Below are 57,671 nucleotides of genomic sequence, written 5' to 3'. Positions count from 1 at the left end.
AAAGCCCGGCAATTGCGCCAGCAGGCGTTCGTTTATCTTCCGGGTCCGGTTCCAGATCAGGAATACGACGATGACCACGTAGAGCGCCAGCGCCGTCAGGGCCGAAAGAGCGCTCGACATCGCCCAGACCGCGAGCGCAATCATCAGCGCTGGGCCAATCAACAGCACGTAAAAACGCCGGCTCGGCTCGATGCCCGCGCGGCGCAGTGCATCCTGCCAGGCGCGATTCAACGAGTCGGGCACGCTTGCCGGCACGGGCTCCACATTCGGTTGATAACGCGCGTTGATCTGCTCGGTCTGCGCACGCACAAAGCTGCGCGATGCCTCGCGCTCGCAACGGCGCACGGCCTCCGCCCACAGCATGAGCGATGCGCCCATCAGCAGCAGCGCGAGGCAACCGAACCAGAGCGTCATGCTAGACATGGAACCGGCCTCCGCCGCCAAATCCAGTCATGCCGCCATCCATCCCGCCGCCTTCGCTGTTGCGCATGCGGGCCAGCTTGGGCGAATGCGGCTGCAGGCCAAGCGCCGTCCAGCGGTCGACCTCTTCGCCGTCTGGGCCGATGTAGGGCTCGTAGCGGTACAGCTCCTGCGTCGAGATGATGTTGTCCCCCAGCCCCGTGACTTCCGTGATCGACAGGATGCGGCGCTTGCCGTTGGATAGCCGCCCGATCTGCACGATGAAATCAATGGCGTTGGTGATCTGCCGGCGCAGGCTCACCTCACTGCCCTGGAAGCCGGCAAAACCGGCCAGCATCTCGAGCCGATAGAGGCATTCGCGCGGACTGCTGGCGTGGATGGTGCCCATCGAGCCATCGTGGCCGGTGCTCATGGCTTGCAGCATTTCCAGCACTTCACCGCCACGCACTTCGCCCACGATGATGCGATCCGGCCGCATGCGCAGGCTGTTGCGCAGCAGCTCTCGGATCGTAACGACGCCCGTGCCCTCGAAGCCGCCCGGCCGGCTTTCCAGACGCACCACGTGCGGGTGATTGAGCGACAGCTCTGCCGTGTCTTCAATGGTGATCACGCGCTCGGTCGTCGGTATGTGATACGCCATTGCGTTGAGCAGCGACGTCTTGCCCGAGCTGGTGCCACCGCTTACCAGGATGTTGCAGCGCGCGCGCACAGCAGAATCGATCAGCGCCCCGATCTCTTCGCTCATCGTGCCCAGGCCAAGCAGGTCTTCAGGCTTGAGCGGGTCTTTCCGGAACTTGCGGATCGACACGACCGGCCCTTCCAGCGCCAGCGGCGGAATCACCACGTTGATGCGGCCGCCGTCGGGCAGGCGTGCATCGACCATCGGGTTCGACTCATCCAGCCGGCGCCCGATCGGTGCGAGGATGCGGCGCACGATACGCAGCAGGTGGTTGTTATCGGCAAAGCGCACCGGAATGCGTTCCAGAATGCCGTGCCGCGACACATAAACGTCCAGATGGCCGTTGACGAGAATGTCTTCCACCGCCGGATCGGCCAGCAGGTCTTCGATGGGGCCGAAGCCGGCAAGCTCCTTTGTCAGCGCCTCGGCAATCTGCCGGATCTCCGTCTCATTGACGGGGATGCGGCGCATGCGCGTGAAGCCTTCCACTTCCAGATCGACAAAACGCTGGATGGCCGTGCGCGACCAACGGCCGAACTCGGCGCCAAGTTCTTCGATGCGTGTCAGCAGGTGTTCGTGGGCGGCTTCCTTGATGTCCTGGAAAGCCTGCGAAACGGCAAACACGCCGTTGCCGGCATCCGCCTGGTTGGAGAACTCGATGGGCTGTGTCATGTCGCGTTCCGTTCGGTAGTACCGATATCCAGTTCAGTGGCGTCTGCCGACTTGCGTTTGGAGCGTCCGCCAAAGCGTCCGCCCAATCGAGCACTCACGCCAGACACCCAGCTCGACAACGCAGACGCGTGCGCGCTCTGCTGGGCATAGCCGAGTGTCTGGGCAATCCGGGCAAGCGCGCGCACATAGGCATCGGTGGGGTGCGTTTCCGCGAGCATCGCGCCCTGGTTGGAAGCGATGACCAGGGCTTCACGGCGGTTCGGCACCGTCAGCACCGAGGGGATCTCCAATCGCTCCGCGATCTGTGCCGCGTCCAGCGACAGGCGTGCGTCGAACTTCGAAATGGTCAGGTGCAGGTGGTCCCGGTCAATCTCGCGCTTCTTGAGTTCCTGCATCAGCTCGGCGGCCGAGACAATGGCGCCCACGCTCTGCTCGGTCACCAGCATGACGTCGTCGGCGGCCTTGATGATCTGCGCAATGAAGTCGATGTTGCCGAAGCCGCCCAGGTCGACGACCTGCAGGTCGAAGAACGTGCGCAGCCGATTGAGCAGGCCAAGCGCTTCGGAGAACGAAATGTCGCGCATATCGGCCAGCGAGATCGGCAGCGGCAGGACGGCAAGCCCATTCGGATGACGCGATAGCGCGGTCTGCACGAACACCTGGTCGAAGCGGCGCAGATTGCGCACCGCCTCGACGAAATGGAAATTGGCCTGCACGTTCAGGTAGAGCGCGCCGTCACGCAGCGGCTGCCCCAGGTCGAGCAGCATCACATCACTGGCCGATGTGCGGCGAACGAGCGTGGCCAGATTGGTGGCCAACGTGGTGGCGCCCACGCCTGGGCGTGCGCCCAACACGGCCAGCACGCGGCCACGGCGGGTCGGCTCGGCCGATGCGCGCTCCGCCAACAAACGGCGGACAACGCGCACGGCCTCGGCCGGCGCCCCATCCACGTCAACGAAATCCTTGACCCCGGCGCGCAAGGCCGCCAGCATCGCGCGGCCATCGGCTGCGGAACCGACGGCCACCAGCGGCAAGCCCGGAAACAGACGCGCAAGTTGCGCGACCAGTTGCATCGCCTCGTTGATCGCGTCGGCGCCCTCGCCCAGCTTCTGGTCCTGATCTGGCACGTCGATCAGTGTGGGAGACGAGGCAAAGCGCACGAACACCACCTCGGGGTTCACTGCGCCAATCTGCTCGATGAACGCGTCGTGGCCAGTGGTTTCGGCCACCAGCACGCCCAACTCGCGAATTGCCGCGGCCAGCCAGCGGTGTACGCCTGCCGACTGTGCGTCGCCTTGCTTACCGCCACGTGCGCCGCCGTGCAGAAGGAAATAGTCCATGCCCGCCCCTTACTTCGAGAACCCAGGCATGGCGGCCGGATCTGCCACCCCCAGCGCGAACGGCCGCCACACGGGATCGCCCGCGGTATCGCGATCCCGCCCGCTACTCTGTCCCGGCAGCATCTTGTCGATCGGCGCATTGCGTGCCATCGGCTTGACCAGATGCGGCGTGACGATGATCACCAGTTCCCGCTCTTCCTGGTTGTAGTTCAGGCGCTTGAAGAACGTCCCGATAACCGGCACGTCACCCAGGAACGGCACCTTGTCGACGTTGGACAGCGTGGACCGGCTGACCAGCCCGCCGATGACAAAGCTCTCGCCATCGCCAAGTTCAACTGTTGTATCGGCACGGCGCGTGACGATGGCCGGCACCGTCGCACCGTTGAGCGTCACGCCTCGGCTGAAATCCAGATCGCTCGCTTCAGGCGCCACCTTCAGCGCGATGCGGTTCTCCGAGAGAATGGTGGGCGACACCGTCAGCCCGATGCCGAACGGCTTGTATTCGATAGTCGTGGTACCCAGCGCTTGGGGCACTGGAATCGGAATCTCGCCACCGGCCAGGAAATTGGCGCTCTGGCCTGACAGGGCAACCAGGCTTGGCTCGGCCAGCACACGCGCCATGCCGTTTGATTCCAGCAAACTGAGGTCGGCAAAGAGGCCCTTGCTGACCGAGGAGACCAGCAGGTTGAACGCCGAACCGATCGGCATGGTGGATTCGGTAGACAAACCGTTGGAGCCAAACGTGACCTTGGAGAGCGACGACGGCGCAAATGTCCGGAAATCGAAACCGCCGCGCGTACGACCAAACGTGAACCCGGCCTCCTTGAGCACCGTCTTGCTGAACTCCACTACCCGCACGTCGACTTGCACCGTACCTGGCACGTTCATCGAGGTGGTGTCGATGACGTTGCCATCTTTAGGTTTTTCTGCGCCGCTGGCTGCAGCGGCCGAACGGCGCGCACGGGCCAGTGCGTAAACATCCTTGGGCTGACCTGAAACAACCGCCGTATCGCCCTGTGCAACCACTGCCGGGTCACCCGGCACAGGCGCCGCGGCGTCCACCTGCACGTTGTAAGTCGTCGCAACGCCGCCTTGCGTCCAGACCATCACGTTGGCCGCACCCGGCTTCTTGGCGATGATCAAAACGCTCGTGGCCGTACCTCGCCCCTTGAGCAACAGGGCATCGGCAATCTCGGGGTTGCCGATGGCAATGCGTTCGAGCGGTTTGCCCAGGCGAATCTCGCGCTGGCTTCCCGTCAGCAGATGAAGCGTCTGGCCGGTCGGTGCCGTCTCGGCAAATGCGCTCGACACGAAGGCGGCGCAGCCCAACGCGAGTCCGCCCATCCAACCGCGAACCATGGCGGCATCAGTCATGTTGCTCCTCACGTTTTCCTGCGCGGATGATCTCGACACCAGTGCTGGCGGTACTGCTGCGCACCGTCGTGCGGGCCGCGGCAATGGCCGGCAGCGGCGGCGGCACAACGACCAGCCTGCGCGCCGAACCCGTCAGGCTGGCCATCGACACGCCGGCTTGTGCAACGTCCATCGGGTTGCGATTGGCGGCTGCCAGCAATGCGGCATCCTGCGGTTTGACGGTCGGTTCGGCGTCGTCGCCTGGGTTGCGCAGCGCCAGCAGCAGACGACCGCTCTGGTGTGCCATTACCAGTTGGCTGACAGCCTCCACCGGCACGGCCAGCACGGCCGTCTTGGCTTGATCGACCTTGCGTGTGACGTTGTTGCTCTCCGGCTGCTTCTGCGGCCCTTCGTTGACCGCCAGCGGGCCGAACGCCAGCACGCGCAGGTGCGGCAGCAGCAGGCGCGCCTGGCTGTCTTCGATCTCCTGACCGTCCTTACGCATCACGAGAAACACATCGACGTAATCGCCCGGCATGACGCGATTGCCCACGCCGATCACCTCGTCCACGTTGATGGCAACCGCGCGCTGGCCGGCCTCGACCTGCTGTGCCAATCCGGAGGAAAGTTGCGACGCAATCAGCGGCACACCCACGCCGACCGGCAGAATGGGTTCACGCCCGACGACCTTCGTGACGTCGGAAAACGCTTCGGCCGGATTGATGGGCAGTTGCTCGATGGCCACCTGGTCTGCGGTGATGGGCTTGCCCGCCTCCAGCGGTTTCGTGGTCACGACCACGGGATAGACCGCTTTGCCATCTTTCTGCTCGGCCACGGGCGCCGGTGGGCGATGCGCCGACTTCCACGCCACGGCGCCAAGAATGGCGGCAAGCAGCAATAGCGCGGCGGCGAAGATCTGAAGGTGTTTGCTGGTCATCTGGGCGGCGTGTCCGAGCGGTCGATCGAGAAGGTCAGCGAACTGAAAAACGTCAGGAGCCGGGCACAAGCTGCACGACGGCAGAGCCCGTCAACGTAGCCGGTGCGGGCAACAGCGGTATCGAGGGCAGCAGCGGGTTGTTGCCGGAGGTCACGGGCAATGTCAGGACCACGCTCAGGCATTGCATGCCCGCCACGTTCTGGCAATTCACCAGCGGGGTGCTGCTCTGATTGGTCTGGACCCGCCCGGTCAGGAAGGTGGGGAGTACTGACGTCACGGCCGCATAGGCGGCTGCCACACGCTGTGTGTTGGAAGGCTGATAGCGGAGCGCCGCGCGTGCGCCCTCTTCCGCCGCCAGGGTCAGCGCCTGCTGCATGGCGAGGATCACGCCGTAGTACACGATGCCAAGCATGAGCACCAGCAGCACCGGCACGACGATGGCGAATTCGACTGAAGCTGCGCCGCGGCCGCCGTGCCGCCGGGGGCGGCGGACAGCATGCGTGCGGACTTCCGGGTGCATGCGAGCACCTTCCCGTTCCCGTTGCAATGTCGGCATGGCCGACTCCTTTCTTATAGGCAGGCCGCTTGGCGGCTCTTGTTCATCGCTTCAACTGTCTGAACTACATGCCCGGCAGCCACGGCATGCGCATTACTGGAGGCACCCATGGCAGGCTCAGCAGACCAATTGCCATGTAGGCGGCGTACGGAATGCCTCGACGCCCTGCCTGAGCGGTATCCCAGCGTGCGACAGCCGGGCACACGCGCATCACGATCCATGCCGATGGAGAAGATGCGTCAAGCTGGCGCAGCATCATGATGCCGAGCGCGTGCAGGCCGGAGATCATGCTCGAGACAAGCCATACGGCCACGAGGCCATGCCAGCCTGCCAGGAGGCCGACGACCGTGAAAAACTTCACGTCGCCGGCGCCCATCCAGCCGAGGGCGTACAGCGGCAGAAAGCAGGCAAACGCGATCGCTCCGCCGAGCCAGAAATCCTGCCAGTCATAGGCAAGGTCCTGCACTCCACCGAACTTGATCAGAGCGATGGACAACATGACCCCCGCGACGACGAGCCAATTCGGCACGCGCCGTGAGCGAATGTCCAATGCGATTGCAAGAACTGCGAGAACTGCGACGCTTGCCCAGCCAGCAATATCGATGTGGCTATGCAATCCCAAGCTCTAGCAGGCAGTCCCGCCCTTGACGGCCGTACAGATGTTGGTGAAGACGGTGTTGAGCTGCGTACCCAGCTTGCCCACGATGACCGTGATCGCCGCTGCGATCAGACCAGCGATCATGCCGTACTCAACGGCAGTGGCACCTTGTTCGTCGCGAAGGAACTTCAGAATGGCGTTTTTCATGATCTCTCTCCTGTTTGCACTCGCCCGCGGATGTGTTGATCTCGACCAGCTTTCGGCGCTCCAACCTTAGCCAGTTCATATTTGCTAATCACGGATAAAACGCATGGGGATTTACTGCGATGACACGACCAGCAAAAATTCTCCGCTCGCGTCGTTCCACTAATGGAACAAAATTCGAATGTCACCGAACGCAGTGTCCCGAACGCGCCCGATGATCACCGCCCACCCCCCATGAACATCCATTTTTTCCAGCGTGTCACCTATGTCACGTAACACACCGTAACGACTTTATAGGCGTGCGGCGCCGCAAACAAAATAACTCAATTGGGGTACTTTCCCCAATTTAGAGTGAAGTCTCTATTTAATTTTATTAATAACACGCCAACTCTTTGAAAACTAATGGAAATCCCTTAATGAACCCGAGACCAGTCTGATTATTTGGACGGGTTTCCCATTAATACTCGCGGCTGGTCTAAACGCTCCCCATTTCTGTCTAAGCAAAAAAAAGGATGCGCGAGCGACGGGAACACGCCCGCGCACCTTCAAGAGCACAGACAGGTACTGCTCAGTGCACCGGGCTGCCAATGCCGCCCAGCAAGTTGGTAACGGGAGCCAGCGGGTTGCCGCCCGATGCTCCACTGGCAGCGCTCGTCACGCCGCCCAAAAGTCCGGTGACAGGCGCCAGCGGGTTGCTGCCGCCGGCCGCGCCGCCCAGCGCGCCGGTGACCGGGGCCAGGGGGTTGGAGCCACCAGCGCCGCCCAGCAGGCCTGTCAACGGCGCCAGCGGGTTCGAGCCGCTGGTGCTGCCGCCCACCCCACCGAGCAGACCGCCCAGAGGGTTGCCGCCGGCGGAACCGCCAGTGGTGGCGACGCCGCCGACTGCCGCGACCGTGGCACCAAGCGAAGTGACTACCGGGCCCAGGTTCGAGACCACTGGCACGCCCGTCCCGGTGATGGTGTTTCCGGCGCCGGCGACGCCACCGCCAACGGTCCCTAACAGGTTGTTCAGGGCTCCGCCCAGACCTGTCGAATCACCGACCATCTGGGTGGCGCCGCTAATCTGCGTGGTAACGGGCACGATCGCCGTACTCAGTTGCTGCGTCACCTGCTGGACCGCGCCCGAAGACAACGCGCTACCCAGGAGGGTGCCACCGCCAATCAAAGCCTGGCCGACTTGCTGAACGCCACCGCCCACAGGTTGGGTGATCGGCGCGAGCGGTGCGCCCGAGCCCTGGCCGAGGCCCTGCACCAGCGAGCCGGCGCTCACCGTGGCTTGGCCCAGATCCGTCACGACATTGCCCGTGCTGGCCACCGTCGTGCCGATCGGGTTGGGGTTCTGGCCCATCTTGCCAAGCCCGGTCTGGACGCCCAGACCGAGATCGCTGACAGCCTTGCCGGCGTTGCCGACCGTGCCGCCCAGCCCAGCCTTGGCCTGATCCGACAAGCCCGGAATGTTTGCGTTCTGAAGCGTCGAGCCAAGGCTGCTAACTGCCTGGCCGGTCGCCACAACGGTGTTGCCGCCGCCGTTTGCAACCTTGCCGATGGGCGTTACGCCCGTCGTGTCGTTTGGGCTCGGATTGGGCGAACTGCCCGAGCCGGAGCCTCCCGAAGAACAAGCCGCCAGCATGAGTGCGGCAACTGCGCAGGCCAACGGCGCAACGCGAATGGAGTGTCGAATGTGAGTCATGGTCCGTCCCCTTCTTGGAATGATGTGTCTTGATGTCTGAGCTCGGTACTGCGGACTGCGGGCCGCATTCTGCAAATCGCATGCCAACCGCATTAGAAATAGCGCTCAGTTTTCAAAGGACGGCGTGTGTGTTGGTTTTACGGGCACCGCGTCAGGTGTTTCCCTAACTTGAGCGCCGACCGTTACCCCACCCAAATCCATGTTCCCAGCGTTACGACGTAACGTGACACGGAACACATCCATCGCCGACATAACCCCGAAAGCAGACGTTTAACCCCCACTTTTGTGGGGTATGTAAATTCCGCATTCTGATTAGTTTTCACAATTCCCCCGCTTTATCGAGATAAACGGGGCAAATTCAGATACAGCATTACACAGTGCGTAATAATGGTGACATGGCACACCGTTTGCAGAGTCCGGCCACCTCACGTCGAGAGTGAGACTTTTTCCTGCTGACTAAAGCGGACTTTTAAAACGGGAGATCCATCATGAATAAGAATATCAAGTGCCTGGCCGCCACCATGGCAAGCCTGTTGGTTTTGGGTGGTTGCGCCAGCTCCGGCTCCGGCGACCTGGGCAGCTCACTGGGCGGTTCAAATGGCGGCGGCTCGAACAACAACGGTGGCTCAACACCAACGCCCTCGCCTTCCCCGTCGCCTTCGCCCTCCCCCTCGCCGTCTCCGTCGCCCTCACCCAGCCCGAGCCCGAGCCCGAGCCCGACTCCGGCACCTGCGCCGCTGACGCCGACTGGCGCTGTCCTCAACAATGCGGGCGGCATTGTCACGAGCGCCGGTTCGACGGTCAGCGGTCTTGGCAAGACGATCGCAACGGCGCCGCTGCCCTCGCAACTGAGCGGTGTCCAAAGCGGCTTGGGCGGAGTCGTCGAAAACGCCGGCGCGACAGTTTCTGCGCTGGGCGCTGGCGTGCAGAATGGGCTGGGCAGCATCGGCCGTAATGCCAACCCGGTGGGCACCACGGTCTCCAGCCTCGGTAATGTGGTGACCGGTGCCGGTAACACCGTCACGAGCGCCGGCACGCTGGTCAACAACCTGGGCACCGGCCCGCTGGCACCGCTAGCTCCGGTGACAACGCCGCTGGCCGGTGTGGTCTCGCAAGTCGGCCAAGCGGTGGCCAACGGCGGCGGCACGCTCGGCACGGCCCTGTCGACTGGCCCCGTGGAGCAACTCACGCAACAGCTGAGCACGGCGATCGTGCCGCTGACTTCGCAGGTCACCAGTGGTACGCAAACGCTGGGCGCGGCCACCGGCCTGGGTTCGCCGGCCAACACGCTGCTGGGTACGATCGGCGGCGCCGTAGCCAAGGGCGGCACCACGCTCACTTCGGCCAATGTTCCGGTGGTCAGCGGCCTGGGTGGTGTGGTCATGGCCACAGGCAATACGGTCGCCGCGCTGGGTGGCGTCGTGTATTCGCCGACGGCATCGGGCGGCAACCCGCTGGCGCCGATCACGGGTCTGCTGGGCGGCCTCGGCGGTGCGACGGGTGGCGGCAATCCGCTCGCCCCGATTACTGGCGCACTGGGCGGTCTTGGCGGCACTGGCGGCACCAGCCCGCTTGCTCCGATCACCGGTCTGCTGGGCGGTCTCGGCGGTGCGACTGGCGGCGGTAATCCGCTCGCTCCGATTACCGGCGCACTCGGCGGTCTGGGTGGCACCGGCGGCGCCAGCCCGCTCGCTCCGATCACCGGTCTGCTGGGCGGTCTCGGTGGCGCCACGGGTGGCAGCAGCCCGCTCGCTCCGATTACTGGTGCACTCGGTGGGCTGGGCGGGGCGACGGGTGGTGGCAACCCGCTCGCTCCGATTACCGGCGCGCTGGGCAGCGTGGGCGGTGCAGCAGGTGGTGCCGGCAACCCGCTGGGCCCGGTCAGCACGATCACGGCGCCGGTTGGCAGCGTGGTCACCACGGTGGGTACGGGCCTGACGTCAGCAGGTGCGACAACGCCGCTCTCGCCGGTGACTGGCGCAGTGGGCGGTCTGCTGGGCACGGTGGGCGGCGTGCTGGGCGGCGCGCACCACTGATCTACAGTCAACGCTTCGGCGGGCCGGTTATCACGCCAGCCCGCCGCTGTCGCGTTTCAAACGGACCAATGCCGTGCAATGCGGCATCGTCATTCGGTTCGCGGGGGCGCGGCCACGCACCATCGGTATCTACGTGGGCCGTTGCGCCGCGTGAACGCTCCCTCTATGTGTCTTGTTGTAAAGCACCATGTCTCGCGGTTATCGTTTGATGCAACGCGCGGCTGTACGGCATCGCGACACCACAAACGAATACCACGGAGGAGACAGGCGTGCGGACCACCACCATGCGGTTGGCCCTGGCCACAGGCGTAGCACTGACCGGCCCGGCACTGAGCTGGGCACAGAGCAGCCCAACGCAAGGCAACCCGATCGACACGCTTCCCAAGGTCGATACTTCCCGTCCGCCCCAGCAGAAAATCCAGGTCGAGGTTCAGCGACCGAATCCGGCATTGGAGAATCTGCTCGCCACGCATCTCACGCCGACCAAGTTCCAGATCGAAGGCGTCAAGACACTGCCGTTTCCAGAGGTCGCGGCGTATTTCGCGCCGCTGGCCGGACACGACATCACCGTCGCGCAACTCTTGCAGGCTGCGAACGAGGTCACCAAGCTGTATTCCGACCGCGGTTTCCCGCTGTCGTTTGCCTTTGTGCCCGCACAAACGTTTGAAGGCGGTGTCGTGCGCGTCACCGTAGTCGAGGGCTATGTGGCGCGCATGCGGATCGAAGGGACACCTGGGCCGCTGGAAGGCCGCCTGCGCGAAATCTCTCGGCGCCTGATGGATGAAAAGCCCCTGCGCCGCGAGACATTCGAGCGCGTGACGGGCGTGCTGGCCCTGCAACCCGGCGTGCAGATCACCGCGACCGTGCAGCCGCCCACCACCACCGATGGTGCGAGCGAACTCGTGTTGAACGTGAAGCGCCAGCCGTACACGATCGGGACGGGCATCGAATACCGTTCGCCGGGTGTGCGGGCCATCATCACGGGCACGCTCAACAGCGTGACGCCGCTGGGCGAGCAGATCACTGTGTCGACCCTGCAGCCGCGCGGGCCGGACCATGAAACGTTCTACTCCGCCACGTGGGCGCAGCCGATTGGCACCGATGGGCTATTGGCTAAGCTCACGTGGTCGCACTATCGCGGCATGCCCGAGAATCTGCCGCTGGAGCAACTGGGCTATCAATCGCGCTACCTGACCGACACGCAGCGGCTCGGTTTGTCATTGAGCTATCCGGTACTGCTGTCGAACACCCGCAACCTCACGCTGACGGGCACCTTCTACGGCAACGACGACAAGCAGCGCTATACGCCGCAAAACCCGGGCTTTGCGCAGACCGAACTGGATGCGAAGGTGCGCGTGGCGGGCGCCGAAGCGCTGTACACCGAAGTGAAGCCAGGCGAGACGCGCCGTGCCTCGCTTGGCGTGTACCAAGGCGTGAATAGTCTTGGCGCAGGCAAATCGCCCAACAACAACGTTGACCTGGGCTTCCTGCGCACGCGCGTCACCGCCAGCGAAGCCCACGACTTGCCCCTGGGCTTTGGCGTGGTGGTGTCGGGAGCGGCGCAGTACAGCGGTGCGGTGCTGCCGTCTTCGGAACAGATCAGCTTTGGCGGACGATTCTTCGGCCTCGCCTATCCGGCCGGTGAAGTGGCAGGTGATCGCGGCTGGGGCGCATCGGTGGAAATCAACCGCGCATTCCAGGTATCGATGGACTATCTGAAGACCGTGCAGCCCTACGTGCTGTACGACACCGCAAAGGTCTATTCGAACGCAGGCACGCTGGTGCATGACCAGCTCGGCTCGATTGCTCTGGGCGTGCGCTTCTCCGATCGGAAGTACTACACGCTGGACCTGGCCATCGCGCGCCCCGTGGGAGACAAGCCGATCAACTCAAGCTCCCGCAGCCTGCGGTTCAACGCAGCCTATACGTATCAGTTCAACTGACGCACGCCAGCATTGTGAACATGTGCACGAATTTTTTATATTTTTTATATTTTCAGCGCTGAAAGTCGCCCATACTCCCCTCTCAAGGGGGAGATACATCGCCGCCGGAATTTGGGAGCATCGAAAGCGGAATGTTAAGTTTTTCCAAAGAGTTGCCGATTACCACAGAAGTCGCGCAGAACAACAATAATCATGACAGCGACGGCGGCATCGCGCCGCAACATGCCGACAGCAAGGGATTGCACTCTGAGCTGTCGCAATACGCACCGGGGGCCATCATGCTGCAACGTCTATCGGATGACGCAGAATTCCATCGACTCGTCGATACCATCTACGAAGCGGTACTCGAGCCTGCGCAGATGCCGATCGCCCTGGCCCTGCTTTCTGTGTATGCCGGCGCCGAAAGCGCACACTATTTCGTCTGGGACAAGCACACCGACACGCCGCGCCAAGGCGTTTCGTCGGGCTGGTGCCAGCACTGCCCGCAGCCGGGCCACTGCAACAGCTTCTGTCACGATCCGCAACTGCTGAGCGCCGCGCCGCCCGAAGAGACGCCTGCGGCAGGCATGACACTGATCGATACGCCAGACATGCGCGTCACGATGCGGCTGCGGACCCGCGATGACGATGCATCCGAAGTCAGCACCATCGAACGCGAAACCCGCCTGCAGCGCGTGCTGCCGCACCTGCAGCGGGCTGCGCGCATGCAGCAGCGCAATCTTGAGCTGAACGAACTCGCCGCGCTCGGCATGGCCGGGCTGGATACGCTCGACTTCGGCGTGATGGTCATCGAGCGCACCATGCGCGTGAAATACGCCAACGCCTGGGCGCGCACGATGACGACGGAAGACGACCGATTGTCGCTCGATGGCAACCTGTTGCATTCGGCTGATCACACACACGACGCGGCGCTTCGTAACCTCATCGAACATGCCGCCGGGTCACTCGGCGTACAAGGCGCGGCCGGATCGTGGATGTACCTGGCGCGCGATGGCCGCCCGGTACCGTTCATTGCCACGCCGCTCACGCCTTCCGATGCGATGCGTTCGGCCTGGGCCTCGCCGCTGGCGCTGGTGCTGGTCGGCAACTCCGAGGCACGGTCCGTCATGGACGCCGGCGTGCTCGCCTCGCTCTTCGGGCTGACCAACAAGGAATGCATCGTCGCCGCACGGCTGGCCGCAGGCGAAACCCTGCAGGAAATTGCCGAGCGCGAATTCCTTTCGCTGCACACGGTGCGCGTGCACATCCGTGACATCCTGCGCAAGACCGGCACGCATCGCCAGTCTGAGCTTGTGCGCCTGCTGCATCTGTTGCCCAGCGTCGATCTGGAACGTGCTGGCGCTGCCACTCCGGCTGCGCGCCGGCGGGGCCGCCTCAACGCCTGAGTCCGTGCGCGATTTTCCTCCCCCCTTCGCCTGACTTCCAACGCCCAATCACGAGCGGCGAGCCATCCGCGTATACCCGGCTCACGTTTCGGCGGTTTCTGCCGATCCCCCAAGACAGGCGTGGCGCCGTCATGCTTGCTTGATGCGAAGCGGTAACGGCGAATGATCCCGACGCATTCTGTGAATAACGCGCAACAAACGCGCCTTTTCGCGGCCTGAAACGACAGGCTTTTGCGCTATCCTCGCCGCAAAACACAGACTAGGCGCTGGTCGTAGATCGGGGGGCCGCGCCGGATGCGCTCGCATGCATAACGATTTCCATATTGCGCTGCTGCTGTTTGCGTGGGTCAGCACTGGGCTGACCACGTTTGCCGCACTGGACGCTGCGACACGTCTGCCGGGGGGCTCGACGATCGCAAAACGCCGCAACTGGCGCATCGCCTGTGCGGTCATTCTTGGCATTGGGCTGTGGTCGGGACTTTGGCTCGGCCAGCTCGGCCTGCATCGGCAGGTCGGTGCGGCCGTATCCGCGCCCATTGTGGCGACACTCATGACAGCGCTGGCGGCCTCGCTGGCAGCTTTCTCTATCGTGTTGCCGGAGACTTCGGCTTCCAATGGCGCACCGGCTCCGCAACGACGCAGCATTGCCATGGGCGCCGTGGCGCTTGGCATCGGCCTGTTGACGATGGAGCTGTATCTGACACGCCCCTGGGTGCATGACCAGGCATTGTCGCTGCGCCGCGCCGTGCTTGGCTGGGGCGGCGGCACGCTGGTGCTTGGTGCAGGCGTGTGCTTGGCGATGTGCATGGCATTTCATATGCCGCCCGCGCAGCGCCGCGCCGCCGTGGGTCTGCGCGCACGTGCCGCAGCCGTGCTGGCGACAACTGCGGTGCTATCGCTCGTGCTGTGGCCGTGCGCCGCCGCTTGGCCGGCCGATGAATCAACGATGCATATCGTGCCCGTCATCATGCTCAGCGCCGGCGGCGTGTTGATCGCACTGGGCCTGCACGCGGTGCTGATGATGCTCGAGACCCGTGTCGACTCGGCGCAGGCGCACCTGGAAGCTTCGCTGGCGCGCGTGGCAAACCAGACGCCCCGGCCCCAACTCCACGACGCGCTGACCGGCCTGCCGAACCGCCTGCATCTGCGCGAAGCGCTGGAGGCGGCAATCCTGTCGTCCACGCGACGCGGGCGTCCGTTTGCCCTCTTCTATCTGGATCTCGACAATTTCGGGCAGATCAACGACCAATACGGCCGCAACGCCGGTGACCGTGTGCTGCAGATCATTGCCGAGCGCCTGCGCCAGGCGATTCGCGGCGAAGACACCGTGGCACGCCTTGGCGGCGACGAATTCGGCATCCTCGTTGAAGGTCTGGCGCTGCCCGAGGCTGCCGCCACCATTGGCGACAAGCTGCTGTTCCGCCTGCGTGAATCGGTGGAAGTGGAAGGCCGGCGCCTGCGCGCGACCGCCAGCATTGGCGTAGTCGTTCATCCTCACAACGGCGCGACGGCAGACACGCTGCTTGAACATGCCGACACGGCCATGTTCGATTGCAAGCAATCCACCGGCAACGCCTACCGCTTCTTCGAGCCGCGCCTGAACACCACGGCACACCGCGTGCTGCAGATCCAACGTGCGCTCTCGCATGCGGCCCTCAACGGGCAGCTGTCGGTGTATTACCAGCCGAAGTACGACGCGCGCACGCAGGCCATGGCGGGCGCTGAAGCACTTCTGCGCTGGAACCACCCGGAGCTTGGCCCGGTGTCGCCAGCGGAGTTCATCCCATTGGCAGAACGCACCGGCACCATCGTCGAACTGGGCGACTGGGTGGTCGAAGAAGTCTGTCGCCAGATCATGCACTGGGATGCCATCGGTATGGCGCCGCAGCGCATTGCCGTCAACCTCTCGCCACGGCAATTCCAGCAACCTGATCTCGTGCAGCGTCTGTCGCAGATCCTGCATCGCTATCAGGTTGCCGCACATCGATTGATGTTCGAGATCACCGAGACCGCGGCCATGCGCGATGCCAGCCAAAGCATCGCGGTCATCCGTCAGATCCAGTCGCTCGGCTTCGAGGTGGCCATTGACGATTTCGGGACCGGTTATTCCAGCCTCAGTTATCTGCAGCGATTTCGCGCCCAGCAGATCAAGATCGATCGCGCATTCGTCTCCGCGCTCGATGACAATCCGCCCGAGGCAGCCGCCATCATTCGCGCCATTTGCGCGATGGCGCACTCGCTGGACATGACCGTGGTGGCGGAGGGCGTGGAAACCGAAGCGCAAATGCAGGCCCTGGTGAATCTGCAATGCGACCAGGTTCAGGGTTATCTGCTGGCGCGTCCGATGCCAGCCAAGGATTTTCAAGGGTTGCTCGGAGTCGAGTACGCCTGAACAGGCGGCACAGAAAATGCGCCATTTTGACGCATTCGGTATCACGCTTCAGCAACCTTTCATCTTCGCATTCGCCGATATTAGGCCAAGACCACCGGCAATTGCCGAAGCAATGAAGCAGTCACATAAGAAAAGAATTGAATAGGGATTGCGTAGTTGGTGCGTTGCCTCGATTGCAATATGGCCCAATGGTTTTGCAATGGTTCATATGTTTACGATTTCGACACATCGCGTAAACGCCCATCCCATGCAGGTTAGCGCAAAGTAAAGTGAGGCAGAAAATCCACGTCGTTGACATGAGGTCTTAACGAAATTCAATTCTCAATGGCAAAGTCGTTATAATGCGCTGGGCTACGGGGAGCGTGCCCGCGTTTCAATTGCAAAGTTGAGGAATCCATAATGCCGACTTACAAGGAAATCGTTCAGAAGATCTCTGAACTGCAGCGCCAAGCCGATGAACTTCGGGCAAATGAACAAGCGACGGTGATCGCTGAAATCAAGCACAAGATCGTGGAATACGGCCTGACCGCCGAAGACCTCGGTTTTGGCGCCAAGGGTGCCGTGGCCTCGAAGAAGGCTGGCCGTAAGGTGCCGGTGCGTTACCGCGACAACAACGGCAATACCTGGACGGGCCGTGGCAAGCGCCCGGGCTGGCTGGTAAAGGAGCTTTCGTCGGGCCGGAAGATGGAGGATTTTCTGGTCGCCTGAGCAGCGCTTCCAGCGCGGCATTCCGAGCCCGCACAAAGAGGCGCGCCGGAAACCACAAAGAGAAAGGCCGGCGAATTTGCCGGCCTTTTGCATGTCTGGCTGACCGTGGTCAGGCGCAGTTATACCTGGAAGCGCCCCACAGCCGTACGCAGCAATTGCGCCTGCTCTTCCAGCGACAGCGCAGCGGCCGCAGCCTGCTCCACGAGCGCAGCATTCTGCTGCGTGACTTCGTCCATCTGGTTCACGGCCTGGTTGACCTGCTCGATGCCGGAACTCTGCTCGTCGGACGCCGCCGAGATCTCGCCCATGATGTCCGTTACGCGCTTCACGGCAGTCACCACGTCCTGGATCACCACGCCAGCCTCTTCCACCAGCGCCGATCCGTTCTGCACCCGGCCCACCGAATCGCCGATCAGGTCCTTGATTTCCTTGGCAGCGCTCGCCGAGCGCTGCGCCAGGCTGCGCACTTCGCCCGCCACCACGGCAAAGCCTCGGCCCTGCTCGCCCGCGCGGGCGGCCTCCACGGCAGCGTTCAGCGCCAGGATGTTGGTCTGGAAAGCGATGCCCTCGATCACACCGATGATGTCGGCAATCTTCTTGCTGCTCTCGTTGATGCCGGACATGGTCTCGACCACGCGCCCGACCACCTCTCCGCCCTTGACCGCAATATCCGACGCATTGACGGCCAGCGTGCTCGCCTGACGCGCATTGTCGGCGTTCTGCTTCACGATGCTCGTCAGTTCCTCCATGCTCGACGCCGTTTCTTCCAGCGACGAGGCCTGCTGCTCCGTACGCTGCGACAGGTCGGCATTGCCGGCAGCGATCTGCTTGGTGGCGCTGGCAATGGAATCCGCCGAGCTCTTGATGTTGCCGATCGTGCCCGTCAGCTCACGCTGCATCTGCGCCATGGCGTAGAGCATGCTGTCGCGATCCCCCGAGCGGGTTTCAACCGGCACAGCCAGATCACCCGCGGCGATGCGGCCGGCAATGCGGGCGGCATAAGCGGGCTCGCCACCCAACTGGCGCTGCAGGCTGCGCGTAACGGCCACGACCACCACAGTCATCAGCAAGCCGACACCAAACAGCAGCCCCAGCGCCTTGACTAGCGACGCGTGGAATGCGGTCTCGATGTCGTCCATATACGTGCCCGTGACGAGGCACCAGTCCCAAGGCTGGTAATACAGCACGTAGCTCTTCTTCGGCTGCGGCGCTTCCGCGCCGGGCTTGGGCCATAGGTAATCGACAAAGCCGCCGCCGCTCTTGCCCACGCGAGAGATTTCCTCGAACAGATGATTCCCTGCCGGGTCGGTAAAACCCGACATGTCCTTGCCGTTCATTTCGGCTTTGATCGGATGCATCACCATCACCGAGTTGGTCTGGTTGATGCTGAAGTAGCCATCCTTGCCGTAGCGGATCATCTTGATGCGCGCGAGGGCCTGGGCACGCGCCTCGTCGGCGGTGAGCTTACCGTCTTGCGCCATCTGTCCGTAGTCTTTGATGATGCTGAATACGGATTCACTGATGTTCTGCAAGTCGCGCTGGCGTTCTTCCAGGCGCAGGGTGCGGGTCTCCCAGGTGCTCCACAATGTGATCAACAACAGACAAAGCCAACTCAGGACAAGTGGCAGCCACAGCTTCTGACGAAGCGTGAGTCGATTCATCTTCCTTCCTCCAAGCGTTTTCTTTTTGTCCGCTAGGCACAGTTACCGATCGCGGCGCTCCCCTGGCGCGATTACACACGCTCTGCTTGAGCTATCGAACACCTATACGAAAAACTTGAGTAGGACATCTACCCAAGTGCCAAGTCACCGCGGAGGAAAGGGGACACAGAGAAAGACGCCTCAACGCAAGGCGTCGGGATTGATGCTGGGAAGCGCGCCGCCTGTGGACGTCGTAGTGGGCCCAGGCGGTGATGTCGATTCTGTCTGCGGTGCGACAGCTTCTGCGGCGGGATGGTCGGCAGGCGTCCACGATTCCCACAAGCCATGGCGACGCAGCGTTTCCGGTGCCTCGGCAACGATCGAAGCGGCTGAGCCGGCAACCCCTGCCGAGGCTGCTTTTGCAGCCACCTCGATATGCGACCCTGCCATGCGCACGGCATTGCCACCGGCGTCGCGCACTGCCACGCCGTGCGCAGCAATCTGGCGATAGCTGCCGTCCTTGTGCCGCATGCGGAATTCCGCCACGTACGCCGGCGTAGTGCCGTCAACATGCGCCTGGATGCGATTCAGCACCATGGGCAGATCATCCGGGTACACCAGACGGAGATACTCGCTCGTGCTTGGACCGATCTCCTTGAGCGTGTAGCCCAGCATGGCGGCAAAGCGCGCGGAGAACTGCGCAGCGCGGGTGACCAGATCGAACTCCCACAGGCCGACATCTGCGCCGTCGAGCAGCAGTTGATGGCGGGCAACGAGTTCGGCCTCGCGGCGGCGGTAGCTCTGCTCCAGGTCGTTGAGCGCCTGCACGGTTTCCTTGCGCAGACGGATTTCGCGTGTGGCAACGGCGGCCGCTGTGTCGCCTGTTGCACGATCCCGATAGCCCAGCAGCAAAGCAGCGAGCACTGTTGCAGCCGCACCCACCACGAGCAGCAACCGCAACCCTGCCGGCGCATTGCCGGGCATGTCGGAAAGCGTCGAAAACGAGCCTGCGAGCGACGCCGTGTACACCGCATCCGCCGTCAACGCAACGCCAAACAGCACGCTGACAAACAGACTCACGCCCGGGCGGCGTACCGCAACCCCGGTCGCCCCCGACCGCGCCGAGAGGGCAAGCTGCAGCGCCGCCGCACACGCCACCGCCGACAGCACCATGACGATGCCGAGCAGCCCGGCGTCTTCCCAGGCGGTGGCGCTGAAGCTGGTCACGCCGGCCAGCAGCAACACCGCCACGGGGCCGCTTACGCTCAGCAACACGCCGAGCAACAGGGCGCGCATCAGGCCCGCACGGCCGCCCAGCACGCACCACAGCGCCGCCACAGCCAGGCTCCAGCAGAACGACGCGAGCGTCATCACAAGCACCGCGGGGCCTTCGTGCAGCGGCCAATGCACAAGCAGCGGCAGCAGCGGCACTGCCCACAGCCCGACCGCCGAGAACAACGCTGTCATCACCAGTGGCACGCGCGTGCGCGGGGCCGTCGCACTGCGCAAGTCATCAAGCAGACGCAGCAGCAGACTGCCCGCGCCGCAGGCCACGACAAACGGCAGCAACGCAGGCAACAACGCCTGCGCCAGCATATTGACCAGGTGGGCGATCAACGCCTTATCCACGAAGGGGCGTCTCCTGTGGGTTCGAGTAGTTCAATGCATCAACCACGGGTTTGAAAGCCGTCCGGATTCATGCTTTGCCAACGCCACGAATCCTCACACATGCGCTCGATGCCGTATTGCGCGCGCCACCCCAGCAGCGACGCAGCCAGCGCCGGATCGGCATAGCAGGCGGCAATATCGCCGGGGCGGCGATCCACGATCTGATACGGTACCGGCTTGCCGCTGGCGCGCTTGTAGGCCTCCACCACTTCCAGAACCGAATACCCGCGGCCCGTGCCGAGGTTGACGGTAAAGCCGCGGCCATCGCGGCGCAGCGTGTCGAGCGCCGACAGGTGCCCGCGCGCAAGGTCGACCACGTGGATGTAGTCGCGCACGCCGGTGCCGTCGGGCGTGGGCCAGTCGCCGCCGTAAATGGAAAGCTTCTCGCGCTTGCCCACCGCTACCTGTGCCACATACGGCATCAGATTGTTGGGGATGCCGCGTGGGTCTTCGCCGATCAGGCCGCTGTGATGCGCGCCTACCGGATTGAAATAACGCAGGTAAGCGATCTGCCACGCGGCATTGGAAATCTCCAGGTCGCGCAGCACCTGCTCGCCCATCACCTTGGTCTGGCCGTACGGGTTGGTGGCCGAAAGCGGGAACGACTCGGTGATCGGCACGGTATGCGGATTGCCATACACCGTTGCCGACGAGCTGAACACCAGCTGACGCACATTCGCATGCGCCATGGCCGCACACAGCGTCACCAGCCCGCCCATGTTGTTGTCGTAATAGGCCAGCGGCTTCTGCACCGATTCGCCAACCGACTTGAGCGCCGCAAAATGGATGACCGCAGAGATGCGCGAGCTGGCAAAGAGGTCGTCGAGCAGGCGGCGGTCACGCACGTCGCCTTGCACGAACTTTGGCGTCTTGGCCGTGATCTGCTCGATGCGCGAGAGCACGGTCGAGCTGCTGTTGCAGAGGTTGTCGAGACCGATCACCTGGTAGCCCGCATCCAGAAGTTCAACCCAGGTGTGCGAGGCGATGTAGCCGGTAGCGCCGGTCAGCAGAATCGTTTCTGTCATGGGGTGCGAGGTATCGAGGAAGGAGAGAGCTAGCGTGCCGGTTTGACCTCGGCATCGTCGTTTTGCGCTACGCCGACCCGCTTCGCAGCGCGTAAAACAGCGCGATCATAGCAAAGCCTGCTCTCCGCTTGCGGGCGGTTTACAGCCTGCGTTGTACAAAAATCGGCCTACGCCTGTCGGTCCGGATGAGCAGCGGCCTGCCACTCAGCATAGGCTGCGCGCAACCGCCATGCCGAGGTCGCATCGCGCAGGCCCAGCGCGTACCCCACCTCAGCAGGGTCCGCGCCAGCGTCGAACAGTGCGGCGGTGTAGCCGTTGCGCAGCGTCTGTGGCGACAGCCGTTCGCTGCGGTGCAGCAACGCCGGCAACGCCGCAAGCCAAGCCTCAACGCGCCGATAGACCGACGCTGCGTGCATAACACGTCCGCCGGCATCGGCAACGAATACGCGCTCGCCCGGCACCTCTGCGTGTGCGCGAACCGCTAGCCACGCGGCCAGTGCAGGACGCGCGGCCTCAAGCACGGGCGCTTGGTACGACGGGCCGCGCGAGCGCTCGACGGTGATCGTCTCCAGCGACTCATCCACTTGGCGCAGCAGCAACGATTGCACCTGCGCGACCTTCAGCCCCGCGCCATGGCACACGGCGACAAGTGCGCGGTCGCGCGCCAGCTTGAACGCGCTGGCGTTGGCCGCAGCCTCGCCGGCCTGCGCACCCACCTCCAGTGACGCCTCGATTGCCGCGCGTTCGGCCAACGAAAGGAACGTGGTCGGATCGTTCTCGCCCTCCGCAAGCTTCTGCTGTACTGCGGAACTTGCAGGGTTGTGCGTGCCCGTGCGTTGTTGTTCGATCTGATGGAAGACGCGTTCGATCAAGCGCGCGTAGCGGTAACGATGCAGCTTGGTCAGGCCCGATTCGTCGAGAAAGGCGGCGATGTCGCCCGCGCTCCAGTCGGCCAATGCGCGTTGGTGCGACTCGGCCCAGCGCAGCCATTTGCGCCACATCGCGCGATACACCGTCGCCGACGATTCACGATAGCCGCGTGCGGCCAGCCAGTGCTCAAAGGCTTGGACAGGCTGCTCGGCCCAGTCTTGCAGGCTGGGCTGGAACAGATCTGGAACAGGCGTGGCGGGCGGCGTGAATGCAGTCACTGCGGCAGCGGAAATGCAGAAAGACAAGGCGTGGGCGAACCGGGGGTGGGGCAATTCGCGTATCCTGCCGAGCGTAACACGCAGTTCATGTATCCCATTGCGGACCTCATCGTGAAGAAAACCGACCTCGAAAAACTCAAGGGCCTCAAGATCGCCAACAATCTCAAGCGCGACAGCCAGCGCACCGGCAAGCCCGGCCAGGGCACCGGCAAGGCGATTCCCCAGAACAAACTGCTGAAGGCGCTGCTCGGCAAGCCAGTCGAAGACGACACGAATAAGTCGGGAAAATCCTGACGCGCAGCCCACACATCTAGAACCCCGCCCTGTTGTTCCAACGGGCGCTTGGGTGCTACCGTCCGGCGCGTTTCCACCTCATCGCAGCGCCGCTGCCCTGCGCCGGACATGTCCTCCTCCACGCCCTCCTCGCCTTACCCCCACCTGCTCCAACCGCTCGACCTTGGCTTCACCACGCTCAAGAACCGCGTGTTGATGGGCTCGATGCACACTGGGCTGGAAGATGGCAACCACTTCGACCGGCTGGCCGCCTACTTTGCCGAGCGCGCTCGCGGCGATGTCGGCCTGATGGTCACCGGCGGATTCGCACCGAATATTGCGGGTTGGACCAAGCCCTTTGCCGGGCGCCTCGCCACACATGGCGCTGCGCGCCGCCACCGCACGGTCACCAACGCCGTGCATGAAGAAGGCGGCAAGATCGCCCTGCAGATCCTGCACACCGGCCGCTATGGCTATCACCCGTTCGCCGTTGCGCCCACGGCGCTGCGCTCACCCATCAGCCCGTTCACGCCGCGCGAGTTGTCGGTGCGCGGTATCGAGCGGCAGATTCGCGCCTTCGTGCATTGCGCCCAGTTGGCCCGCGAAGCCGGCTACGACGGCGTCGAGATCATGGGTTCCGAGGGCTACTTCATCAACCAGTTCCTCGTCACCCACACCAATAAGCGCACGGACGACTGGGGCGGCAGCTATGCCAACCGCATGCGCCTGCCCGTGGAAATCGTCCAGCGCACGCGCGAGGCGGTCGGCAAGGATTTCATCATCATCTATCGCCTGTCGATGATCGACCTGATTCCCGACGGCAGCTCGTGGGAAGAAGTCGTGCAGCTTGGCAAGGCCGTGGAGCGCGCGGGTGCCACCATCATCAACACGGGCATCGGCTGGCACGAGGCGCGCATCCCGACCATTGCGACGAGCGTGCCGCGTGCGGCGTTTGCGTGGGTCACGAAGAAGATGAAGGGCGAGGTCGGCATTCCGCTGGTGACGTCCAACCGCATCAACACGCCCGAGGTGGCGGAGGCCGTGCTGGCCGACGGGTGCGCCGACATGGTTTCGATGGCCCGGCCGCTGCTGGCCGATGCCGACTTCGTACGCAAGGCCGCCACGAACCGCGCGCAGGACATCAACACCTGCATCGCCTGCAACCAGGCGTGTCTGGACCACGCTTTCAAGGCCAAGATTGCGAGCTGCCTCGTCAACCCGCGCGCATGTCATGAGACCGAACTCGTCATTCGCCCCACGCCGGCCAAGCGGCGGTTTGCGGTGGTCGGCGCAGGGCCTGCCGGCCTGTCGGCAGCCATCACATTGGCCGAACGTGGGCACGCCGTCGACCTGTTCGACGCAGCACCGGAACTCGGCGGCCAGTTGAACATGGCAAAGACGATCCCGGGCAAGGAAGAGTTTCACGAGATGCTGCGTTACTTCACGCGCCGCGTCGAAGCAACGGGCGTGACGCTGCGCCTCGGTACACGCGTGGATGCGCCGCAGCTTCTTGCGGCCAAGTACGACGAGATCATCATCGCGACGGGCGTATCGCCGCGCAACCCGAAGATTCCGGGGCAGGACCATCCGAGCGTGCTGTCGTACATCGATGTGCTGCGCCATCGCAAGCCGGTGGGCAAGCGCGTCGCGATTGTCGGTGCAGGCGGCATCGGCTTTGACGTAGCGGAATTCCTCGCGCTTGATGGCCACTCGCCCACGCTCGATCTGCAGACGTGGCGCGCCGAATGGGGCGTGGGTGATCCGACCGAAGTGCGTGGCGGTGTGGATGGCATCCGCCCCGAACCGCAAACACCCGCGCGCGACATCGTCCTGCTGCAGCGGCGTGCCGGCAAACTCGGCGGCGGTCTCGGCAAGACCACGGGCTGGATTCATCGGACCAGCCTCAAGAATCTGGGCGTGCGCATGGTGGGTGGCGTGAACTACGAGCGCATCGGCGACGAAGGCCTGCTCGTGAGCTACGGCGAAAAACGCGAGGCCGCCGAATGGCTGCCGGTTGACTCCATCGTGCTGTGCGCCGGGCAAGAGCCATTGCGCGAACTCGTTGCGCCGCTGCAGGCGGGCGGCGCAAAGGTGCACGTCATCGGTGGTGCGGACGAGGCGCTCGAACTGGACGCCAAACGCGCGATCGACCAGGGAACGCGTCTGGCGGCATCGCTGTGACGCCTTGGGCACGTGGGATGTGAAGGTTTTGCATCACGTGCCCATTTTTACAATCTCGCCACCCTCTCCCGCCCGCCGCGAATGCCGAAATGACAACGGCGGGCGCGGTCGGCCCGGTTCTTGCGTGAACAGGCGCATCACGCACATTCACCAGAACCGGTTTGTCCAAGAACGTCTCTCCCCAGTCTTCTGCCAACGCGGCGCCCCTGCCCTCGCTCGACCTGGGCCGAACGGCCTTCCTGCTCGACTTTGACGGCACCCTCGTCGATATCGCGCCGCAACCCGAAGCGGTGCATGTTTCTGCGCCGCTGCGCGAAACACTGGCCGCGCTGCATGCCGCCAGCGGGGGCGCGTTGGCGATCATCAGCGGGCGCACGGTGCATGACGTGGAGTCGCGCCTGTCTCTGCCCGGCCTCGTCATCGCCGGTGTGCACGGCGCCGAACGCCGCTATGCAGACGGCGGCTTCGTCCGCCTGAACGCTGACGCAGATGCACTCGCGCAACTGGAGCGCGAGTTGCGCGCAGAACTCACGCAGTTGTCGACGCAGTTCTCCGGCGTGGTGCTGGAGAGCAAGGGCATTGCGTTTGCCCTGCACTACCGCCACGCACCTGAAGCCGAAAACGCCGTGCTGACGTTGGCCGACCGTCTCGCGCGCAGCTATGCCGACCACGTGCGCCTGCAGGCGGGAAAGATGGTCGTCGAACTCAAACCGCGTGGCGCCAGCAAGGGCGATGTGGTCCACACACTGATGACCGAGCCGCCTTTCATGGGCCGCACCGTGCTGTTTGCCGGCGACGACCTGACCGATGAAAGCGCGTTCGATGCCGTCAATGCGCTGGACGGCTGGTCGATCAAGGTCGGCGCAGGCCCGAGCCAGGCGCGTTGGCGCGTGCCAGATGCGGCGGCATTGCGGGCCTGGCTGGCAACGCTCACGGCCCCGTCCGAGCGAGGTGCCACATGAGCCGACTCATTGTGGTTTCCAACCGCGTCGCGCCCGTTGCCGAAGGCCAGGGGACGGCGGGGGGCCTGGCCGTTGGCGTGTTCGACGCGCTGCGCGAAACCGGCGGCATCTGGTTTGGCTGGAGCGGCGAAACCGCGACCACCGTGTCGCACGAGCCGAACATCGTCACCAAGGGCAACATCACCTATGCCACCGTCGGCCTGAACCGCAAGGACTACGACCAGTACTACCGCGGTTTTGCCAACGCAACGCTGTGGCCGATCTTCCACTACCGCGTGGATCTGTCGCGCTACGAGCGCCAGGAATACCACGGCTACCGGCGCGTCAATGCGCAGTTTGCACATCAGCTCAAGGCGCTGGTGCAGCCCGACGACATCCTCTGGGTACACGACTATCACCTGATCCCCTTTGCCGCGGAGTGCCGCGCGCTGGGGCTCACCAACCGCATCGGGTTCTTCCTGCACATTCCGTTTCCGTCGCCGGAAATCCTGACGACGATTCCGCCGCATGAAGACCTGATGCGCGCGCTGTGTGCGTACGATCTGGTCGGTTTCCAGACCGAGACCGATCGTGTCGCCTTCTACGACTACATCGAGCGCGAGGCGCGCGGCTACATCGAACAAAAGGAACAGAACGGCCCCGTGCACGCCTATGGCCACACGCTGCGCGCCGAGGTCTACCCGATCGGCGTGCATCCGGACGAGATCGCGCAGCAGGCGAAGGCGTCGTTGGCACGGCGCAATCCGTTCGCACGGCATGCGAGTGTGCGCGGCGAGAGGATTGCACCTCAGGGGCAAGGCCAAGGTCAGCAGCCCACGAAGCTCATCATGAGCGTGGACCGGCTGGATTATTCGAAGGGCTTGCCGGAACGCTTCCGCGCGTTCGAGCAGTTGCTGGATGATTTTCCGGACCACCGCAGGCATGTGACGTTCATCCAGATTGCGCCGACCTCGCGCCAGGACGTGCAGAGCTATCAGCAGATCCGGCAGCGACTGGAAGCCGAGTCAGGCCGCATCAACGGCAAGCATTCGGAGCTGGACTGGACACCCATCCGCTACATCAACAAGCAGTACGAACGGCGCGTGCTGATGGCGCTTTTCCGCAGCTCGCAGATCGGTTATGTCACGCCCCTGCGTGACGGCATGAACCTCGTCGCCAAGGAATACGTGGCCGCGCAAGACCCGGAAGACCCGGGGGTGCTCGTGCTGTCGCGCTTTGCCGGCGCGGCGCGCGAGCTGGATGCCGCACTGATCGTCAACCCGTATGACACGCGCGGCATGGCCGAGGCGCTGAACCGTGCGTTGACGATGCCGCTGGAAGAACGCAAGGCGCGCTACGCCCACATGATGGATAGGCTGCGTGCGGCCAATCTCACCATCTGGCGCGAACGCTTCGTCGCCGATTTGCGCAACGCGTCGCCCCAGTAGTCAGGCGCCTGCGCTGCCAGTGCGCGGCATGCGCTCGGCGGTTTCCGCTGAGTCAGCCGATGCGCCGGCCTCGGGCCACAGCATGTCGGCCAGCACGGCATTCATGCGCGCCCAGTGCGAACCGGGCCAATAGACGCGGCGGCAGACATCACAGGTGCTAAAGAGCCGCTGGCGCTCACGCACGCGGGGCGGCACGCTGGCGGAAGCCTCTTCCGGGCTCAGCATCCGCAGCAGCACATTGCACTCGAGACAGCGCGAAAACGGCTTCGCCACATCAGCGAGCCGCAGGCGTGTGACGATTTCACGCATCTGTGCCTGCGGCTCGCGCGCACGGATGAACGCGCCACGCCGGATGCCGCGCCGCTTGAGAAGCTCACGGTCACGCGACAGCACGATCCAGTCTTCCTCGTGGGCGAGCGCTTCGATGGCCGCGTCGGCGTAGTTGTTGTCGTAGGCGGTATCGAAACCGGCCATGCGCAGCAGGCGCGCCGTGGCGCCCAGGTGCGCGTCGCACAGGAAGTGCAGCGGCGCCGCCGGCAAGAAGGGCTCCACAGCTGAAACGGCCACGTGGCCCCGGGCCGGCAACAACGCCTCCAGCGCCATGGCCCGGCCATCCACCAGCACCTGGCCAATCTCAGTATGTGGCACCCCAAGCGCCTCGATGGCGTGCTTGAGCGTGGCGCCCTCTGCCCACGCGCGCACAACGGGATGCCCACGCAACGCAATCGGAAGAAGCGGCGTGAGGCCGGAATCGAACGTGAGCACGACGGTCTGCATGCCTGCCACGATACTCCCAACCCAACATGGGTGCCTTGGCACGTTAGCGCCAAAGGGTCTGCCGACCGCCCGAACAATAAAAATGCGGCGTGACCGCTGAAGTCACGCCGCAAACAGGGAGGAGGATAAATTCAGTCGCTGCGCGGTTTATGCGCGCGATGCAGCGCCACCGTTCGGATAGCTCGCATCGCCATTCCACGACAGGTAGCCATACGTATCAGCCTGGCGATCCGCGCCTTGGCTGTACGGGTCAAAACGATCGCTCTTCCACGACAGGTAGCCATACGTGTCGGCCTGACGGTCAGCGCCTTGCGTGTACGGATCAAAGCGACCAGCCTGCGTTGCGGCCGGAGCGTCAAAGTTGGGCTGGATGGACGCCGTTGCGGGCTGCGACAGCAGCGTGGCGGAAGCCGACACGGTGGCCACCATGGCCAGGACAGCGCGACGGGAGAAGGCGGAGAAGAGGCGGGAGTTCATGATCGATTCCTTGTTCGTTTGCGCTCGTTGTTGCGCTTGGAAGGCAGAATAGATCGTTGCTCCCGTCTGATAAATGCGACTTTGCGGAAATAACTGTTCAGGCGGCGCTAACAATGTGCAGTCGCGGATTTTCCTTGAGCTGCAGGCACGGATGGTCGGCAAACAGCGTCGCCACCCAGTCCACAAACACCCGCACCTTGGGCGACAGGTGCCGGTTGTGCGGATACACCACCGATACGGGCACCGGCTCGGAAATATAGTCCGGCAGCACTTCCACCAGCGCGCCCGACATCAAATGCTCGTACACCAGGAAGCGCGAAGTCTGCAGCAGCCCGAGGCCATGCAGCCCGCACGCCACTGCCGATTCGGCATCGTTGACGGACACCATGCTGCGGACCTTATGGATCTGCTTCTGCCCGTCGATCACGAAATCCCAATCCATGCGGCGGCCGTTGCGCGCTGAGAAGTAATTCACCGCCGTGTGGTCCTGCAGGTCTTCCAACGTCTTGGGCGTGCCGCAGCGGGCAAGGTATTCCGGTGACGCGCAATTGACCATCGACAATTGGCCGATGCGCCGCGCGACGAGGCTGGAGTCCTGCAATTCGCCGCCGCGCACCGCGCAATCCACGCCTTCCTGCACGAGGTCGACGGTGCGGTCGCTCATGCCGATCTCCAACTGAAGATCGGGGTACGCCTCGTGAAAATCGCGAATGCGCGGCACAAGCAACCGTTTGCCAATCGACGCAGGCACGTCGATGCGCAAGGTGCCGCGTGCGCCCGACGAGCTTTGCGAGAACGCAGCCTCCGTCTCTTCAAGATCGCCGAGCAGACGCACGCAGCGCTCGTAATACGCAGCGCCATCGGCGGTGACATTCACGCGGCGCGTGGTCCGGTGCAACAGGCGCACGCCGAGATGCGCCTCAAGGCTTTGCACCAGGTTCGTCACCGTGGCGCGGGGTAACTGAAGGCTGTCGGCAGCCTTGGTGAAGCTGCTGGCTTCCACAACGCGCGTGAAAACCTGCATGGCCTGCAAGCGATCCATCTGCGGCTCCTTAGGGACGGACTCCACGGGGCGGGCGCACTGCCCGAATCAAAACGGGCAATGCGCCGGACTTGTGGAATCAAGGGGTCTGCTCATGCTCCAGAACACGCACGCGTTCTGAGCATCAGGCGCGATCAGGAAAGCTGCGACTACGGGTTTTCGCAGTGCAACAAGATCGGCCTTGAGCATGGACACTTTGTAGCACAACCGTAAATTCTGATTGTTCGGCTGCAACTAATAGTGATGTCTAATTATAGGCATTTATCCGCGTTCGTCTAATCACCATCATTCAGCCCATCGATATCCGGGTGATCCGCAAAGGTAAGCCCTGCCTGACATCATGGGTTCTTCTCCACCGCGCCTCGTTGTTTCGGATCGCTCGCCGCCCAGCGATGCGGCATCGGCCGCTGTTCGCCCAGCGCGACCGTACGCAACGCCCGCTCCCACAAATGTTGCACTGAATAACAATTTGCGCGACGCAGCATCGACGCTGCCTGAGCAAGCTTCTGCGTGCAAGGAAACGGCCGGCGTGGCGCCGTTGCCGCGCGAGGTCACGGCCGAAGACTATTGGACGCAGGGCTACGCGGGCCGGATCCGCCTGCGTGTGTTCCGCCCAGAAATGGACACCGACGATGCCGCCGCACCGCTGCGCCGCCCTGGCGTGCTGTACCTGCATGGCGGCGGTTTCGTGCGCGGCTCGATTAACGACGCAGATGCGCCGGCGCGCCACCTGGCGGCCACATTGCCGGCGGTGGTGGTGACGGTCGGCTATTCGCTGGCGCCCGCAGCGCCTTTTCCGGCCGCCCCGGAAGATGTATACGCCGCGCTGTGCTGCATGGCGGACCATGCTGGCGCATGGGGTATTGATCGTCGCCGCATTGCCGTGGCCGGACATGACGCCGGCGGCAACCTGTCGGCCGCGCTGTCGATGATTGCGCGCGACCGCGGCGGCCCGCACCTGCGTGCACAGGTCCTGATCGCGCCGATGCTCGATCCAACCATGGCACGCGTGCGCCCCGACCACCTGGCCAACGCAGACAACTCTGCTGAAGTCTGTGCCGATTGCTATCGCCAGTACCTGCCCCGCCCGACCGAGCGCGTGCACCCCTATGCCGCGCCGGTGGAATCGCGCCGTCTGCAGGGCCTGCCCCCCGCCCTGCTGCTCACTGCGCCGCAAGACCTGCTGCGCACCGAAGCAGAGCGCTATGCAGCGTGCCTCATTGAAGCGGGCGTCGTCACGCAGGTCGTGCGCGTGAACGAGGCCTGCCATGACTCGATCGCGATGAGCGCGGTCGCGCAAGACGAGATGACGTGCTTCCTGCGCTGGCACCTTGGCATGACGCGCCAGGCGGCCGTCCCGCGCAAACGCCGTCCCCGTGCGGACCGAAAGGACCGCACCTCCATTGACCCGACCGGGGAGACGCCTGGCTGAACCCATACAACAAGAAACGGAGTGCGAGGCCGCCCGCGTATTTCTACGCTGCGGCCCAAGCGCTTTTATCCAGTCTTTTTCTCTTTGCTTACCCAACAAAATCGAGAGAGTCATCATGAGCCTGTCCAAACGCACACTCGCCATTTCGGTTGCCGCCGTGCTCGGCGTTGCAGCCGTTGGCACCTACGGTCTGATCTCCAGTGCCGGCGCATCGCAGCAGCCGGCAGCCGCCCCCGCTGCCACGCCGGTGGATGTGGCGCCGGTCCTGGCCAAGAACGTGGCCGAATGGGATGAGTTTTCCGGCCGCATCGAAGCCGTTCAACGCGTGGAAGTCCGCCCGCTGGTGAGCGGCACCGTCACCGCCGTCCACTTCAAGGACGGCAGCATCGTCAAGAAGGGCGACGCGCTGTTCACCATCGACCCGCGCCCCTACGCCGCCGAAGTCGCACGCACGCAAGCCGCGCTGACCGCCGCCAAATCCCGCGTGGCCTACACCACCTCGGAGCTGGACCGTGCGCAAAAGCTGGTGGCCGACAACGCCATCGCGCGCCGCGAGTTCGAAGAGAAGGAAAACGCCGCACGCGAGGCACAGGCCAACCTGCAAGGCGCCGCCGCCGCGCTGGAAGCCGCCAAGCTGAACCTGGAGTACACGCACATCGTTGCGCCCGTCGCGGGCCGCGTGTCGCGCGCTGAGATTACGGTCGGCAACGTCGTCTCCGCCGGTGGCGCTGCCCCGGTATTGACGACGCTGGTATCGGTCTCGCCGATGTACGTGGCGTTCGATGCGGATGAACAAAGCTACCTGCGCTACTCCGCCAAGGCCGCCCAGGGCGCGAAGACGCCGGTCTACATCGGGCTGGCCAATGAAGACGGCTACACGCGCGAGGGCGTGATCCAGTCCGTCGACAACCGGCTGGACGTGCGCTCGGGCACGATCCGCGTGCGCGCCACGCTCGACAACGCGGACGGCCGCCTCACGCCAGGCCTCTACGCCCGCGTGCGCATGAGCACCGGCGCGCCGCACGACGCCATCCTCATCAGCGACAAGGCCATCGGTACGGACCAGGACAAGAAGTTCGTCCTGGTGGTGGATGCCGCCAACAAGACGAGCTATCGCCCGGTGGTACTGGGCGCCTCGGTTGACGGCCTGCGCGTGGTGAAGTCGGGTCTGAAGGCCGGCGAGCGCATCGTCGTGAATGGCATCCAGCGCGTGCGCCCGGGCGACGCCGTGGCACCCAACACGGTGACCATGGATAGCCTCGTCACCAAGCGCGTGGTGTTGCCGGGCGCACAGCCGGAAGCCCCGGCCGCACCCGCCGAGGCGAAAGCCGACACATCCGCTGCGCCCGCCGCCAAGGCCGAAACCAAGCCCGCGAACGCCAAGACTACAGCCAACGCCCAACGCCTTCCGGCCGACCGCGCCTGAGCGCGCCGGATTGCGACTGAACCTCATCGCTCACAGCCATGAACTTCTCTAAATTTTTCGTGGACCGCCCGATCTTTGCGGGCGTGTTATCCACGCTGATCCTGCTGATCGGGATCATCTCGATCTGGCGATTGCCGATCTCGGAGTATCCCGAGGTCGTGCCGCCTTCGGTGGTGGTGCGCGCGCAGTTCCCGGGCGCCAACCCGAAGGTGATTGCCGAGACCGTCGCCTCGCCGCTCGAAGAACAGATCAACGGCGTCGAGAACATGCTCTACATGCAGTCGCAGGCCAACAGCGACGGCAACATGACCACGACGGTCACCTTCAAGCTGGGCACCGACCCGGACAAGGCGCAGCAGCTCGTTCAGAACCGCGTGTCGCAGGCACTGCCGCGCCTGCCCGACGTGGTGCAGCGCCTGGGTGTGACGACCATCAAGAGCAGCCCCGACCTGACGATGGTGGTGCACTTGCTGTCGCCCAACGACCGCTACGACATGACGTACCTGCGCAACTACGCCGTGTTGAACGTCAAGGACCGCCTTGCGCGGATCAGCGGCGTGGGCCAGGTGCAGCTGTTCGGCTCGGGTGACTACTCGATGCGCGTGTGGCTCGACCCGAACAAGGTCGCCGAACGCGGCCTGACGGCCAACGAAGTGGTCAAGGCCATCCGCGACCAGAACGTGCAGGTGGCAGCCGGTGTGATCGGCGGTTCGCCGTCGGTGCCGGGCACGGACCTGCAACTGTCCGTCAACGCGCAGGGGCGCCTGAAGACCGAACAGGAATTCGGCGACATCATCCTGAAGAGTTCGCCCGATGGCGCCGTCACGTACCTGCGTGACGTGGCCCGCATCGAACTGGCTGCGTCGGAATACGGCCTGCGCTCGCTGCTCGACAACAAGCAGGCGGTGGCCATTCCGATCTTCCAGGCGCCGGGTTCCAACGCGCTGCAGATTTCGGATGACGTGCGCAAGACGATGGCCGAGCTGAAGGAAGACTTTCCCGAAGGCGTGGACTACCGCATCGTCTATGACCCGACGCAGTTCGTCCGCTCGAGCATCGAAGCCGTCACGCACACGCTGCTGGAAGCGGTGGCGCTTGTGGTGCTCGTGGTGATCCTGTTCCTGCAGACGTGGCGTGCGTCGATCATTCCGCTGTTGGCGGTGCCGGTGTCGATCATCGGTACGTTTGGCCTGATGCTGATGTTCGGCTTCTCGATCAACGCGCTCTCGCTGTTCGGGCTGGTGCTGGCGATCGGGATCGTGGTGGACGATGCCATCGTGGTGGTGGAAAACGTCGAGCGGAACATCGCCGAAGGGTTATCGCCACGCGAGGCGACGTACAAGGCCATGCGCGAGGTGAGCGGCCCGATCATCGCCATTGCCCTGACGCTGATTGCCGTGTTCGTGCCGCTGGCCTTCATGACGGGCCTGACCGGTCAGTTCTACAAGCAGTTCGCGCTGACGATCTCGATCTCGACCGTCATCTCGGCCTTCAACTCGCTCACGCTGTCGCCGGCGCTGGCCGCCCTGCTGCTCAAGAGCCATGACGCACCGAAGGATTGGCTCGCGCGTGCAATGGACAAGGGCCTGGGCTGGATCTTCCGCCCGTTCAACCGCGTGTTTGGCGCCGCATCGGAATCGTATGGCCGCAGCACGTCGCGCGTGATCGGCCGTAAGGCGGTCATGCTGGGCATCTACCTGGCGCTGATCGGTGCGACCGCGCTGCTGTTCAACAAGGTGCCGGGTGGCTTCGTGCCGATGCAGGACAAGCAGTACCTGGTGAGCTTCGCGCAACTGCCGGACGGTGCCTCGCTGGACCGCACGGAAGACGTGATCCGCCGCATGTCGGATATCGCCCTCAAGCACCCGGGCGTGGAAAGCGCTGTGGCGTTCCCGGGCCTGTCGATCAACGGCTTCACCAACAGCCCGAGCGCCGGCATTGTGTTCGTCACGCTCAAGCCGTTTGATCAGCGCAAGGGTGCCAACCTGTCGGGCGGTGCCATCGCCGGGCAGCTGAACCAGCAGTACGGTGCGATCAAGGATGCCTTCATTGCGGTCTTCCCGCCGCCGCCGGTGCAGGGCCTGGGTACGGTGGGTGGCTTCAAGATGCAGATCGAAGACCGGGGTTCGGTCGGCTACGAACAGCTCTTTGCCGCCACGCAGGCCTTCATGGCGAAGGCACGCCAGACGCCTGAGCTGGGCCCGTCGTTCTCGAGCTACCAGATCAACGTGCCGCAGCTGAACGCCGACCTGGACCGCGTGAAAGCCAAGCAGCTTGGCGTGCCCGTCACGGACGTGTTCGACACCATGCAGGTGTATCTGGGCTCGCTGTACGTGAACGACTTCAACCGCTTCGGCCGCACGTATCAGGTGAAGGTGCAGGCAGACGCGCCGTTCCGCGCCCATGCAGAAGACATCCTGCAGCTGAAGACGCGCAACACCGCGGGCGAGATGGTGCCGCTGTCATCGCTGCTGCGCGTGTCGCAAGGCTTCGGGCCGGACATGGTCGTGCGCTACAACGGCTACACCGCTGCCGACATCAACGGCGGCCCGGCCCCCGGCTTCTCGTCGGGCCAGGCACAAGCGGCAGTGGAACGCATTGCGCATGAAACGCTGCCCAAGGGCGTGCGCTTCGAGTGGACGGATCTGACGTATCAGCAGATCCTGGCCGGCAACTCGGCCGTGTGGATCTTCCCGATCTGCGTGCTGCTGGTGTTCCTGGTGCTCGCCGCACAGTACGAAAGCCTGACGCTGCCGCTGGCCGTGATCCTGATCGTGCCGATGAGCCTGTTTGCCGCCATGCTGGGCGTGTGGGTCTCGCATGGAGACAACAACATCTTTACGCAGATCGGGCTGGTGGTGCTGGTGGGGCTGGCGTGTAAGAACGCCATCCTGATCGTGGAGTTTGCGCGGGAGCTGGAGCTGCAGGGACGCACCATCGTCGAAGCCGCCATCGAGGCCTGCCGCCTGCGTCTGCGCCCGATCCTGATGACGTCGATCGCTTTCATCATGGGCGTGGTGCCTCTGGTGGTATCGACCGGCGCCGGTGCGGAAATGCGTCATGCCATGGGCGTGGCCGTGTTCGCGGGGATGCTGGGTGTGACGCTGTTCGGCCTGTTCCTCACGCCGGTGTTCTACGTGCTGCTGCGCACGCTGGCGGCACGCCGCGGCCAGCGCTCGGAAGACGCCCCCGATCGTGATCTGGACCTGGATGGCACGCTGCCTGTGCCGTCGACCCAGCACTAAGGTCAATACTCTTCAAGACATCGCTATGAACGCGTCGACACAACAACAAACAGGTCCGGCCATGCGGTCGGGCCGCTGGACCCCGCTGGCGCTGGCCGCCGCGCTGTTCCTCGCGGCCTGCTCGCTCGCCCCGACCTACGAGAAGCCGGACGTTGGCACACCCAACGCCTTCAAGGAAGCTGCACAAACCGCGGACGCACCGTTGGCTGCAGGCGAGCAAGGCAAGTGGAAGACCGCCGAGCCTGCCCTGCCCGCCGACGGCGCGTGGTGGAAGATCTTCAACGACCCGACGCTCGACAAGCTCGAAGCGCAGGCCGCTGAAGCCAGCCCCACGCTGGCCGCCGCAGCCGCGCGCGTGAACCAGGCGCGCGCCTTCGTGCAAGCCAACCGTGCATCGCTGTTCCCGGAACTGGATGCGGGCTTCGGCCCGACGCGCCAGCGGGCTTCGGCGGCATCGGCCGGTTTGCCGGTCGGCGCGCCCGTGCAGCCGCAGACGTACTGGCGCGCGCAATCCACCGTAGCGTATGAGGTCGACCTGTTCGGCCGCGTGCGCAACAACATCGATGCCGCCGGGGCCGATGCCGAGCGTGTCGAAGCGCTGTACCGCGCCGCCCGCCTGTCATTGCAGGCCGACGTGGCGCAGACGTACTTCAGCCTGCGCACGCTGGATGCGGAAGAAGCCTTGCTGTCCCGCACGCTGGTCGGCCGCGAAGAGGCGCTCAAGCTCGTGCAGCGCCGCTTCAACACCGGCGACATTGGCGAACTGGACGTCGCCCGCGCTGATGCCGAGCTCGCGACGGCACGCTCGGATCGCATCGGCGTGCAGCGCCGTCGTGCCGTGCTGGAGCATGCATTGGCAACGCTGCTGGGCAAGGCGCCAGCTGATTTCACGATGGGCGCAGACCCGCTGCAATCGGCCGAAGTGCGCGTACCGGCGGGCCTGCCCTCCGCCCTGCTGGAGCGCCGTCCCGATGTGGCTGCGGCGGAACGTTCGATGGCTGCGGCCAACGCACGCATTGGCGTGGCGCGCGCGGCGTTCTTTCCGCAACTGCAGCTCACGGGCGGCTTCGGCTACGAATCGCACGACATCGGCGACCTTCTCAAGTGGGGCAGCCGCACGTGGATTCTCGGCCCGCTGGTCGGCACCGCGCTGTCGCTGCCGATCTTCGACGGTGGCGCTCGCAGCGCCGGCGTGAAGCAGGCGCGTGCCGCGTATGAAGAGAACGTCGCCAACTACCGCGAAAGCGTGCTCGTCGCCTTCCGCGAGGTGGAAGACAACCTCTCGGAACTGCGTCTGCTGGCCGATCAGGCCAAGGCACAGGACGACGCCGTGCGCGCTTCCACGCGCGCCGCGCAACTCTCGCGTACGCGCTACAACGCGGGGTCGGTCAACTACCTGGACGTGATCGATGCCGAGCGCAACATGCTGTCCGCCGAACGCATCGGCGTGCAGCTGGCCGGCAGCCGCATGAACTCCACCGTGGGGCTCATCAAGGCGCTGGGCGGCGGCTGGGGGGATCTTCCGTCAGCCGCACCGGCTACACCGGCTAACACAGCCGCCGCGGCCAATGCGGCCAATGCGGCCCAGCCCGCAACGGTGGCGCAACAGTAACGAAAGCATTGCCCCCTCTCTCTGGAAAGCGAGATCTGCGCGGCTTCGGCCGCGTTTTTTTGCTGTGGACTGCCTGCGACCTACGCCCATGCGACTTTCGCGCAGTGCTGCGCAACATGCCAGGATTGACCTGGCGTTATATCCAACCCTATATTGCGGATAACTCACCCAATCTGTCGCCGGCACCCGACGCACCGCGCCGTTCGCGGGCATGACCCGGCCGGCCGACGGCAGCTTCCCAACGTATCCGCATGTCTGCTTCCATCTGGACGCCTCTGCTGCTCTCACTCAAGGTGGCGGGCTGGGCGACCGTCCTCAACCTCGTGCTGGGCGTGGGCGCGGCCTACGCGCTCGCACGCACGCGCAGCCGCCTGCGCGAGGTCATCGATTCGGTCTTGACGCTGCCCCTGGTGCTGCCGCCGACGGTGCTCGGCTATTACCTGCTGGTGCTGCTGGGCCGGCGCGGCACGATCGGCGGGTGGCTCGACAGCATGGGCATCCAGCTCGTCTTTACCTGGCAAGGCGCGGTGATTGCCTCCACCGTGGTGGCGTTTCCGCTGGTCATGAAGTCGGCACGCGCCGCCTTTGAAGGCGTCGATCATCAATTGGAAAACGCGGCGCGCGTGCTGGGCCTGCCCGAGGCCGCCGTGTTCTTTCGCGTCACGCTGCCACTGGCCGCGCGCGGCATTGCTGCCGGCGTGCTGCTGGCCTTTGCACGTGCCCTGGGCGAATTTGGTGCCACCCTCATGATTGCCGGCAACCTGCCCGGCCGCACGCAGACGCTCTCCGTGGCCATCTACGAAGCCGTGCAGGCCGGCGACGACGCCACGGCCAATACGCTGGTGCTGATCACATCGGTCACCTGCATCGTGGTGCTGGTCGTGGCCAGCCGCCTGCTGCAAGGGCGCGCACCGAGCCTGCAGGAGCAACTGGCATGAGCGGCGGCATGATCGACCTCGTCGTGCAGAAAACGCTCACCAGCGCGGCGCGGGTGTTCTCGCTCGACATTGCCGTGCGCTCGGACAGCCGGCGCGTGGTGCTGTACGGCCCTTCAGGCGCCGGCAAGAGCCTCACGCTGCGCGCCATTGCCGGCCTGATGACGCCCGAGCGCGGCCGCATCATGCTCAACGGTCGTACGCTGTTCGACCACGCCGACGGCATCAACCTCAGCGCGCAGGAACGCCGCGTCGGTTACCTCTTCCAGGACTACGCGCTCTTCAACCACCTGACGGTGGCGCAGAACATCGCGTTCGGGCTCAAGCGCGGGTGGTTCAACCCGCCGCGCCGCACCCACGATCCGCGCGTCCAGCAGTGGATCGACATGTTTGAGCTGGGCAACGTCGCCGCCAATTTTCCGACGCAGATTTCCGGCGGCCAGCGCCAGCGTGTGGCACTGGCCCGCGCGCTCATCGCCGAGCCGTCCATGCTGCTGCTCGACGAGCCCTTTGCCGCGCTGGACCCGGCGTTGCGCACGCGCATGCGCTCGGAGCTGTCCGCCCTGCAAGCGCGGCTGCAGGTGCCGATGCTGATGATCACGCACGACCCGGCCGATGTGGAGATCTTCGGGGACCACGTATTCGAGCTGCGCGACGGCCGTGTCGTGGCCGATGCCGTGCGGACGCCCGATGCGCCGCCGCTCTCGCCGTATCCACATCTGACGGCGGTGGTGAACCGCTAGCGTCAGAACACGCCCAACGCGAGCCCCGTTGCCAAGGCCTGCCCGAGGGCACGGCAGCGCTCCAGAGCCTCTGCGCCAATCTGCTTTGGCGCCAGGATGGCCTCGGGCGTCTGCGCATGCGTGCAGACGATGATCGGCTCGGCCACGGGCTTGAGCCGCCAGCCGGTGGCAATGCGTTCAATCTGACGCACCGCATTCTGGCCATCGCTGCCCGCGCAGATCAGGCACGCGTATGGACGACCGTTGATGCGGTCGAGCGCAGGGTAATAGCAGCGATCGAAGAAATCCTTGAGCTGGCCGCTGATGGCAGCGAGGTTTTCGGGTGTCGCGAAGAGATAGCCGTCTGCGGCAAGCACATCGTCGGGGCCGGCTTGCGCGGCGTGCAGCAAGCGCACAGTCACACCGCCCTCTTCTGCGGCGCCCGCCTGCGCGGCCTCGGCCATCTGGCGCGCGCCGCCCGTCATCGAGTGGTAGACGATCAGCAGGGTTTTCGGCGTCATGAGGGTGTCAGGCCAATCCCAAGATCACGCTCGACGCCTCGAACACGGCGACGGCTTCCACGCCTGCGGCCAGTGCCAGCGTTTGAACCGCCGTGCGCGAGAGCATGGCCACCAGCACGGTTTCCCCCGCCGACGCGGCGCTCGCATCCAGCAGGCGCAGCCGCACTTCGGCCTGCACCGCGCCATCGCGGATTTCCGTGACCACGCACGGCAATTGGTTTTCTGCCGAGACCCGCCACTCGCCGGCGCCGCGCATCAGCATCACGGCAGGCGCCTTGATGAGCGCGACGGCCTGCACACCCGGCGCCAGCCCCAGCACGCGCGTGCTCTCCTGGGTGATGGTGGCAGCGACAGCCTGCCCGCCGGGCAGGCGCAGCGTCACCACATCGTTGACGGCGCCCGGCGCGACCGATTCGACCGTGCCGAACAGCGTATTGCGCGCGCTCGTGCGCAACATGAGGCGGCGCAGCAGGTTGACGTCTTCACTGGCGGCCTGCGCGGCCGCATCCAGGCGCTCGACAAAGCGGCGGTGCTCGGCTTCCAGCACGCGAAAGCTCTCGATCAGCCGTTGCGCACGCGGCGTCAGCACGCTGCCGCCACCGCCCTTGCCGCCCGTGGTGCGCACCACCAGCGGCTCGCCGGCCAGGTTGTTCATGGTGTCGATGGCGTCCCACGCGGCCTTGTAGGAAAGGCCCACGGCTTTGGCGCCTGCCGTGATGGAGCCGGTCTGCCCGATGGCAGCCAACAGTTCGATCCGGCCACGCCCGCCCCAGTTGTCTTCACCGGCGCGTAGCCAGATGGTGCCATCGAGTTCCAGCATGTCGTCCCGTCTTGAATGGAGATTGCAACATGCCGGATGTTAACGCCGATTGCTGGTTCAAGCCGCCGCCAGGCGCGGCGTACGCACGTGCAGCAGCACCGAGCGCGAGAGCAGCAGGCCGCCCAGGAAGCCGAACAGCGCGCTGAACAGCGCCATGAAGCTGCCGGAGTGCGAGACTTCCGGGTGCATCGCGAGCATCACGTTGTAGGCATAGCGGGCGGCGAACAGGCCCACGATCACGACCATCGGCACCCAGCTGCCCGGCACACGCACAGTGCGGGCCGTTTCAGAGACGGCGCCGTTGGGCGGCGACATATACGTCACCAGGAACGCCACGACAACCGCGACCAGCCACATCGTGAGCGCAAGCGGGCTGGCATGGCTTGCCATCGACACGCCGTAAAGCGAATACGCGGCCACCACGAGCGGCAGCACGATCAGGCGGCGGCGCGACACGATGCGGGGCTGCATCTGACGCACCCCAATGGCAATCAGCACGGCAAACGCGACGAACACCCAGGCGGGCGTATGCGAGACGATGGAGGCGATCGATTCGAGCATGGCGGTCTCCCTGTTGGAATGACGCCAGCTTAGGTGCCGGCCCCCGCACGCGGGAGCGGATTGCGACGAACGGCAGAAACGCCGGTGTGAACGGCGCAGTCAGCCGCGCAGTCTGCCGGGAGTGTCAGCCCAGCGCGGCGCGCACGCCGGCATCCACCACCGACAGGTGCGCCCGCAGCAAGCGGTCGAAACCTTCGGCCGTGACCGGCTTGCCGATGTAGTAACCCTGGATTTCCTGGCAGCCCGCTTTGGCGAGGAATTCCACCTGGTCGGCGTCTTCCACGCCTTCGGCCGTGACCGTCATGCCGAGGGCGCGGGCCATGGCGACGATGGCCTCCGTCAGCGCCACGGAATCCGGGTCGCCGGGAATGCCCGTGATGAACGAGCGGTCGATCTTCACGTTGCTGATCGGGAAGCGCTGCAGATACGACAGCGACGAATAGCCGGTACCGAAATCGTCGATGGAGATCCGGATGCCCTGCGCGGTGAGCGCATCGAACATGGGGCGGACTTCATCCGCACCACCCATCAGCAGGCTTTCGGTAATTTCGACTTCGAGCGCGGTGGGCGGCAGGCCAGAGTCGGCCAGCGTCTGCTCGATCATCGGCACCACGTCGCCGGCCTGGAACTGGCGCGCCGACAGGTTGACCGCCATGCGGAAGTCGTAGCCCAGTGCTTCGTACCAGATCACGGCCTGCTCGCAGGCACGGCGCAGGACCCATGCGCCAATCGGTACGATCAGCCCGGTCTCTTCCGCCACCGGGATGAACTCCACCGGCGAGATCGCTCCGAGCTTGGCGCTGTTCCAGCGCAGCAGCGCCTCGGCGCCAACGATGCGATGGCTGGCCAGGTCGTACTTGGGCTGATAGACGAGCTGCAGTTCGTTGTTCTCGCGCGCGTCGCGCAGCGCGTTTTCCAGCATGTAGCGACGTTGCAGGCGGGCGTTCAGTTCAGCCGTGTAGAACTGTGCACGGTTACGGCCGTTCTGCTTGGCCCGGTACATGGCGGCGTCAGCCGAACGCAGCAGGTCGGACCCCGAAATGCCGTCGTGCGGATACAGCGCCACGCCAATCGACACGCCCAGGTAATACCGCCCGTTGACGGTATCGAACGGCTCGCGCATGGCCTGAAGCAAACGTTCAGCCAGCAGCGCAATGCGCTTGCCCTCGACACGCTGGTCGATGAGGATGACGAACTCGTCGCCGCCCAGACGGGCGATCACGTCGCCCGGGCCGATGCAATCGGTCAGGCGCGCGGCTGCGCTTTGCAGCAGCGTGTCGCCGCAGGCATGGCCCGCGGTGTCGTTCACGCTCTTGAAGCGGTCCAGGTCGAGGAAGAAGAGCGCCAGTTCGCGGCTCTCGTCACGCGCGCTCTCAATGGCGCTTTCCAGGTGCGCGATGAAAAAGCTGCGGTTGGTCAGCCCCGTGAGCGCGTCGTGCGCGGCCAGATGGCGCAGGCGCTGCTCGGCGCGCTTGATGTCGGTGATATCGGCAAACGACAGCATCACGCTGCTGGGTGTGGGCTCGGCGTGACGACGGATCGGAATGATGTTCTGCCGCACCCACATCAGTTCACCGGTCTTGAGCAATAGCCCGTAGACGCGGCCGAAGATGGGCTCGCCGGTGCGCAGCACCAGCCCGGACGGCATCATGGTCGAGCCGACTTCCTTGCCGTGCTCGTCCACGACGCGTTGAATCGGGTCGAGCCGGTTGCGGCCGACAAGCTGGCCCGGACGCACCCGCAGGATGCGCTCGGCGCTGGCATTGGCGGCCTGCACCACACCGTCCGGCGACATGATGACGACGCCTTCGTGCAGGTTCGAAATCGCCAGCCGGTAGCGCTCTTCGCTTTCGGCCAGACCACGTTCGACGTTGTCTTTCTGAATGGCAACGCCCGCCAGGTGCGTGACGTCGTCAAGGAAATGCTGTTCTTCTTCCACGGGCATGCACGGCTGTCGATAGAACAGCGCGAGCACACCAAGCTTGTCCCCGCGCGATGAACGGATCGGCAACGCCCAGGCGGAAGCAAAGCCCGCCGCCAGTGCTGCCGTGCGCTCCCGCTGCCAGCGCGGGTCGGTCGCAATGCTGTCGATGAACACGGTGTCGCCCAGGTACATGGCACAACCGCATGCGCCCGCCTCGGGGCCGACAGGCGAGTTTTCCAGCGTGGCAGCATAGGCCGCAGGCAACGTGGGCGCGGCGGCCACACGCAGGGTCTGCGAGCCTGCATCCAGCAACAACAGCGCCGACATGGCATTCGGGTAGACCTGCTCGACGTACAGGCACAGGTGGCGCAGCACGGTCGACAGCGTCGCGTTGGAGGCAAGTTGCGCAAGCACGGCATTCTCCGAAGCGAGCAGGCGGCGCGCATACAGCGCCTCGGCGCGGGCCTGCACGGCGTGTCGCTCCAGCGCATGGCGCGACACGGCTTCACGCAGCACGAGCATGACGGCGGGCTGGCCTTCGTGCTCGCACGCGGCGGCTTCGCTGGCAACCAGAACATGCGTGTAGTCGGCACGCACGAGACGGTGCTCGACGGGCTGGGCAGACACGCCGCTGCTCACCATGCCCGCCAGGCGCGGCACCACCTGGGCAACGTCATCGGGATGAATCAGGCCGGCGAGTTGCAGGCCTGCCAATTGCGCTGGATCCTGCGCGCCCAGCAGACGGGCAGCGGCCGGGTTGGCTTGCACCAGGCGCCCATCCACGGTCAGCAATACCGCGTCGGACGACAGCCGAGACAGCGCGTCGAAATCGGTGTTACGCCCTTCGGCCATCGCCCCGGCCGTGACCGCTACCGGACGTTGCGCGGCCTCGGGGCTGGGCGCAACATCTGCAGGAAAGGCTCCGGCCTGAGCCGGAAGGAACTGGATCATGGGCAATGCGATGGCTTGGGCGACAACGGCAACAGCGACGGCAATGGGAAAGCGAGTCGCGAGACTACACGTGTCTCGACCCTAACCACAACGGCGGGCTGGTGGAAAACTGAAGGGTATTGCCTGTGATACCCCTGACGCCCGTGTGGTGGCCACCCTACGTTTGCGCCGCCCAAGAAAAAACCCGCGCTCAGTTGACGAGGCGCGGGTTGAAATCTCTGGACCGTGTCGATCTGTTCCAGAGAGGAGAACCGACCCATGGGGCAATCAACGCAGTCACGCATCGCATCGCCATGTTGTGAATCATAGTGGCCCCCTTGGAAAAACAAAGGGCGGAAAAGACCGGGTATTCCATCCCATTTTCATTTCCGCCGCCCCATTTGTTTTGGCACTGCGCGAACCCCGTTGCTGCTTGTCCCGCCTGCTTGCATCGTCGGCATGTGCGAACTCATGTGCGGCCCGTTTCACGATACAAACGACGCCGGAGAAAATCTCCCCGACCTATTCGTTGGTGGCTACATTGGTGAGAATGTTCCGACCTGCCCGATTATGTCGTTCACGTGAAGTCGCTTTGCGCAGGCAAAATCACGCAAGAGTGACCCATGAGGCAGATTGCCGCGTCAAGTTCGGGCGCAGCGTGCCGTTATTGGTCGAAAGAGCGCGCCTGCCCCGTGACCTAGCAGGCGCAATTTGGATGCCCGTGCCTGGACTGTCATGCCGTCTCTGTCCTCCCCCAATCGATCGCTTTCACGGCGCACCACGCGGCTGCCGATTGCCGTGAGCGTGCTGGCTGCGCTCGTTGCGCTGCCGCGTGCGCACGCTTTCACGACGCCGACGCCGGCGGCTGCTTCCGGCCGGCCACCGGTTGCCGTTGCGGCACCCACGCCGCTTCCGGCACCCAAGGCGGGCAAAGCCACCACCGTTGCTTCCAACGCCCCGACCTGTCACGCGATCATGCAGCGCCTGTCGGGCAGCCTGGCTGCCACGCCCAGTACGGCCGATAAGCCCGGCACCGTGATGATCGATGTCGACAAAGCCGGCGTGATGATGGCCTGCAGCCATTCCGATTCGATTGCCATCCCCGTACCGGGCGGCAAGCCCAGATGACACCCTTCTTGTTCGCGCGCCGCGTCATGCCCGGCATGCTGGTGGCGCTCGTGGCGCTGGCAGCGCTGTCCATGCCGGTGGCCGGCGCGGAGCGCTGGATCCCGCTGCCCAATCAGCCGGACAGCTACGCGTCGCTCGACGTCGGCAGCATCCAGCGCATGCCCAGTGGCCCAGTCAGCGCATGGGTGCGTGTGGAAGCGTCGAACCGCGCGGGCATGCGCTCGCTGCAGCGCATGTTCGGCGCCTTTCGCGGCGACATGGCCGATTTTCTGTACACCGTCGATTGCCGCAGCCGGCAGTTTTCGGTTTCGCAAGCCAAGCTATACCAGGGCGCGCTGACCGTCAGCGAAAGGCAGATCGCCAACGACGCCGGCTGGCAACGCGTGGATGGCGTCGGCCTGGCGGGCGAGGTGGCGCACCAGCTCTGCGGCGGATAGCACCCTGACGCGTTGCGTCGCATCGCGGCGCCATCGTTGGTAACATCGACGCGTGCGCCGCGCCCCCACGTCCCCATCGACCCAACCTGCTGATCCTCGCGTAACCGCAGACGCGAGCGTCTTCGGCACGCTTGCACGCGGCTCGCGTGCTTCGCTCGAGCGCGTCACCAACCTGGGCGATGGCGTGACCGCCGCCATCTGGCGCAACGAGCACGACGAGGCCCGCTACATCCAGCCCGGGCACCACACGCTGTCGGTCTATCTGCAAGGCGGCTACACGACGCACCGGCAAGATCTGCCGCACCTGTTCGGCGCGCCGGGCCGCGTGTGCATGCTGCCGGCCGAACACCAGTCGAGCTGGGTGATCGAGCAGCCGATGCGTTTCGTTCATCTGTATTTCACGCCCGACGCGCTGGCCGGGCACGCCGTGCGTCTGCTCGACGCAGAGCCCCGCCTGTTCACGCTGCACGACCGCACCTTCATCGAAGACGTGCATCTCGCACAAGCCTGCGCGAATATCGCTCAGCTCGATTGGACCGACCTGGACGACCGCATGCGCGCCAACGCGCTGGCCAACGACACGCTGTCGTATCTGGTGCAGACGCAGGGCCGCACGCGGGTGCTGGCCGTGCGCGGCGGGTTGGCGCCGCACGTGTGCCGGCGCATTGCCGCCCGCATCGATGCCGAACTGCATCTGCCCCTGTCGCTCGGACAACTGGCGGCAGAAGCCAACCTGTCGGAATTCCATTTCGCGCGGATGTTTCGTGCATCGTTCGGGGCCGCGCCGCATGAGTGGGTGATGCAGCAACGCATGGCGCGTGCACAAACGCTGCTGCGCACCACCACCCTTGCGCTGGCGACGATTGCCGAGCGCTGCGGCTTTGCCAGCCCGAGCCATTTCAGCCGGCGATTTGCACTCCAGCTTGGCGCGCCGCCGTCGCGCTACCGGCTGGCGTGGCAACACGGGTAAGCCGCAATTTGCCACGTCAATATCCGAACGACCGTGCTTCGCGATGCAGCGATCGTACGGTCGTCATATCGGCCGAAATGCTGTGCTGCACTAGCGTTTTCCACGATAGAGGCGCATTGGCCGGCGCAGTAACGTGGAGATGGGTTCCCCATGGAGACCGCCATGTTTACCCATATCCTCTTGCCGACCGACGGCTCCGAGCAGTGCCGCAAGGCCATCGACGGCGCACTCGAGTTGGCGCGCGCGACCGGTTGCCGCCTCACCGCCTACACGTGCATTGAAGAATTTCCTAACATGGCCTATTCGGCCGGCGTGGGAGAGTGTCCACACGCGTACTACATGGAAACGGTGCAGGGCTACGCCAAGGAGTGCATCGAGCGCATTGCAGAGCGCGCCCGGGAAGAAGGTGTGCAGTTCGACAGCGATGTGTCGCAGTTTGCCGAGCCTTACCTGGGCATTCTCGACGCGGCCAAGCGGCACGCGTGCGACGTCATCTTCATGGCATCGCACGGGCATCGCAGCCTGATGGGGCGACTGTTGATCGGCAACGAGACGCGCAAGGTGCTGACCTACGCAGACGTGCCGGTCGTCGTCTACCGCTGATCGCGCTTCGCGTTACATCGCGGCCAGTTCCGGCATCGGCGCACCTTCGTTGCGTTCCGGCGGGAGTTCGGCCACACGCTGGGCTTCACGATCGGCGATCTGCTTGCGCTGCTCGGGCGTGAGCACCTGCATGACCTTGGCGCCGGCTTGCGCACGCAGTTGCGCTTCGCGCGCCACGGCGCGGCCCAGCGATTCGGTCAGGCTGCGCGCGCGCGCTTCGTCATACTGGCCCGAAGTCACCATCTGATGCAGATCGCGCCGGGCGTGCTCGATGGCCTTGCGCTGCTCGCGCGCTTCCGGCATCTGCGCATATTCGATGGCGAAGATCTTGTCACGCTGCGCTTCACTCAGGTCCAGGCCGCGCAGGAAAGGCGCGCCACCATGATGGGAGCCCATGCCATGCGGACCGCCTGGGCCGAATGCAGGGCCGGGCCCTCGCCCCATCATGCCGGAGCCATGCGGTGGTATCGACTGCATGGGCTGCATCGGTGAGAGCGGAGCGGCGCCCGGTGCGGCAGTCTGGGCCGCCGCGGCACACGAAAAAACGAGCCCGGCAGCAGCAGCGGCCAGGCGGCGGGAAATCACAGCGGTCATGATGAAGCTCCTGATAAGAACGTCGGCCGGACACGCCAGCCATACGCTTACTGTAGCCATCGACCCTGCATAAAACGTGGGCAAACGGAGGAGTTTTCTTGAACCTCAGGCGTCGAGCCGGTAACCCACGCCATAGACGGAATGGATCATCTCGGTGCCCGGGCTCACCTGCTCCATCTTGCGGCGCAGATTCTTGATGTGCGTATCGACCGTGCGGTCGGTCACGATGCGGTGGTCGTCGTAGATCTGCTCGAGCAGATTCGAGCGCGACAGAATGCGCCCCGGTGCGCCTGCAAGCGCGGCCAGCAGGCGAAATTCAACCGGCGTGAGGTCGAGGCGCTGGCCGCGCAGCGTGGCGGCATAGGCAGCGGCATCGATGTGCAACGCGCTCTCCGGCACGCCGCCACCGCGCTGTACGCGCCGCAGGATGGTCTTGATGCGCGCCACGAGTTCGCGCGGGCTGAAGGGCTTGCAGACGTAGTCGTCGGCCCCCAGTTCAAGGCCGAGCAGGCGGTCGATTTCTTCCACGCGCGCCGTCACCATGACGATGGGCACTTCACTGAAGGCGCGCACCTCTCGGCAGATTTCCAGGCCGTCCTTGCCGGGCAGCATGAGGTCGAGCAGCACGAGTTCGGGTGCCGTCTCGCGAACGCGCTGCGTCGCGTGCGTGCCATCGGCCAGCCACTCGGTCTCGTAGTGAGCGGCGTGCAGATAGTCGGTCATCAATGCAGCCAGCTTGGGTTCGTCTTCAATGATCAGAATCATGGTCGGCTAGCGGATCAAGCACATCAAGAACAGGCAGGCGGATGGCGATCCACAGCCCGCCCAACGGCGAATGTCTGGCTTCAATGGTGCCGCCGTGTGCGGCAACGATGGTCTGGCACAGGCTCAATCCGAGGCCCGCCCCGCCTTGTGCCCGGCTGCGCGAGGCATCCACCCGGAACAAGCGATCGAAAATGCGCGGCAGCATCGTCTCGGGCACGCCCGGCGCGCTGTCCTGCACGTCGATCTGCTGCCAACCGCCTTCCTGATGGACATGCACGCGCAGCGTGCCGCCGGCGTCGGTATAGCGCAGGGTGTTTTCCAGCAGGTTCTGCATGACCTGCCGCAGGCGCTGCGCGTCGCCTTTGACCATCGTGGAATGCGACGGCGCGGCCGGCACGTCCAGTTGCAACGCGATGCGCTTTTCCATCAGGCGCGGCGTGAAGCCCTGCACGGCGCTGCACACGGTATCGGCCAGGTCGAGCGGCTCCATGTGGAAGGCCAGCGCGCCCACGTCTGCCAGCGAGAGTTCATACAAGTCGTCGATGAGCTTGTTGAGCGTCGACACCTCCGCCTGCAACGACGCGAGCGAGGTGGCCGTCAACGGGCGCACGCCGTCTTCCAGCGCTTCGAGCTCGCCGCGCAGCACGGCCAGCGGCGTGCGCAGTTCATGCGAAATATCGGCCGTGAGCTGGCGACGCATCTTCTGGTTGGTCTCCAGCGATGCGGCAAGGTGGTTGAAATCCGCGGCCAGCTCGCCGAGTTCATCGCGTGAATGGACGTCGACGCGGGTGGCGTAGTCGCCGTCGGCCATGCGGCGCGCGGCATCTGTCAGGCGACGCATCGGCGCCAGCAGACCGCGTGCGAGCAGCACCGCCACCAGCGCCGCCAGCAGGACGGAGAGCCCCGCGATGATCCACGTGGCGCGCAACTGCTGCGCCTGGAACGCCTGGTCGGCGCCTTCAGGCACGCGCATGCGCGGCGGCATGGCCAGCCAGCCGACGGTCTGGCCGTTGTGGCGCAGTTCCTGCCAACGCGCATTGGGGCCCAGCGGCGGCCCGTCGCCAATGATGACGTTGCGCTGGGCATCCAGCAGCCAGATCGGCGAATGAGGGGTCGGCGGCTCGCCGGGCGGGTGCGGCGGCAAGCGGCCTGCAGTGGGCGGCCCGGGCGGCGGCGGCGCGTCTTTTTCGATGCCGGGCGGGAGCGGATCGAAGCGATGACCCGGCGGCAGATCGAAGCGGTCGCCGCCCATGCCGTTGGCGCGTGCCCGGGCGCCTTCGCGGCGCAGCAGGCTGAACCATGCCATGCGATCGCCGCGCAGGAAATCCCAGCCCCCGTGCTGCGTGTAGGCGGATTCCACGCTTTGCGCGAGCACGGCCATGCGCTCAGCCTCGCGTGCGTTCACGTAGTCGAGAAAGTTGGCGTCAAAGCGCCAGCGCACCGCCGCGCCCATGGCGAGCGCAACGACGATGCTCAGCATGAACAACGCAACGAACAGCTTGGAGGTGATACCGAAAGACGGGCGCATGGTTCAGTCAGGGGCTGCAGGGCGCCGCCGGCGGGAGCTTCCCGCGCTGCCCGGCAGCAGGCTCGGCCCCATCTTAGCGGGCGCGCTGCCGCAGAAAGCGCCAGCATACCAACCGCCTGTGGGCAAAAAATGAGCGAAATGCGAAGAAAGCGTATGCTGCTGCCACGCTGCACACCCGTATTCGCGCACCCCCTGTCACAAGGAACTGCCCTTGCCCAGCCGGCCGGCCAACCTCGCGTTTTCGATGCATCGCTGCGCCATGCGCGGCGTGGAAGCCGTTGCCGCAGATTCCGGCCACGCTTTTCCTCGCCACACGCACGGCCAGTTCGGCATCGGCATCGTCGATCGCGGGGCGCAGAAGTCGTTCAGCGGACGCGGCACCGTGGAAGCCGGTGCGGGCGACGTCATCACCGTCAATCCGCTTGAAGTGCACGATGGCACACCCATCGGCGATGCCGGCCGCGCGTGGCGCATGCTTTACCTTGACCCCGGCGTGGTCGCCGACATGGCGACGGATCTGCACCCCGGCCACTACGGCGACGCCGAGTTTGACCGCCCTGTCATCCGCGACGCCACTCTCGCACCGCGCGTGCGCCTGCTGTTTGCGCAGATGACGATGCCCGGCGCCCGAAACGACGCCCTGCTGCGCGAGCAGTTGCTGCTGTCCGTACTGGCGGACGCGCTGCATCCCGCAAACCGACCGGCCAACCACCACACCGACGCAGTCCCCGATGCCATCCGGCTCGCCCGCACCCGCATCGATGATGACCCGGCCGCGGCCATCTCCCTGCTCGACCTCGCGCGCGAGACCGGCCTGAGCCGCTTCCAGGTATTGCGCGGCTTTGCCCGCGTCACGGGCCTCACGCCCCACGCCTATCAGGTGCAGCGTCGCGTGGCCCTGGCGCGCCGGCTGATCGCCCAAGGCGAGCCGTTGGCGGAAGTGGCGGCCGCTTGCGGCTTTGCCGATCAAAGCCACATGACGCGGCAGTTCGTGCGCAAGTACGGCGTATCGCCGGGCATGGTGGCGGCGGCGCGCTAGCCGCATCTGTCGCTCCCTCCCCCGCTGCAATTTCGTTCAAGACGCGCGCATCGCGTAGGCCCATCCTGCGGCTTCTACCCATGCAGGGATGCGCTATGTCCGAACGACTCGAAGGTTGTCTCTACCTCGCCCTGGCGATGGTGCTGGTCGGCAGCACCGTGGCGGCCAGCAAGATCATCGCGGCGGGCCTGCCGCCATTTACAGCGACAGCGTTGCGCTTTGCGATGGCGCTGCCGCTGTTCCTGCTCATCATGCGCATGACCCGCACGCGCTGGCCTGCGCTCGCACGCAGGGATTGGGCGCTGCTTTTCGTGCAGGCGGCTGCCGGCAGCGTGGGCTATACGACGCTGCTCATTTCGGGGCTGCAGCATACGTCGGCCGCGGATGCGGGCGTCATCATCGGCACGCTGCCGGTCATGTCGGCGTTGATCGCCATCGTGCTGCTGGGCGAACGGCCCGGCCGCGCGGTGCTGGGGGCGATTGGGCTAGCCACCGCCGGCGTGCTGGCCATCGCCCTGCAGCCGCGCGGCGACGCGACACATCCGCTGCTGGGCAACCTGCTGGTGATGGGCGCCGTGGTGTGCGAGGGGCTCTTCATCCTGCTCAACAAGCGGCTGCGCACGCCGGTGCCGCCGCTGGCCCTGTCGGCATTGATGAGTGCGTTCGGCTTGCTGACTGCGCTGCTGCCCGGGCTGTGGGAGGCGCCGTGGCAGTTGCACGCATCCGCGCAGGCAACGCACGCGCTGATGGCGGTAGCCTATTACGCCATCGTGCCGACGGTCGGCGGTTTTGTGCTTTGGTATGCCGGGGCCGCACGCGTGAGCGGTGCGGAGGCATCGTTGTTCACCGCACTCGCGCCTGTGGCAGCGGTGGTTTTTGCAGCAACGCTGCTCGGCGAGGCGGTCAGCGCGCGCCAGGTCGGTGGCATTGCGTGCGTGCTGGCGGGTGTGCTCAGCCTTGGTTTGGCGCGTGCGCCACGGCCGGTCACAACAACGACGAGTTAGGCTTCCGCCTCGGGCGCCGTCACGTCTTCCATGCGCTCGATGCGCACGCGCACGATGCGGCGGCTGCCCGCTTCCAGGATCACAAAGCGCAAGTCGTGGCGCACCAGCGTATCGCCCACCTCTGGCAGGCGGTCCCACTGGTTGAACAGGTAGCCGCCAAGGCTCGTGGCGCCGCCGCCTTCGTCGAGCAGCCAGTCGACATGCAGGACATCTTCGAGCTGGCGCAGGTCGGCCTCGCCAGCCACTTCCCAGCAGCCATCGCTGACTTCCACCACGCCGGGGCGTTCGTCTTCATCGGGGAATTCACCGGCAATGGCTTCGAGCACGTCGATGGGCGTCACCACGCCTTGCACCACGTCCAGCGGATCGGTCACCACCAGCATGCGCCCGCGCGCACGCTTGAGCTGATCCATCAGGCGGAGGATGCCGATGTTGTCGGACACCTTGAGCGCGGGCTTCACGCTGCGGTCTACGTCGATGGAGCCACGGGTGTCGAGATCGCCCATCAGGTCTTTGGCGCGCGCCACGCCCACCAGGTCATCCAGCCCGCCGCGGCAGACCGGAAACTGGTTGTGCGGCACGGCCAGCAGCAACTTGCGCGTAACGGCCGCATCGGCATCCAGATCCACCCACGAAATATCGTGGCGCGGCGTCATGATCGAGCGCACCGAGCGCTCGGCCAGGTCGAGCACGCCGCTGACCATGCTGCGCTCTTCCGGGCGAAAGACGGTCTCGGGTACGGACTGGCCGGCATCGTGCGAGGCAGCCTCGTGCGATTCGGACTCGGCCGGCGCGCCACGGCGGTCGCCCAGCAGGCTCAGCACCGCGTCAGCGGTACGCTCGCGCAGCGGGCGGCGGCGCTCGTAGCGCACGGTATTGCGCTGAGCCATCTGGTTGAAGAATTCGATCAGGATCGAGAAGCCAATGGCTGCATACAGATAGCCCTTCGGAATATGAAAGCCCAGGCCCTCGGCCACGAGCGAGAAACCGATCATGAGCAGGAAGCTCAGGCACAACACCACCACCGTGCGATGCGCGTTGACGAAGTTCGTCAACGGGCGTGAGGCAAACAGCATGGCGCCCATGGCGACCACCACGGCTGCCATCATCACCGGCAGGTCGTTGACCATGCCCACGGCAGTGATGACGGAGTCGATGGAGAACACCGCATCGAGAATCACCACCTGCGCGATCACGTTCCAGAACTTGCCATGACCGCTGCCATGGCTTTCGTCTTGCGGCTGGCCGTCCAGGCGTTCGTGCAGTTCGGACGTGGCCTTGAACAGCAGGAAGAAGCCGCCCAGCAGCAGGATCATCGATCGGCCCGACAGATCGACCGGCCCTAGCGTGAGCAACGGCTTGGTCAGCCCGATCAGCCACGACATGGCAGCCAGCAGCACCATGCGCATCAGCAAGGCCAGCCCCAGCCCGATCACGCGGGCGCGGTCGCGCAGCGCAGGCGGCAGCTTGTTGACCAGGATGGCGATGAAGACGAGGTTGTCGATGCCGAGAACAATCTCGAGCACCACCAGGGTAAACAGGCCAATCCAGATGGACGGGTCAGCAAGCCAGGTCATAGCGGGAAGTAGGAGACAGCAGAAAGGCGATCCGCCGATGATAACCGCAGCGCACGCACGGCCTTGCGCGAATCCGTCGCAAGGTGTTGCAACAACCGGGCCGCGGGGCTTGGATTGCGAGGCTCAGCGCTGTGCGACGCGGCTGCCGCTCTGGACGCCGGATTGCATCGCCCGCACGGGGCGATAGCCGTCGGTGAGCGTCTTGAGAAACGCAACGATGTCGCGCACGTCGGCCTCGGACAGCACAGGCTTGTCGCCCGGCTTGCCGCCAAACGGCGGCTCCATGTTGACGTTGGCGCGGTACTGGGGCGGCAGATCGTCGAACTTGTCGACCGTGCCGTCAGCCTTGCGCGGGTACCACTTCTGCGGCTGCGTGTCGCGCTGGGCGTAGAAGCGCACCGCGTCTTCCAGCGAGTGGATGGCGCCGTTGTGGAAGAAGGTCTTGCGCAGCGCCACGTTGCGCAGCGACGGCGTGCGGAAGCGGCCGCAATAGGCCGTGCGGTCTTTGAGATCGGTCCGGTCGGGGCCGCACAGGCCCAGGTCGAAGAAGTTCGGATCCGCATTGGCGGCCAGCGAGCGATTGCGTGGCACGCCCACGGCAATGTGGCCGAAATCGGTGAAAGCGGGGAACGCCCCATCCTGCTTGATCGCGCTCACATGGCACGACGCGCAATTGCCCTTGGCCCGATCGGCAAACGCCTGCAGGCCGCGCATCTCTTGCGCCGACAGCTTGACCTGCTTGCGCAAGAACGCGTCATATTTGCTGTCGTACGGATAGAACTCGGAGGGCGTTTCCTGGAAGACCTCCAGTGCCATCAACGCGGCCCGGAAGGCGGTGTCTTCGTTGTCGAGGATGTCGTTGCCAAATACCTGGCGGAACGTCTGCGCGTGGCGGCCGTTGCGCAGCTTGGCCACGACGGTGGCCTGCGTGCCATTGGCCATCTCGTGCCCCGACAGCAGCGGGATGCGCGCCTGGTCGTGCGTGGACGATACACGGCCGTCCCAGGTGTAGCCGCCGGTCGGGCCCTGGTCTTCCGAGTCGTTGCCGTCGCTCTCGTAAAAGTGTTCGGAGAACGGCGGCACCTTCTGCAGATAGCGCAGCGACGGTGCGGCACGCACGCCCGTCTTGTTCATGCCAGTGCCGCCCAGTTGCACCGACAGATCGTTTGGAGGGCCGTAGGCATGCGTCGGGCTATGGCAGCTGGCGCAGGCCTGCTTGCCCGAGGCAGACAGGGCAGGATCGAAGAACAGCGCCTTGCCAAGCGCCGCCATTGCAGGCACCGACGGGCGGCGCGTAGCCATCATGGTGTAGAAGGCTTTCTCGTAGGCCGGGGCCGCTGCCGGCTTTGCGCCCGCCGCCGTCGATGGCGCCACCGCTGCTGCTGCCGAAGCCGCCACGGTCGCGGCATGAGCCGCAGGATCGCCCCGCCCGCACCCGCTCAACGCGACGACCACGCCGGCAAGCGCCGATACGGCGATCACGCGAAACGTTGCAGCGGGCAGTACACGGGACATTTTCGGCAGGCGGGATTTTGGGAGCCTTGCAACTTAGCACGGCGGCCATGACACTTCGATGTCGTCAGACGTCTGTCACGTCAGCCCTTGGAGAGGTCCCGTGGTGACAAATGTCTTCAAACGATCGGTCGTCCCCATGCTCATCCTGATGATGGTCATCACGCTCAACTGGGGCGAAATCAGCTCCACGCCAGCGTTCTCATCATCAACTTGTCACACACGAAGCACAGACTCCGGCTCGCTTTCGCCCCCCACACAACAATCCAGGGAAATCATGAGCCGAGCGCTTCGTCTTTTGCCGCTGACCGCGTTGGTTGCTGCCAGCATGTCTGCCTGTGGTGGCAGTGATTCGAACAGCAGTGCCTCCGCGTCCACCTCGGGCGTGGTGACGGGCAGCTACTTCGAGCATGCCAAAGTTTGTATCGACGCCAACAACAACGGCAAGTGCGATTCGGGTGAAGCCAGCACCTATACCGATGCCAACGGCGCGTACTCGCTGTCGGGCACGGGCGCCATCACCGTGGAAATCGGCACGGACGCTTTCCGCAACGACCCGGACAAGGGCACGCATACGGCCATCACGCAGCCGCTGGTGTTCCGCGCACCGGCCGGTGCCAATGCTGTTGTCAGCGCCATCTCGACCGAACTGGCGGTCCTGATGGACAGCAACGGCGGTGACATCAACGCTGCCAAGACGGCACTGGCCGCTCGCCTTGGCGTGACGATCGACAAGCTGCTGGAAGACCACAACAAGGAAACCGACGCTGACACCAAAACTGCGCTGCAGGCTGAGATCGACCAGGCCATCGATCTGATCGCTGACGCCGTTGCCAATGGTGGCGACATCGATAAGCGCCTGCACGACGGGGTGACCAAGCGCATGGCGCTGGCAAACAACGTCAAAACGATCGTGGTCATCTACGCAGAAAACCGCGGTTTCGACAACCTGTACGGCCTGTTCCCGGGCGCCAATGGCATCCCCGGTGTGAACCCGACCTCGACGGGCACTGCCGTTGCGCAGAAAGACTTCGACGGCTCCGTGCTGCCGACGCTGCCGCCCACCTGGGGTGGCGTGACCGCCGCCGGCCAGAGCGTGCAGATCACGCAGGCTTCCACCGCCAACATGCCGAACCAGATGTTCCAGATCGACAGCCCGTCGGGCTTCGGCAGCACGGGCACGGTGGTCGGCCAGAACGTCATCACGCGTGACCTCTGGCACCGCTTCTATCAGAACCAGATGCAGATCAACGGCGGCAAGAACGACAAGTTCGCCGCCTTTGCTGATGCCGGTGGCCTGACCATGGGCTACTACGACGGCAGCAAGATGGCCATGTGGAACATCGCCAAGCAATACACGCTGGCGGACAACTTCTTCATGGGCGCCTTCGGCGGTTCGTTCCTGAACCACCAATACCTGGTCTGCGCATGCGCACCGATCTACCCGAACGCCGCAACCTCGCCGGCCAAGGGCAGCATCGCAAATGTCAAGACGAATGCAGACGGCAGCCCGACGCTCATCCCGGCGGCAAGCTCGGTGATGGCCGGTGCGCCGACCTCATACGCAGGCGCTGGCGACGATGGCAACCCTACGAAGGACGGCAGCCTGACGCCGGTCGACAGCAACGGCACCTCGTACGCCGTCAACACGATGCAGCCGCCGTACCAGCCGTCGGGCAACGCCGTAGCCAGCGGCAACGCAGCCTATGCTGACCCGACCAAGGCGTCGACGATGCCGACGCAGTCGACCACCAACATCGGTGACCTGCTGACCGCCCGTGGCGTGGACTGGGCCTGGTACGCCGGCGCCTGGAACGCGGCCATCGCCGACGCTCCGAACGCCACGCGCAGCGTGATCTACAGCGGCTCGATCCAGTTCCAGCCGCACCACCAGCCGTTCAACTACTTCAGCCGCTTCGACCCTGCCACCGCCACCGGCGCAGCCGAGCGTGCGGCCCACCTGCGCGACTACGACGCTGCCTTCCTGCAGGACGCAGCCGCAGGCAAGCTGCCCGCCGTCACGTTCTACAAGCCGCAAGGCAACCTGAACCAGCACCCGGGCTACGCCAACGTGGCCGACGGCGACGCGCACATCGCCAACGTGATCGCCCAACTGCAGAAGAGCCCGCAGTGGAAGAACATGGTGATCGTTGTGACGTATGACGAAAACGGCGGCTTCTACGACCACGCCACGGTGCCGAAGGCCGACCGCTGGGGCCCGGGCACGCGTATCCCGGCGATCATCGTCTCGCCGTTCGCCAAGAAGGGTTTCGTTGATCACACCCAGTACGACACGGCTTCGGTGCTGCGCCTGATCACGCACCGCTTCGACCTGCCGACGCTGCCGGGGATCAAGCAACGTGACGCCGCGCTTGTCTCGAACGGCAACAAGCCGATGGGTGACCTGACCAACGCGCTGGATTTCACGCAGGCTCAATAACGCTGCAACGCAGTCCTCGTGAAAAAGGCGGCCCGAGCAATCCGGGCCGCCTTTTTCTTTACCCGCTATTTGCCCTTCTTCTTGCCGGCGGGCTTTTCGCTTTCCAGCGTCTCCAGCCGCATCCCGACCTTGAGCGTCACCTGCCAATGCGCGATCTTGCCGTCGACGAGATGGCCACGCGTTTCCAGGACTTCGAACCAATCCAGATGGTTGAGCGTTTCGCTTGCCCGCGCGATGGCATTGCGCACCGCCGCATCGCTGGACTCCGGAGAAGAGCCGACCAGCTCGATCAACTTGTAGGTATGGGAACCCATATTGCCTCCTTATTGGCATGGTTGGAACGTCGGCAGGGGTGCCTGCAAGGCGCGGTGTGCATGTGCTTGGTTCGATGCGCGCGGCATGGCACTTACCAG

The 57,671-nt window shown here is 64.8% G+C and carries 48 protein-coding genes (1 of these 48 cut by a window edge); 22 read left to right on the top strand and 26 right to left on the bottom strand.

Features of this window, described 5'->3' with window-relative positions; genetic code table 11:
* The 9 genes from RP6297_RS20845 to RP6297_RS20805 form a co-directional block, all read right to left on the bottom strand.
* Positions 1-423 carry the 5' end (the start) of a type II secretion system F family protein gene (locus RP6297_RS20845; RefSeq protein ID WP_009240647.1) on the bottom strand. Its footprint begins 504 nt before the window's first position, so only the first 423 of its 927 coding nucleotides appear in the window; its start codon is at positions 421-423; its stop codon lies off the left edge, out of view.
* A complete protein-coding gene (locus tag RP6297_RS20840) occupies positions 416-1,771 on the bottom strand; it encodes a CpaF family protein (protein ID WP_009240646.1) in 1,356 nt (451 codons plus the stop codon). Before RP6297_RS20840 ends, RP6297_RS20845 begins: the two co-directional genes overlap by 8 nt.
* Positions 1,768-3,111 carry an AAA family ATPase gene (locus tag RP6297_RS20835; RefSeq protein ID WP_009240645.1) on the bottom strand — a complete coding sequence of 448 codons (1,344 nt, stop codon included), beginning with the start codon at positions 3,109-3,111 and terminating at the stop codon, positions 1,768-1,770. Before RP6297_RS20835 ends, RP6297_RS20840 begins: the two co-directional genes overlap by 4 nt.
* 9 nt (positions 3,112-3,120) lie before the next feature.
* A complete protein-coding gene (locus tag RP6297_RS20830; RefSeq protein ID WP_009240644.1) occupies positions 3,121-4,485 on the bottom strand; it encodes a type II and III secretion system protein family protein in 1,365 nt (454 codons plus the stop codon).
* Positions 4,478-5,401, bottom strand: coding sequence for a Flp pilus assembly protein CpaB (gene cpaB / locus RP6297_RS20825; RefSeq protein WP_009240643.1), 924 nt, complete (start codon positions 5,399-5,401; stop codon positions 4,478-4,480). Before cpaB ends, RP6297_RS20830 begins: the two co-directional genes overlap by 8 nt.
* A gap of 52 nt (positions 5,402-5,453) precedes the next feature.
* The gene (locus RP6297_RS20820) at positions 5,454-5,957 is read right to left on the bottom strand and encodes a TadE/TadG family type IV pilus assembly protein (RefSeq protein ID WP_009240642.1); all 504 of its coding nucleotides are present in this window, start codon (positions 5,955-5,957) and stop codon (positions 5,454-5,456) included.
* A gap of 64 nt (positions 5,958-6,021) precedes the next feature.
* Positions 6,022-6,486: an A24 family peptidase gene (locus RP6297_RS20815; RefSeq protein WP_232295851.1), complete on the bottom strand. Its 465-nt coding sequence runs from the start codon at positions 6,484-6,486 to the stop codon at positions 6,022-6,024.
* A 96-nt stretch (positions 6,487-6,582) separates the two neighbouring features.
* Positions 6,583-6,762 (bottom strand): Flp family type IVb pilin, encoded by a 180-nt coding sequence (locus tag RP6297_RS20810; RefSeq protein ID WP_009240640.1) that lies wholly within the window; start codon positions 6,760-6,762, stop codon positions 6,583-6,585.
* A 565-nt stretch (positions 6,763-7,327) separates the two neighbouring features.
* A complete protein-coding gene (locus tag RP6297_RS20805; RefSeq protein ID WP_009240639.1) occupies positions 7,328-8,449 on the bottom strand; it encodes a collagen-like triple helix repeat-containing protein in 1,122 nt (373 codons plus the stop codon).
* A 488-nt stretch (positions 8,450-8,937) separates the two neighbouring features.
* Between RP6297_RS20805 and RP6297_RS20800 the strand changes: the two genes are divergently transcribed.
* The 5 genes from RP6297_RS20800 to RP6297_RS20780 all read left to right on the top strand — a co-directional run bounded on the left by RP6297_RS20800 (position 8,938) and on the right by RP6297_RS20780 (position 16,913).
* Positions 8,938-10,485: a collagen-like triple helix repeat-containing protein gene (locus RP6297_RS20800; RefSeq protein WP_009240638.1), complete on the top strand. Its 1,548-nt coding sequence runs from the start codon at positions 8,938-8,940 to the stop codon at positions 10,483-10,485.
* 269 nt (positions 10,486-10,754) lie between these two features.
* The gene (locus RP6297_RS20795) at positions 10,755-12,428 is read left to right on the top strand and encodes a ShlB/FhaC/HecB family hemolysin secretion/activation protein (RefSeq protein WP_009276949.1); all 1,674 of its coding nucleotides are present in this window, start codon (positions 10,755-10,757) and stop codon (positions 12,426-12,428) included.
* 131 nt (positions 12,429-12,559) lie between these two features.
* Positions 12,560-13,813 carry a helix-turn-helix transcriptional regulator gene (locus tag RP6297_RS20790; protein ID WP_009240636.1) on the top strand — a complete coding sequence of 418 codons (1,254 nt, stop codon included), beginning with the start codon at positions 12,560-12,562 and terminating at the stop codon, positions 13,811-13,813.
* Between the two features lie 304 nt (positions 13,814-14,117).
* The gene (locus RP6297_RS20785) at positions 14,118-16,205 is read left to right on the top strand and encodes a putative bifunctional diguanylate cyclase/phosphodiesterase (protein WP_009240635.1); all 2,088 of its coding nucleotides are present in this window, start codon (positions 14,118-14,120) and stop codon (positions 16,203-16,205) included.
* A gap of 399 nt (positions 16,206-16,604) precedes the next feature.
* Positions 16,605-16,913, top strand: a complete 309-nt coding sequence (locus tag RP6297_RS20780) for an H-NS histone family protein (RefSeq protein ID WP_004627393.1) — start codon at positions 16,605-16,607, stop codon at positions 16,911-16,913.
* A gap of 119 nt (positions 16,914-17,032) precedes the next feature.
* Here RP6297_RS20780 and RP6297_RS20775 read toward each other — a convergent pair whose 3' ends face one another.
* The 4 genes from RP6297_RS20775 to RP6297_RS20760 form a co-directional block, all read right to left on the bottom strand.
* Positions 17,033-18,574, bottom strand: coding sequence for a methyl-accepting chemotaxis protein (locus RP6297_RS20775; RefSeq protein WP_009240634.1), 1,542 nt, complete (start codon positions 18,572-18,574; stop codon positions 17,033-17,035).
* 180 nt (positions 18,575-18,754) lie between these two features.
* Positions 18,755-20,182 (bottom strand): PAS domain-containing protein, encoded by a 1,428-nt coding sequence (locus RP6297_RS20770; protein ID WP_009240633.1) that lies wholly within the window; start codon positions 20,180-20,182, stop codon positions 18,755-18,757.
* A 38-nt stretch (positions 20,183-20,220) separates the two neighbouring features.
* Positions 20,221-21,246: a UDP-glucose 4-epimerase GalE gene (galE, locus tag RP6297_RS20765; RefSeq protein WP_009240632.1), complete on the bottom strand. Its 1,026-nt coding sequence runs from the start codon at positions 21,244-21,246 to the stop codon at positions 20,221-20,223.
* 167 nt (positions 21,247-21,413) lie between these two features.
* Complete coding sequence (locus RP6297_RS20760) at positions 21,414-22,394, bottom strand: tyrosine-type recombinase/integrase (protein ID WP_009276951.1); 981 nt, start codon at positions 22,392-22,394, stop codon at positions 21,414-21,416.
* An 87-nt stretch (positions 22,395-22,481) separates the two neighbouring features.
* On the opposite strand from RP6297_RS20760, the gene RP6297_RS20755 reads away from it, so the two are divergent.
* The 4 genes from RP6297_RS20755 (at position 22,482) to otsA (ending at position 27,237) form a co-directional block, all read left to right on the top strand.
* The gene (locus tag RP6297_RS20755; RefSeq protein WP_009240630.1) at positions 22,482-22,688 is read left to right on the top strand and encodes a hypothetical protein; all 207 of its coding nucleotides are present in this window, start codon (positions 22,482-22,484) and stop codon (positions 22,686-22,688) included.
* Positions 22,689-22,796: 108 nt separating this feature from the next.
* A complete protein-coding gene (locus RP6297_RS20750; RefSeq protein WP_009240629.1) occupies positions 22,797-24,848 on the top strand; it encodes an NADPH-dependent 2,4-dienoyl-CoA reductase in 2,052 nt (683 codons plus the stop codon).
* A 161-nt stretch (positions 24,849-25,009) separates the two neighbouring features.
* Entirely contained in the window at positions 25,010-25,810 is an 801-nt protein-coding gene (otsB, locus tag RP6297_RS20745; protein ID WP_009240628.1) for a trehalose-phosphatase, read from the top strand.
* On the top strand, positions 25,807-27,237 hold the full coding sequence (gene otsA / locus RP6297_RS20740; RefSeq protein WP_009240627.1) for an alpha,alpha-trehalose-phosphate synthase (UDP-forming): 1,431 nt from the start codon (positions 25,807-25,809) through the stop codon (positions 27,235-27,237). The genes otsB and otsA overlap by 4 nt, the downstream gene beginning before the upstream one ends.
* Here otsA and RP6297_RS20735 read toward each other — a convergent pair whose 3' ends face one another.
* The 3 genes from RP6297_RS20735 to RP6297_RS20725 all read right to left on the bottom strand — a co-directional run bounded on the left by RP6297_RS20735 (position 27,238) and on the right by RP6297_RS20725 (position 29,533).
* On the bottom strand, positions 27,238-28,014 hold the full coding sequence (locus RP6297_RS20735; RefSeq protein WP_009240626.1) for a Mut7-C RNAse domain-containing protein: 777 nt from the start codon (positions 28,012-28,014) through the stop codon (positions 27,238-27,240). It lies immediately after the preceding gene.
* Between the two features lie 147 nt (positions 28,015-28,161).
* On the bottom strand, positions 28,162-28,491 hold the full coding sequence (locus RP6297_RS20730) for a hypothetical protein (RefSeq protein WP_009240625.1): 330 nt from the start codon (positions 28,489-28,491) through the stop codon (positions 28,162-28,164).
* A 97-nt stretch (positions 28,492-28,588) separates the two neighbouring features.
* Complete coding sequence (locus RP6297_RS20725; protein ID WP_009240624.1) at positions 28,589-29,533, bottom strand: LysR family transcriptional regulator; 945 nt, start codon at positions 29,531-29,533, stop codon at positions 28,589-28,591.
* A gap of 340 nt (positions 29,534-29,873) precedes the next feature.
* On the opposite strand from RP6297_RS20725, the gene RP6297_RS20720 reads away from it, so the two are divergent.
* From RP6297_RS20720 to RP6297_RS20695, 6 genes are all read left to right on the top strand, one after another.
* Positions 29,874-30,965, top strand: a complete 1,092-nt coding sequence (locus tag RP6297_RS20720; RefSeq protein ID WP_037028584.1) for an alpha/beta hydrolase — start codon at positions 29,874-29,876, stop codon at positions 30,963-30,965.
* Between the two features lie 115 nt (positions 30,966-31,080).
* Complete coding sequence (locus tag RP6297_RS20715; protein WP_009240622.1) at positions 31,081-32,391, top strand: efflux RND transporter periplasmic adaptor subunit; 1,311 nt, start codon at positions 31,081-31,083, stop codon at positions 32,389-32,391.
* 38 nt (positions 32,392-32,429) lie between these two features.
* Entirely contained in the window at positions 32,430-35,636 is a 3,207-nt protein-coding gene (locus RP6297_RS20710) for an efflux RND transporter permease subunit (RefSeq protein WP_009240621.1), read from the top strand.
* 61 nt (positions 35,637-35,697) lie between these two features.
* Positions 35,698-37,248 (top strand): efflux transporter outer membrane subunit, encoded by a 1,551-nt coding sequence (locus tag RP6297_RS20705; protein ID WP_009240620.1) that lies wholly within the window; start codon positions 35,698-35,700, stop codon positions 37,246-37,248.
* 251 nt (positions 37,249-37,499) lie between these two features.
* A complete protein-coding gene (modB, locus tag RP6297_RS20700) occupies positions 37,500-38,186 on the top strand; it encodes a molybdate ABC transporter permease subunit (protein ID WP_004627431.1) in 687 nt (228 codons plus the stop codon).
* Positions 38,183-38,926 carry a sulfate/molybdate ABC transporter ATP-binding protein gene (locus RP6297_RS20695; RefSeq protein WP_009240619.1) on the top strand — a complete coding sequence of 248 codons (744 nt, stop codon included), beginning with the start codon at positions 38,183-38,185 and terminating at the stop codon, positions 38,924-38,926. The genes modB and RP6297_RS20695 overlap by 4 nt, the downstream gene beginning before the upstream one ends.
* 2 nt (positions 38,927-38,928) lie before the next feature.
* Here RP6297_RS20695 and RP6297_RS20690 read toward each other — a convergent pair whose 3' ends face one another.
* From RP6297_RS20690 to RP6297_RS20675, 4 genes are all read right to left on the bottom strand, one after another.
* Complete coding sequence (locus tag RP6297_RS20690; RefSeq protein ID WP_009240618.1) at positions 38,929-39,426, bottom strand: flavodoxin family protein; 498 nt, start codon at positions 39,424-39,426, stop codon at positions 38,929-38,931.
* A gap of 7 nt (positions 39,427-39,433) precedes the next feature.
* Positions 39,434-40,246, bottom strand: coding sequence for a TOBE domain-containing protein (locus RP6297_RS20685; RefSeq protein WP_009240617.1), 813 nt, complete (start codon positions 40,244-40,246; stop codon positions 39,434-39,436).
* Between the two features lie 57 nt (positions 40,247-40,303).
* A complete protein-coding gene (locus RP6297_RS20680) occupies positions 40,304-40,807 on the bottom strand; it encodes a DUF6622 family protein (protein ID WP_009240616.1) in 504 nt (167 codons plus the stop codon).
* 124 nt (positions 40,808-40,931) lie between these two features.
* Complete coding sequence (locus RP6297_RS20675) at positions 40,932-43,682, bottom strand: sensor domain-containing protein (RefSeq protein WP_009240615.1); 2,751 nt, start codon at positions 43,680-43,682, stop codon at positions 40,932-40,934.
* A 714-nt stretch (positions 43,683-44,396) separates the two neighbouring features.
* Between RP6297_RS20675 and RP6297_RS20670 the strand changes: the two genes are divergently transcribed.
* The 4 genes from RP6297_RS20670 (at position 44,397) to RP6297_RS20655 (ending at position 46,799) form a co-directional block, all read left to right on the top strand.
* Entirely contained in the window at positions 44,397-44,789 is a 393-nt protein-coding gene (locus RP6297_RS20670) for a hypothetical protein (RefSeq protein ID WP_009240614.1), read from the top strand.
* The gene (locus RP6297_RS20665) at positions 44,786-45,226 is read left to right on the top strand and encodes a hypothetical protein (protein WP_009240613.1); all 441 of its coding nucleotides are present in this window, start codon (positions 44,786-44,788) and stop codon (positions 45,224-45,226) included. The genes RP6297_RS20670 and RP6297_RS20665 overlap by 4 nt, the downstream gene beginning before the upstream one ends.
* A 52-nt stretch (positions 45,227-45,278) precedes the next feature.
* Positions 45,279-46,196, top strand: a complete 918-nt coding sequence (locus RP6297_RS20660; protein ID WP_009240612.1) for a helix-turn-helix transcriptional regulator — start codon at positions 45,279-45,281, stop codon at positions 46,194-46,196.
* A gap of 162 nt (positions 46,197-46,358) precedes the next feature.
* Entirely contained in the window at positions 46,359-46,799 is a 441-nt protein-coding gene (locus RP6297_RS20655; RefSeq protein ID WP_009240611.1) for a universal stress protein, read from the top strand.
* Positions 46,800-46,811: 12 nt separating this feature from the next.
* Here the strand turns inward: RP6297_RS20655 and RP6297_RS20650 are convergent, their stop codons facing one another.
* From RP6297_RS20650 to RP6297_RS20640, 3 genes are all read right to left on the bottom strand, one after another.
* Positions 46,812-47,393, bottom strand: coding sequence for a Spy/CpxP family protein refolding chaperone (locus RP6297_RS20650; RefSeq protein WP_009240610.1), 582 nt, complete (start codon positions 47,391-47,393; stop codon positions 46,812-46,814).
* 105 nt (positions 47,394-47,498) lie between these two features.
* Positions 47,499-48,158 (bottom strand): response regulator, encoded by a 660-nt coding sequence (locus RP6297_RS20645; RefSeq protein WP_009240609.1) that lies wholly within the window; start codon positions 48,156-48,158, stop codon positions 47,499-47,501.
* On the bottom strand, positions 48,142-49,686 hold the full coding sequence (locus RP6297_RS20640; RefSeq protein ID WP_009240608.1) for an ATP-binding protein: 1,545 nt from the start codon (positions 49,684-49,686) through the stop codon (positions 48,142-48,144). Before RP6297_RS20640 ends, RP6297_RS20645 begins: the two co-directional genes overlap by 17 nt.
* Before the next feature lie 259 nt (positions 49,687-49,945).
* Between RP6297_RS20640 and RP6297_RS20635 the strand changes: the two genes are divergently transcribed.
* Complete coding sequence (locus tag RP6297_RS20635; RefSeq protein ID WP_037028869.1) at positions 49,946-50,725, top strand: AraC family transcriptional regulator; 780 nt, start codon at positions 49,946-49,948, stop codon at positions 50,723-50,725.
* 95 nt (positions 50,726-50,820) lie between these two features.
* Positions 50,821-51,729 (top strand): DMT family transporter, encoded by a 909-nt coding sequence (locus RP6297_RS20630; protein ID WP_009240606.1) that lies wholly within the window; start codon positions 50,821-50,823, stop codon positions 51,727-51,729.
* On the opposite strand, the gene RP6297_RS20625 is transcribed toward RP6297_RS20630, so the two are convergent.
* Positions 51,726-53,306: a TerC family protein gene (locus RP6297_RS20625; protein WP_009240605.1), complete on the bottom strand. Its 1,581-nt coding sequence runs from the start codon at positions 53,304-53,306 to the stop codon at positions 51,726-51,728. The genes RP6297_RS20630 and RP6297_RS20625 overlap by 4 nt on opposite strands.
* Positions 53,307-53,429: 123 nt before the next feature.
* A complete protein-coding gene (locus RP6297_RS20620) occupies positions 53,430-54,821 on the bottom strand; it encodes a cytochrome-c peroxidase (protein WP_009240604.1) in 1,392 nt (463 codons plus the stop codon).
* Between the two features lie 274 nt (positions 54,822-55,095).
* On the opposite strand from RP6297_RS20620, the gene acpA reads away from it, so the two are divergent.
* The gene (gene acpA, locus RP6297_RS20615) at positions 55,096-57,258 is read left to right on the top strand and encodes an acid phosphatase (RefSeq protein WP_009240603.1); all 2,163 of its coding nucleotides are present in this window, start codon (positions 55,096-55,098) and stop codon (positions 57,256-57,258) included.
* Between the two features lie 65 nt (positions 57,259-57,323).
* Here acpA and RP6297_RS20610 read toward each other — a convergent pair whose 3' ends face one another.
* Positions 57,324-57,572 carry a dodecin gene (locus RP6297_RS20610; RefSeq protein WP_004627468.1) on the bottom strand — a complete coding sequence of 83 codons (249 nt, stop codon included), beginning with the start codon at positions 57,570-57,572 and terminating at the stop codon, positions 57,324-57,326.
* Between the last annotated feature and the right edge of the window lie 99 nt (positions 57,573-57,671).

It is taken from the genome of Ralstonia pickettii (assembly GCF_016466415.2).
Lineage (GTDB): Bacteria > Pseudomonadota > Gammaproteobacteria > Burkholderiales > Burkholderiaceae > Ralstonia > Ralstonia pickettii.
Note: the sequence above shows the minus strand (reverse complement) of the source record. Positions and strands in the feature narration are given on the sequence as shown.

Bases quoted from the DNA above. Each gene is read 5' to 3' on its own strand.
- RP6297_RS20630 (WP_009240606.1), top strand. From the start codon at position 50,821: ATGTCCGAACGACTCGAAGGTTGTCTCTACCTCGCCCTGGCGATGGTG.
- RP6297_RS20680 (WP_009240616.1), bottom strand. From the start codon at position 40,807: ATGCTCGAATCGATCGCCTCCATCGTCTCGCATACGCCCGCCTGGGTG.
- RP6297_RS20670 (WP_009240614.1), top strand. From the start codon at position 44,397: ATGCCGTCTCTGTCCTCCCCCAATCGATCGCTTTCACGGCGCACCACG.
- RP6297_RS20715 (WP_009240622.1), top strand. From the start codon at position 31,081: ATGAGCCTGTCCAAACGCACACTCGCCATTTCGGTTGCCGCCGTGCTC.
- RP6297_RS20655 (WP_009240611.1), top strand. From the start codon at position 46,359: ATGTTTACCCATATCCTCTTGCCGACCGACGGCTCCGAGCAGTGCCGC.
- RP6297_RS20840 (WP_009240646.1), bottom strand. From the start codon at position 1,771: ATGACACAGCCCATCGAGTTCTCCAACCAGGCGGATGCCGGCAACGGC.
- RP6297_RS20625 (WP_009240605.1), bottom strand. From the start codon at position 53,306: ATGACCTGGCTTGCTGACCCGTCCATCTGGATTGGCCTGTTTACCCTG.
- RP6297_RS20755 (WP_009240630.1), top strand. From the start codon at position 22,482: ATGTATCCCATTGCGGACCTCATCGTGAAGAAAACCGACCTCGAAAAA.
- RP6297_RS20775 (WP_009240634.1), bottom strand. From the start codon at position 18,574: ATGAATCGACTCACGCTTCGTCAGAAGCTGTGGCTGCCACTTGTCCTG.
- RP6297_RS20705 (WP_009240620.1), top strand. From the start codon at position 35,698: ATGCGGTCGGGCCGCTGGACCCCGCTGGCGCTGGCCGCCGCGCTGTTC.
- RP6297_RS20800 (WP_009240638.1), top strand. From the start codon at position 8,938: ATGAATAAGAATATCAAGTGCCTGGCCGCCACCATGGCAAGCCTGTTG.
- RP6297_RS20805 (WP_009240639.1), bottom strand. From the start codon at position 8,449: ATGACTCACATTCGACACTCCATTCGCGTTGCGCCGTTGGCCTGCGCA.
- RP6297_RS20835 (WP_009240645.1), bottom strand. From the start codon at position 3,111: ATGGACTATTTCCTTCTGCACGGCGGCGCACGTGGCGGTAAGCAAGGC.
- modB (WP_004627431.1), top strand. From the start codon at position 37,500: ATGTCTGCTTCCATCTGGACGCCTCTGCTGCTCTCACTCAAGGTGGCG.
- RP6297_RS20650 (WP_009240610.1), bottom strand. From the start codon at position 47,393: ATGACCGCTGTGATTTCCCGCCGCCTGGCCGCTGCTGCTGCCGGGCTC.
- RP6297_RS20820 (WP_009240642.1), bottom strand. From the start codon at position 5,957: ATGCCGACATTGCAACGGGAACGGGAAGGTGCTCGCATGCACCCGGAA.
- galE (WP_009240632.1), bottom strand. From the start codon at position 21,246: ATGACAGAAACGATTCTGCTGACCGGCGCTACCGGCTACATCGCCTCG.
- RP6297_RS20640 (WP_009240608.1), bottom strand. From the start codon at position 49,686: ATGCGCCCGTCTTTCGGTATCACCTCCAAGCTGTTCGTTGCGTTGTTC.
- RP6297_RS20750 (WP_009240629.1), top strand. From the start codon at position 22,797: ATGTCCTCCTCCACGCCCTCCTCGCCTTACCCCCACCTGCTCCAACCG.
- RP6297_RS20635 (WP_037028869.1), top strand. From the start codon at position 49,946: ATGCGCGGCGTGGAAGCCGTTGCCGCAGATTCCGGCCACGCTTTTCCT.
- RP6297_RS20665 (WP_009240613.1), top strand. From the start codon at position 44,786: ATGACACCCTTCTTGTTCGCGCGCCGCGTCATGCCCGGCATGCTGGTG.
- RP6297_RS20720 (WP_037028584.1), top strand. From the start codon at position 29,874: ATGGGTTCTTCTCCACCGCGCCTCGTTGTTTCGGATCGCTCGCCGCCC.
- RP6297_RS20675 (WP_009240615.1), bottom strand. From the start codon at position 43,682: ATGATCCAGTTCCTTCCGGCTCAGGCCGGAGCCTTTCCTGCAGATGTT.
- otsA (WP_009240627.1), top strand. From the start codon at position 25,807: ATGAGCCGACTCATTGTGGTTTCCAACCGCGTCGCGCCCGTTGCCGAA.
- RP6297_RS20735 (WP_009240626.1), bottom strand. From the start codon at position 28,014: ATGCAGACCGTCGTGCTCACGTTCGATTCCGGCCTCACGCCGCTTCTT.
- RP6297_RS20785 (WP_009240635.1), top strand. From the start codon at position 14,118: ATGCATAACGATTTCCATATTGCGCTGCTGCTGTTTGCGTGGGTCAGC.
- RP6297_RS20730 (WP_009240625.1), bottom strand. From the start codon at position 28,491: ATGAACTCCCGCCTCTTCTCCGCCTTCTCCCGTCGCGCTGTCCTGGCC.
- RP6297_RS20790 (WP_009240636.1), top strand. From the start codon at position 12,560: ATGTTAAGTTTTTCCAAAGAGTTGCCGATTACCACAGAAGTCGCGCAG.
- RP6297_RS20780 (WP_004627393.1), top strand. From the start codon at position 16,605: ATGCCGACTTACAAGGAAATCGTTCAGAAGATCTCTGAACTGCAGCGC.
- RP6297_RS20620 (WP_009240604.1), bottom strand. From the start codon at position 54,821: ATGTCCCGTGTACTGCCCGCTGCAACGTTTCGCGTGATCGCCGTATCG.
- RP6297_RS20685 (WP_009240617.1), bottom strand. From the start codon at position 40,246: ATGCTGGAACTCGATGGCACCATCTGGCTACGCGCCGGTGAAGACAAC.
- RP6297_RS20610 (WP_004627468.1), bottom strand. From the start codon at position 57,572: ATGGGTTCCCATACCTACAAGTTGATCGAGCTGGTCGGCTCTTCTCCG.
- RP6297_RS20695 (WP_009240619.1), top strand. From the start codon at position 38,183: ATGAGCGGCGGCATGATCGACCTCGTCGTGCAGAAAACGCTCACCAGC.
- RP6297_RS20710 (WP_009240621.1), top strand. From the start codon at position 32,430: ATGAACTTCTCTAAATTTTTCGTGGACCGCCCGATCTTTGCGGGCGTG.
- RP6297_RS20830 (WP_009240644.1), bottom strand. From the start codon at position 4,485: ATGACTGATGCCGCCATGGTTCGCGGTTGGATGGGCGGACTCGCGTTG.
- RP6297_RS20725 (WP_009240624.1), bottom strand. From the start codon at position 29,533: ATGGATCGCTTGCAGGCCATGCAGGTTTTCACGCGCGTTGTGGAAGCC.
- cpaB (WP_009240643.1), bottom strand. From the start codon at position 5,401: ATGACCAGCAAACACCTTCAGATCTTCGCCGCCGCGCTATTGCTGCTT.
- acpA (WP_009240603.1), top strand. From the start codon at position 55,096: ATGAGCCGAGCGCTTCGTCTTTTGCCGCTGACCGCGTTGGTTGCTGCC.
- RP6297_RS20690 (WP_009240618.1), bottom strand. From the start codon at position 39,426: ATGACGCCGAAAACCCTGCTGATCGTCTACCACTCGATGACGGGCGGC.
- RP6297_RS20810 (WP_009240640.1), bottom strand. From the start codon at position 6,762: ATGAAAAACGCCATTCTGAAGTTCCTTCGCGACGAACAAGGTGCCACT.
- RP6297_RS20645 (WP_009240609.1), bottom strand. From the start codon at position 48,158: ATGATTCTGATCATTGAAGACGAACCCAAGCTGGCTGCATTGATGACC.